Genomic DNA, 57,671 nt, shown 5'->3' with positions numbered 1-57,671 from the left:
GCGTTTCCGGCGCCGCCCTCGGCCCTCGTGCCGAGCCAGTGATACTGGACGACGGCGATGGCCAGCGCACCCAAGCAGGCCGCGCAGCTTGCCGAAATAGCGATGCGTACCAGCGTGATCTTCTCGGTGATGCTCCAGGTCGAATAGGAGACCGGGAAGAAGAGCAAGGTGATCAGCGGCAGGAACAACCGCAGATCGGCCGCCAGCGTGCCGTTGACGATCGAAGCGACAAACATCGCGGCGCAATAGGCATAGATCGCCACCGTCAAGGCGAGCATCGGCCGGTCGATGTTGAAGCGCCGCCGTTTTGCAGCCAGCAGCATCGCGGACCACACACCACCGGCGTTGAAGGCGATGCTGACCAGCGACCCGAGCACCGGCGGTGAAAAAAAGCAGACGATCGAGAAATAGATGTTGATCTGTGCGGGCGTGAGGTGGCGCCGGAGCGTCGTGAACGGGTTCAAATGCTTGCTTCGCAATTTCCAGCTTGCGCCCGGACCCATGGAGCCAGCCAAGGCCGCCTCGCCGATCTCCGTTTGCCGCGCCTTGCCCGTTCCCCGGCCCCGTATAGCCGCTGGCGCTGTCCCACGATAGGGCGGTTGACGATGTTCCGACAAAAATCCTCGGCCCTGGCGAAGGCCGGGCAACCGGATCCCCGGAAGCTACGAATTCCAAGCCACGGTTTTCCTCGCTTCGGCTTTCCGATGCCTCCGGCAGGATTTTCCGCTTTGCCGGCCTTGCTTGGAAAATTCGTTCCCTAATCACCCCGTGCCGTGCGGGTCTTGCATTGTTATCGCCAGCGCCGATCTGTTAGAACGCCCGCACGAAACAGTTTGTCCAAAGTGGAATTTGCGCCCGGGTGGCATGGAATTGCGCCTGCAATGCAAGATTTCAGCCCGACGGCACGAGAGAACGCTCGACAGTCCATGAATATCGCGCTCACGCATCTGCAGCGGCTCGAGGCCGAATCCATCCACATCTTCCGCGAGGTCGCGGCGTCTTTCTCCAAGCCGGTGATGCTTTATTCGGTCGGCAAGGATTCCTCGGTGCTGATGCATCTGGCGATGAAGGCCTTCTACCCGGCCAAGCCGCCTTTCCCGTTCCTGCATGTCGACACCACCTGGAAGTTCCGCGAGATGATCGCCTTTCGTGATCAGATGGCGCAGAAACTCGGCTTCGACCTCTTGGTCCATGTCAACGAGGATGGCGTTCGCGACGGCATCAATCCCTTCGACCACGGCTCCAACACCCACACCCACGTGATGAAGACGGTGGCGCTGCGCCAGGCGCTCGACAAATACGGCTTCGACGCCGCGTTCGGCGGCGCCCGCCGCGACGAGGAGAAGTCGCGCGCCAAGGAGCGCATCTTTTCCTTCCGCAACGCCCAGCACGCTTGGGACCCGAAGAACCAGCGGCCGGAAATGTGGAAGATCTTCAACACCCGCGTCGCGCCGGGCGAGTCGATCCGCGTCTTCCCGCTGTCCAACTGGACCGAGCTCGACATCTGGCAGTACATCTTGCAGGAGAACATCCCGATCGTGCCGCTCTATTTCGCGAAAGCGCGGCCGGTGGTCGAACGTGATGGCATGCTGATCATGAAGGATGACGACCGCATGCAACTGCGCCCCGGCGAGGCGATCGAGAACCGCCTGGTGCGCTTCCGCACGCTGGGCTGCTACCCGCTGACCGGCGCCATCGAGTCCGACGCCGACACGCTGGAGGCGATCGTCGGCGAGATGCTGACCGCCCGCACCTCCGAGCGCCAGGGCCGCCTCATCGACCGCGACGAGGCGGGCTCGATGGAAAAGAAGAAGCGCGAGGGTTATTTCTGATAATGCGCCACATCATGGCCAAGACCCTCGCCCCGACCGATCAGATCCGCGACTATATGGCCGCGCAGGAGAAGAAGTCGCTGCTGCGCTTCCTCACCTGCGGCTCGGTGGACGACGGCAAGTCGACGCTGATCGGCCGGCTGCTCTCCGACACCAAGCAGATCTTCGAGGACCAGCTCGCCGCGCTCGAGAAGGATTCGCGCAAGCACGGCACCACCGGCGACGACATCGACTTCGCGCTGCTGGTCGACGGGCTGGAGGCGGAGCGCGAGCAGGGCATCACCATCGACGTCGCCTACCGCTTCTTCGCCACGCCGAAGCGCAAGTTCATCGTCGCCGACACGCCCGGCCATGAGCAGTACACGCGCAACATGGCGACCGGCGCCTCGACCGCCGATCTCGCCATCGTGCTGATCGACGCGCGCCAGGGTGTGCTGCGCCAGACTAGGCGCCATTCCATCATCGCCTCGCTGCTCGGCATCCGCCACATCGTGCTCGCCGTCAACAAGATCGACCTCGTCGGCTTCGACAAGGCCACGTTCGACCAGATCGTCGCCGACTACAGCGAGTTCGCCCAGCAACTGGGCTTCTTAAGCGTCGTGCCGATCCCGATGTCGGCGCGCTTCGGCGACAATGTCACCAGTGGCTCGGAGCGCACGCCGTGGTATTCCGGGCCGTCGCTGATCGAGCATCTGGAAACGGTCTCGGTCGACGAGGCCGCCGTCGAGCTGCCGTTCCGCTTCCCCGTCCAGTATGTGAACCGCCCGAACCTCGATTTCCGCGGCTTCGCCGGCACCATTGCCTCGGGCACCGTCTCTGAAGGAGACGAGGTCGTCGTCGCCAAGTCGGGCAAGGCGTCGCGGGTCAAGCGCATCGTCGCGCAAGGCGGCGACCTCGATCAGGCGGTCGCCGGCCAGGCGATCACGCTCGTTCTCGAGGACGAGGTCGAGGTGTCGCGTGGCAATCTCCTGGTGTCGCCGGCGGCGCGTCCGCAGGTCGCCGACCAGTTCGCCGCCAACATCGTCTGGTTCGACGAGCAGGCGCTGCTGCCCGGCCGCTCCTACATCCTGCGCACCGAGACCGACCAGGTCAGCGCCACCGTCACGGACCTGAAATACCGGGTCAACGTCAACGATTTCGCGCATGAAGCGGCAAAGTCGCTCGACATGAACGAGGTCGGCGTCTGCAACCTTTCGACCAGGGCGCCGATTGCCTTCGATCCCTTTGCGGAGAACCGCACCACCGGCGCTTTCATCCTGATCGACCGCATCACGAACGCCACCGTTGGCGCCGGCATGATCCTGCATTCGCTGCGCCGCGCGGAAAACATCCACTGGCAGTCGCTCGATGTCGGCAAGCGCGGCCGCTCGGACCTGAAGAACCAGCGCCCGGCCGTGTTCTGGTTCACCGGGCTTTCGGGTTCGGGCAAGTCGACCATCGCCAACCTGTTCGAGAAGAAGCTGTTCGCGTCGGGACGCCACACCTATATTCTCGATGGCGACAACGTCCGCCATGGCCTCAACCGCGATCTCGGCTTCACCGACGCGGACCGTGTGGAGAACATCCGCCGCGTCGCCGAAGTGGCCAAGCTGATGGCCGACGCCGGCCTGATCGTCATCGTCTCCTTCATCTCGCCTTTCAGCGCCGAGCGGCGCATGGCGCGCGAGCTGATGGCCGAGGGCGAGTTCGTCGAAGTGTTCGTCGACACGCCGTTCGAGGAATGCGCCCGCCGCGACCCGAAGGGGCTTTACGCCCGCGCCTTGAGCGGCGAGATCAAGAACTTCACCGGCGTCGATTCTCCCTATGAGGCGCCGCAGAATCCCGAAATCCATCTCGAGACGCTCGGCAGGAGCCCGCAGGAGATGGCGGAAGCCCTGGAACACTGGCTGACCGAGCGAGACATTGCTGAAGAGCAGTATGACAATGGCGGCGGTATCTGACGACGAGGCAATGCTGGGCGTCTTCGAGCGCCTGGCGTTGGACGCCGGGCGCGAGGTGATGCGCGTCTTCCACGAAGGCTGTGCCGTCCACAGCAAGGCCGATTCTTCGCCGGTCACGGAAGCCGATCGCGAAAGCGAGAAGATCATCCTTGCCGGTCTGCGCGCCGCCTATCCGGATATCCCTTGCGTGGCCGAGGAAGAGGTTGCGGCGGGCATCGCCACGCCCGACCTCGACGGTGCGTTCTTCCTGATCGATCCGCTCGACGGCACCAAGGAATTCGTCAACCGCCGCACAGATTTCACCGTCAACATCGCGCTGGTGCGCCACGGCGTGCCGGAGGTTGGCGTCGTCTATGCGCCTTGCACAGGGCGCTTTTTCTCCGGTCGGCCCGGCAAGGCCGAGGCGCTGGACATCGACAGCGATTATCGCATTGCCGGTCGCCGCCCGATCACCGTGCGGGAAGGAGCCACGCCGCTCGCCGTCGTCGCCAGCCGCTCGCATAATACGCCCGAGACGGACGCCTTCATCCGCGACCTCGGCGCCGCCGAGATCGTCTCGGTCGGCTCGTCGTTGAAATTCTGCCTGCTCGCCGCCGCCGAAGCCGACGTCTACCCGCGCTTCGGCCGCACCATGGAATGGGACACGGCGGCCGGTGACGCGGTGCTGCGCGCCGCCGGCGGCATGACGCGCACGCTGGACGGCGAGCCGCTCATCTACGGCAAGCGCAACCAGGCCAGCGACAGCGATTTCGCCAATCCGCATTTTGTTGCGACGGGGAAGAGCGCGGCATCGGCCTGAAGTCTATTCCCGCCGCAATCCTTCACACCCCCCTCTGTCCTGCCGGACATCTCCCCCGCAAGGGGGGAGATTGACCGTCGCGTCGGCTTTCGCCAATCGCCACCGTGGAGGGAGTGAATGCGGCGTTGAAGCTGCTGATCTCCCCCCATGCGGGGGAGATGCCCGGCAGGGCAGAGGGGGGTGCTGTCCCGCGACCTCTCAGGTCTTACGCCGCCGCCACCTGCGCCGAATTCGACCCGATGTAATTGCGGATCGTCTCGATGATGCGGTCCTGGTCGGCTTCGCTGAGATAGGCGTGCATCGGCAGGCAGAGGATCTGCTTCGGCAGCTCTTCCGAGACGGCGAGGCCGGTCGGCGTGCGCGGATAATTCTTGTAGGCGACCTGCTCGTGCAGCGGCTTCACATAGTAGATCACCGACGGAATGCCCTTCTCGCCGAGATGCGCCTTCAGCCCGTCGCGCTTCGGCGTCTCGATCGCATATTGCGCCCAGGCCGAGCGGCCGTGGCCAAGATTGCGCGACGCCTTGACGATGTCGCCAAGCCCTTTGGCGTAGCGGTCGGCGACCGCCTGGCGCGCCACCATCTCGTCCTCGAGGATGGCAAGCTTCTCGATCAGGATCGCCGCCTGCAGCGTGTCGAGGCGCGAATTGATGCCGACGCGGACATTGTCGTACTGCGTCTCGCCCTTGCCGTGGAAGGCGAAGGACCTGAGCTTGTCGGCCAGCACACCATCATTGGTGAACATCGCGCCGCCGTCGCCATAGCAGCCGAGCGGCTTGGCAGGGTAAAAACTGGTCGAGCCGACATGGCCGAAGGCGCCGCACATCTTGGCGTCGGCGGAACCGCCGATCGCCGTGCCGTCGGCGGAACCGCCCATCGACTGGGCGGCGTCCTCGATCACCAAGAGGTTCTCGCGCTTGGCGATCGCCATGATCGCCTCGTAATCGGCGGAGAGGCCGAACAGGTCGACCGGGATGATCGCCTTCGGCTTAAGCCGGCCTTCCTTCTTGATCATCTCGATCGCCGCCTCGAGGCTGGCGGTATCGATATTGTAGGTGTCGCGGTCGACGTCGACGAAGACCGGCTCGGCCTTGGCCAGCGCCACCACTTCGGCCGTCGCGGCGAACGTGAAGCTCGGCACGAACACCGCATCGCCCGGACCGATGCCGGCGGCAAACAGCGGCAGAAGCAGCGCATCGGTGCCGTTGGCGCAGGCGATCACATGCTTGACGCCGATATAGGCCGCTAGCTTGTTTTCAAATTCGGTGACCTGCGGCCCGAGGATGTAGCGGCCGTCCTCGACAACGTGGTCGATAGCGGCTTTCAGCCGGTCGCGGATACGTTCGCGCTGCGCGCCAAGATCGATGAACTGCATGTCGGCCTCGAATGGGTTCGGAAGGTCTTGGAGCGTACTTCCGTGCAGCCGGGCGGACGCACGTCGCTCCAATAAAACCGGCCCGCTGGTAACAGACTTGGCGCGGCTGAGAAAGCCGGCCGGGTCCAAGGCAAATTGCTTATGTGTCGCAGCCTGTTACCGGTTTTGCCGGCGCAATGGCTGAAAAAGCCGGAAATCCGAGCTTTGCAAGGCGTTTGCAGCCTCTTTTATCGCAGCGTCCCGTTGTCGGGAAACATAAAGTGATCGGCCGGGGAGGGCGGTTTGTGCCCAATCCGGTAGCGGATCAGGCGATTTCGTGCCGCCACGGCGGGTTGGCGCCGGCCCGCGAAACCGTCACCGCGGCCGCCTTGGCGCCGAGCTCCAGCGCCTTGCGGATCGCGTCTTCCGGCAGGCTGCCGATCGCCGCCTTGGTGAGCAGGCCCTGCTCGTGCAGCGATGCCAGAATGCCGGCATTGAAGGTGTCGCCGGCGCCGACCGTGTCGACCACCTTGACCTTCTGCGGCATGACCGTGACCTTGTGCGTCTTGCTGTAGCCGACGGCGCCTTCGCTGCCATGGGTGACGACGATCAGCTTCGGCCCGCGATCCAGCCAGTTGCGCACGACATCCTCATGCGAGCCGGCCTCGTCGAACCATTTGAGGTCCTCGTCCGAGAGCTTGACGATGTCGGCCATCGCCATCATCTCGCGAATGCGCCGCAGATGCTTGGCCTTGTCCGGGATGAAGTTCGGCCGGATGTTGGGGTCGAGCATCATCACCCGGCGCTCGTGCTCGCGCCGCATGAATTCCTCATAGGCCGATCCCGCCGGCTCCGAGATCAGGCTGATGGCGCCGAACAGCATCGCCTCGATCTCGGTGCCCAGTTTCGGCAGGTCCTCGACGGTCAGCATACGCCCGGCGGTATTCTCGTCATAGAAGGTGTAGGTCGCTTGGCCATTGGTGAGCCGCACGAAGGCGAGCGTCGTCGGACGCGGCGAGGTATGCGCATAGGTCGAGCTCACCTTGCTCGCCCCCAGCGCCTCGCGGAACTGGCCGCCGAACAGATCGGAGGAGAGGCCGGAGAAGAAGCCTGCCGGAGCCCCGAGCCGGCCGAGAGCTATCGCCGAGTTGAACACCGCGCCGCCGACATAGGGCGCGAAGGCCGCTTCGCCTTCCGTCGTCGTACGCGGCAGCATGTCGATCAGGGCTTCGCCACAGCAAAGGATCATGTCGTCTTGGTCTCCGGCGGATGGATCACGCCCTTGCGGATGATGATGTTGGCGTAGAGCCTGGGTTCGCTGGTCGCCACGATGGCGTGCGCGGCCTTGACGCGTGCATAGAAGTCGGGCCCGGCCAGCGCAACCACCTTGTGGCCCGGCGCGCGCCTGGCGCAAACCTCTTCCATCTCATGATGCACAGCGTCGGCCAGCGCCGGGTCGCCCTGCACCGAGGCACGGAACAAAGCCTCCGGCACCGCCTCATCCACCGGCAGTACGCTGAGCACGGCGTCGAGGACGGCAATGACATGGTGGCCGTCCGCGCGGATCAGCCGCCGCGCCTGTTCCTCGGCCGGATAATTGCCGTCGACGATGGCGATCTCGTCGCCATGGCCCATTGCCCGCAGCGTAGCCAGAAGCTGCGGGCCGAGCAGCGACGGGATGCCTATCAGCATGGTCAGGCGCTCCTGGAGATCGAGGTCGGCCCGATCAGGAAGCGCTCGGACAGCGGCAGGCTGGCGCCGCCCAGCGCCCGCGCATGGATGCCCACGGTTCCTTCGCGCACGACGGGCAGCTTCAGCCCTTCGGCGTCGATGCCTGCAATGGCTTGCCTGATTGCCTCGACAAGCCGGCGCCGAACATCGAGCGGCATCCAGCCGTCGATCACCGCCGCTTCGAAATCGATGACCGACGAGGCCGCGACGATGGCATAGGCGAGTGCCCGCGAGGCGCTGGCGATCCAGTCGTCGAGCTCGGCGCCGATATCGCCCCATTCCTGCGGTGATGTCCAAAGGTGTGAGCCGTCGATGCCCTTGGCGCTGAGCGCCTTTTCCAGGATGGCTATCGAGGCGACGTCGATAAGCTGCGTCGGCTTGCCGTCCGGGCCCGGAACCGGCATCGAACCCAGCGCGCCGGCATTGCCGGTCGGTCCGCCGAACAGGCGGCCGTTGAGTACGATGCCGCCACCGGCAAAGGCGCCGATGTAGAAATAGACAAAGTCGCGCGCCGCACCCGCCTGGCCGAAAACGAGCTCGGCGCCGCAGGCGGAGGTGGCGTCGTTTTGCAGATAGACCGGAAAGTCGCACTGCGCCTGGATGTCGGCACGGATGTCGCGATGGCGCCATTCGTCCATGATCTCGCGCGGCGCGCCGGCGGTGTCGGCCCAGCTCCAAAGCTCGAACGGCATGGCGATGCCGAGGCCGGCTATGCGCTTGTCCTGCGCCGGCGTCAGTTCGCCGCGCATCGTCTTGATGCCCGCGCTGACAAACTCGACGGTCTCGCGCGGCGCGGGATAGCGATAGGAATGCTGCAGCATGGCGCGCACATTGCCGAGGAAGTCGATCAGCACCAGCTCGGCGCTGCGGCGGCCGATCTTGAGGCCGATGAAAAAGGCGCCTTCCGCATTGAGCGCCATCGGGATCGAAGGCTGGCCGATCTTGCCGCGCAACGGCGCCTGGCGCACGAGCAGCTTGTCTTCCTCGAGCTCGCGCATGATGACCGACACGGTCTGGGCCGAAAGCCCGGTCATGCGCGCAATGTCGGATTTGGCCAGGCTGCCATGCTGGCGCACCAGGGACAGCACGAGCCGCTCATTGTGGTCGCGCATGCCGCTTTGGTTGGTGCCGCGATGCATGCGGCTCTCCAAGGCCTCGGGCGAACCGTGCCTCGCAATGCCGGTCTCCACCCCTGTTCCTCCAGTCAGTTTCCCTAGATGGCTTTTCGTTCAGAATGAGTGAACGACGCAAGTCTGTCAATAATAAATAAGAGTGATTTAATTATTGACAGGTGCCTCGGACTGGTGTTTTTTGTGCTGGTGTCCACGCTGGGAGAAATGGTTGGATGCACTTGAGGCGCCGGGTGGCCGGCGTCCGGAATGGTTCCACTGGGAGGAAAATCGTGACTAAGAAATCACTGCTTAAGTCCACCGTGTTCGCGGCGGCCGGTTTGGGCCTGATGGCGTTCGCCTCGTCCGCGTCGGCCGCCGGCGTCGGTGCCTGCCTGATCACCAAGACCGACACCAATCCTTTCTTCGTCAAGATGAAGGAGGGCGCGACAGCCAAGTCCAAGGAGCTCGGCGTTGCCCTCAAGACCTATGCCGGCAAGATCGACGGCGACAGCGAAAGCCAGGTCGCGGCGATCGAAAGCTGCATCGCCGACGGCGCCAAGGGCATCCTGATAACCGCCTCCGACACCAAGGGCATCGTGCCGACTGTGAAGAAGGCACGTGACGCCGGCCTGCTGGTGATCGCGCTCGACACGCCTCTCGATCCGATCGATGCCGCCGACGCGACTTTCGCCACCGACAATCTGGAAGCCGGCAAGCTGATCGGCGCCTGGGCCGCCGCCACGCTCGGCGACAAGGCCAAGGACGCCAAGATCGGCTTCCTCGACCTCACCCCCTCGCAGCCGACTGTCGACGTGCTGCGCGACCAGGGCTTCATGATGGGCTTTGGCATCGACGTGAAGGACCCCAACAAGATCGGCGACGAGGTCGATCCGCGCATCGTCGGCCATGACGTCACCAACGGCAACGAGGAGGGCGGCCGCAAGGCGATGGAGAACCTTCTGCAGAAGGACAACACCATCAACGTCATCCATACAATCAACGAGCCCGCCGCCGTCGGCGCCTATCAGGCGCTCAAGGCCGTCGGCCTGGAAAAGCAGGTGCTGATCGTTTCGGTCGACGGCGGCTGCCCCGGCGTGAAGTCAGTGACCGAAGGCGTGATCGGCGCCACCTCGCAGCAATATCCGCTGCAGATGGCGGCGCTCGGCATCGAGGCGATCGCCGCCTTTGCCAAGGACGGCACGAAGCCGAAGCCGACCGAAGGCAAGAACTTCTTCGACACCGGCGTCAATCTTGTCACCGACAAGCCTGCCAATGGCGTCAAGTCGATCGATACCAAGGAAGGCCTCGCCAAGTGCTGGGGCTGATGGCTGCCTGACAGCCAGCAACAACCTGACGGCCGGGGGCTTGATCCCCGGCCGCTTCGGGTGGACGATGTGTCACTGAAAACGCGAATAATCCCGGCAGCAGACCGGAAAGGCGTGGACGGCGTCGGCTAGTGGCCGGAGCCCAGGGAGAAAACATGGCTCAAGCTCAGGAATTCGAGAAGGTCCTCTCGGGCAGCGACACGAGTGTTGCGGCATTTGACGAGCACAAATCGGCCGTCAAACGTGCCCAGCATTTCCTGCACTCCACGCCGGCCGCGGTGCCGCTGATCGTGCTGGTTCTGTCCATCATCATCTTCGGCATCGCCATCGGCGGCCGTTTCTTTTCATCCTACACGCTGACGCTGATCCTGCAGCAGATCGCCATCGTCGGCATCCTCGGCGCCGCGCAGACGCTGGTCATACTGACCGCCGGCATCGACCTGTCTATCGGCGTCATCATGGTCATTTCGGCGGTGATCATGGGCAATTGCGCGGTCACCTACGGTATGCCGGCCTTGGTCGCCGTGGCCATCGGGCTCGCCGCCGGCGCCGCCTGCGGGCTGCTCAACGGGCTGCTGGTCGCCTATATGAAGTTGCCGCCGTTCATCGTCACGCTCGGCACCTGGAACATCGTCATGGCCACCAACTTCATCTATTCGGCCAACGAGACGATCCGCGACACCGACGTCGACACCCAGGCGCCGCTGCTGCATCTGTTTGCCCTGAGTTTCAGGGTCGGATCGGCGGTGCTGACTGCCGGTGTCATTGCCATGGTCCTGCTGGTGATGCTCCTGTGGTACGTGCTCAACCACACCGCCTGGGGCCGCCACGTCTACGCTGTCGGCGACGATCAGGAGGCGGCGAAACTGTCGGGTATCCAGACCAAGAAAGTGCTTATGACGGTCTACACCCTGGCCGGGCTGATCGCGGCCTTCGCGGCCTGGGTCTCCATCGGCCGAAACGGTTCGGTTTCGCCGTCCGCCGCCGTTACCGACTACAATCTGCAGGCCATAACCGCGACGGTGATCGGCGGCATCTCGCTCTTTGGCGGCCGCGGCTCGATCCTCGGCACGCTGTTCGGCGCCATGATCGTCGGCGTCGTCTCGATGGGCCTCAACATGCTCGGCGCCGACCCGCAGTGGAAAGTGCTGCTTACCGGCGTGCTGATCATCGGCGCCGTCGCGATCGATCAATGGATCAGAAAGGTTTCGGCATAATCATGACCATGGAACCCATCCTCACCGCTCGCGGTCTGGTCAAGCGATATGGCCGCGTCACGGCCCTCGACAATGCCGATTTCGACCTCTATCCGGGCGAAATCCTTGCCGTTATCGGCGACAATGGCGCCGGCAAGTCATCGCTTATCAAGGCAATCTCCGGCGCGGTCGTGCCCGATGAAGGTGAAATCAGGCTTGAAGGCAATCCAGTAGCCTTCAAGTCACCGATGGAGGCCCGGGAAGCCGGCATCGAGACTGTTTACCAGAACCTGGCGCTGTCGCCGGCACTGTCGATCGCCGACAACATGTTCCTGGGTCGCGAGATACGCAAGCCGGGTCCGCTCGGCAGCTGGTTGCGGATGCTCGACCGTCCTGCGATGGAAAAGCGCGCCCGCGACAAACTCACCGAACTCGGCCTGATGACCATCCAGAACATCAGCCAGGCGGTGGAGACACTCTCTGGCGGCCAGCGCCAGGGTGTGGCGGTGGCGCGCGCTGCTGCCTTCGGCAGCCGCGTGGTGATCATGGATGAGCCGACAGCCGCACTTGGCGTCAAGGAAAGCCGCCGCGTGCTGGAGCTGATCCTCGACGTCAAGAAGCGCGGCCTGCCGATCGTTCTCATCTCGCACAACATGCCGCATGTCTTCGAGGTGGCCGATCGCATACACATCCACCGGCTCGGACGGCGTCTCTGCGTGGTCGACCCCAAGCAGATCTCCATGTCGGATGCCGTTGCCCTCATGACTGGTGCCAAGAAGCCGCCGGAAGACGCGCTGGCGGCCTGATCTCCGTCCACGGGTAAGTTGCCGCAGGAGAACCAGATGACAGAGCGATCTCAATCGATTGAATGTATGCTGCAATGCAGTAGGGTGGGGTAGGAGGAACGGCGAAAGCCGGTATGATCGTGCCAACATCACGAGAGGCAGCATGACGCGCGCTATGACGACCGAAGCCCCCGCTCTCGACAATCCAGATCCCAAGACCCTCGCCGAAGAGGTCTTGATGTCGCTCAAATACCGGGTCGGCAAGGACACCACCGTCGCCACGCCCTATGACTGGCTGACGGCCTCGATCAAGGTGGTGCGCGACCGCATCGTCGATCAGTGGATGCAGGCGACCAAGGAAGCCTACGACCAGCAGGAAAAGCGCGTCTATTACCTCTCGCTCGAATTCCTGATCGGGCGCCTGATGCGCGACGCCTTCTCCAATCTCGGCCTGATGGAGAACATGCGCGAGGCGCTGTCCTCGCTCGGCGTCGACCTCGACCTGATCGCGGGCCTCGAACCGGACGCAGCACTCGGCAATGGCGGCCTCGGCCGTCTCGCCGCCTGCTTCATGGAAAGCATGGCGACCGTCGATATCCCGGCCCATGGCTATGGCATCCGCTACGCCAACGGCATGTTCCGCCAGGAAATCCAGGGGGGCTGGCAGGTCGAGCTGCCGGAGACCTGGCTCGATCACGGCAATCCTTGGGAGTTCGAGCGGCGCGAGCGCTCCTTCGAGGTTGGCTTCGGCGGCTCGGTGGAATCGATCACCTCCAAGGACGGCCGGCTTGAACGCCATGTCTGGAAGCCGACCGAGCATGTCCTTGCCGTCGCTTACGACACGCCGGTGGCCGGCTGGCGCGCCAACCGCGTCAACACGCTCAGGCTCTGGTCCGGCATGCCGATCGACCCGATCCTGCTCGACAAGTTCAATGCCGGCGACCATATCGGCGCGCTGGCCGAAAGCAACAAGGCCGACGCGCTGTCGCGCGTGCTCTATCCGGCCGACTCCCACATGGCCGGCCAGGAACTGAGGCTGCGGCAGGAGTATTTCTTCTCGACTGCCTCGCTGCAGGACATCGTCCAGCGCCATCTCAGCCAGTATGGCGATCTGAAATCGCTGCCCGACAAGGCGGCGATCCACCTCAACGACACCCATCCCGCGGTCGCCGTGCCGGAACTGTTGCGGCTTCTGATGGATGTCCACGGCATGGACTTCGACCAGGCCTGGGACATCACCAAGCGCACCTTCGGCTACACCAACCACACGCTGCTTCCCGAGGCGCTGGAAAGCTGGCCGGTGCCGCTGTTCGAGCGCTTGCTGCCGCGTCACATGCAGATCGTCTACGCCATCAACGCGCAGGTGCTGCTCGAGGCCCGCGCCACCAATCAGTTCTCGGGCGAGCAGATCGCCCGGATTTCGCTGATCCAGGAAAATGGCGACCGCCGCGTGCGCATGGGCAATCTGGCCTTCGTCGGCTCGCATTCGATCAACGGCGTTTCGGCTTTGCACACCGAGCTGATGAAGGAGACGGTGTTCGCCGACCTCCACAAGCTCTATCCCGATCGCATCAACAACAAGACCAACGGCATCACGCCCAGGCGCTGGCTGATCCAGTGCAATCCGGGCTTGACCTCGCTTGCCAGAGAGGCGATCGGCGATCGCTTCATGGATGATATCGAGGCGATCAAGGATCTCGATCCCCTGGCCGAAGATGCCGCTTTCCGGGAAAAATTCGCCGGTGTGAAGCGGCAGAACAAGGCGCGGCTCGCCAACCTTGTCGCCGACCGGCTCGGCATCAGGCTCGACCCGTCGGCCTTGTTCGACATCCAGGTCAAGCGCATCCACGAATACAAGCGTCAGCTGCTCAACATCCTGGAGGCGATAGCGCTCTACGACCAGATCCGCTCGCATCCCGAGCGGGACTGGATGCCGCGCGTGAAATTCTTCGGCGGCAAGGCGGCACCCAGCTACCACAACGCCAAGCTGATCATCAAGCTGGCCAACGATGTCGCAAAGGTCATCAACGGCGATCCGTCGGTGCGCGGGCTGCTGAAAGTGGTGTTCGTGCCGAACTACAATGTCAGCCTGGCCGAGGTGCTGATGCCGGCCGCCGACCTCTCCGAGCAGATCTCGACCGCCGGCATGGAGGCCTCGGGCACCGGCAACATGAAGTTCGCGCTGAATGGCGCGCTGACCATCGGCACGCTCGACGGCGCCAATGTCGAGATCAAGGAACATGTCGGCGACGACAACATCTTCATCTTCGGCCTCACCACCGCGGAGGTCGCCGACCGGCGCGACAATGGCTACAATCCGCGTGAGGTCATCGAAGGGTCCCCTGAACTAGCGCAGGCTGTCGCGGCCATCTCCTCCGGCGTCTTCTCGCCCGACGATCCGGGCCGCTATCGCGACCTGATGAACGGCCTCTACCAGAGCGATTGGTTCATGGTGGCAGCGGACTTCGATTCCTACGCTGCCTGCCAGCGCGAGGTCGACGCCGTCTGGCGCAACAGCCCCGACTGGTACGCGCGCGCCATCCGCAACGTCGCCCGCGTCGGCTGGTTCTCGTCAGATCGTACAATCCGCCAATATGCGAAAGAAATCTGGAACGTGCCCGTCTGATGTGATTGCATGAGGTCACGAACAATGTGGTCCCGGTGCATGTCGCCCAAAGTGCGTAGCGGTTTTGGGGCAACGGCATGCACCAAAACAAGGATTGCGCATGTCGCCCAAGTGCCTAGCGGTTTGGGCAACGACATGCACAAAACAAGATAGCTCCCGGGGAGGGAACACCGCCTGATGAGGAAGCCGCGCGCGACCGCTGCGACAAGCGGGCCGGACGGACTGGCGCCAGCCGGCGATGTCGCGGCGATTGTCGCCGGAACGCATGGCGATCCTTTCGCGGTTCTGGGCGTGCAGGAAGCCGACAAGGGTTTCGTCGCCCGTTGCTTCGTGCCCAACGCCGAATTCGTCACTGCCTACACGCTGACCGGCAAGGAAGTCGGCGAGCTCTCGCGCCGCGACGATGCCGGCTTCTTCGAGGGCAAGGTCTCGATCCGCAAGCGCCAGCCGCTGCGCTACCACGCCAAAAATGCCGGCGGCGACTGGTGGCTGACCGATCCCTATTCCTTCGGCCCGGTGCTCGGACCGATGGACGATTACTATATGGCCGAGGGCTCGCATCTGAGGCTGTTCGACAAGCTCGGCGCTCACCTTGTCGATCATGAGGGCGCGAGCGGCGTGCATTTCGCCGTCTGGGCGCCCAACGCCAGGCGCGTCTCCGTGGTCGGCGCCTTCAACGACTGGGACGGCCGCCGCCACACCATGCGCGACCGCAAGGATACCGGCATCTGGGAGTTGTTCATTCCCGACCTCGGCGCCGGCAAGCCCTACAAATTCGAGATCATCGGGCCCGACGGCGTGCGCCTGCCGCTCAAGGCCGATCCGTTCGCCTTCGAGTCGGAGTTGCGCCCGGCGACCGCCTCGGTGACGGCGCCGCCGCTGGCCCATCAGTGGGGCGACGAGGCGCATCGCAGCTACTGGCGCAAGGCCGATCCGCGGCGCGAGGCGATGTCGATCTACGAGGTCCATGCCGGCTCCTGGCAGCGCCGCGACGACGACACGTTCCTCTCCTGGGACGAGCTTGCCGCGCGGCTGATCCCTTACGCGGTCGACACCGGCTTCACCCATATCGAGTTCCTGCCGATCTCGGAGCACCCCTACGATCCGTCCTGGGGTTACCAGACCACCGGCCTCTACGCCCCGACCGCCCGCTTCGGCGATCCTGACGGCTTCGCCCGCTTCGTCGACGGCGCGCATCGCGCCGGCGTCGGCGTCATCCTCGACTGGGTGCCGGCGCATTTCCCGGTCGACGAGCACGGGCTTGTCCATTTCGACGGCACCGCGCTCTATGAGCATGCCGACCCACGCCAGGGTTTTCATCCCGACTGGAATACCGCGATCTATAATTTCGGCCGCCGCGAGGTGGTGTCGTTCCTCGTCAACAACGCGCTGTTCTGGGCCGAAAAATACCATGTCGACGGCCTGCGCGTCGACGCGGTCGCCTCGATGCTCTACCTCGATTATTCGCGCAAGGCGGGCGAGTGGATCCCCAACGAGAAGGGTGGGCGCGAGAACCTGCAGGCCGTCAGTTTCCTGCAGAAGATGAACAAGGAGCTCTACGGCCACCATCCCGGCGTGATGACGATCGCCGAGGAATCGACCTCATGGCCGAAAGTGTCGCGGCCCGTGCACGAAGGCGGCCTCGGCTTCGGCTTCAAGTGGAACATGGGCTTCATGCACGACACGCTGGAGTACCTTTCCAAGGAGCCGCTCTTCCGCAAGCACCACCACAACGACGTCACCTTCGGCCTGATCTACGCCTTCTCCGAAAATTTTGTGCTGCCGCTCTCGCATGACGAAGTCGTGCACGGCAAAGGCACGCTGCTCAACAAGATGGCCGGCGACGACTGGCAGAAATTCGCGACGCTGCGCGCCTATTACGCCTTCATGTGGGGCTATCCCGGCAAGAAGCTGCTGTTCATGGGCCAGGAATTCGCCCAGCGCCGCGAATGGAGCGAGGAACGCGCTCTCGACTGGAACCTGCTCGAATTCGCGCCGCACCGCGGCGTCTGGCAGACGGTGCGAGACTTGAACTACCTCTACCGTTCGCGCCCGGCGCTGCACGCGCGCGACTGCGAGCCGGAGGGCTTCTCCTGGCTGATCGTCGACGACCGCGACAACTCGGTCTTTGCCTGGCTGCGCAGCGCGCCGGACGGCAACCCGATCGCCGTCATCTCCAATTTCACGCCGGTGCCGCGCGAGAACTATCGCGTGCCGCTGCCGAAGGCGGGAAAGTGGCGCGAAATCATCAATACGGACGCTGCCGTCTATGGCGGCTCCGGCATGGGCAATGGCGGCACGGTCGAAGCGAGCGGGGAAGGGGGCGGCGCATCGGCGACGATGCTTCTGCCGCCGCTGTCGACGATCATGCTGGAATTCGTCGCGGACTGAAGCAGATGATGTCTCACCTCGCTTAAGTTTTGGTCCGGGCAGCTTGTTTGGGAGGGTAACAAAATGGCAGAGATCAAGAGAACCCAGCCGCTGGCGCGCGACGCCATGGCCTATGTGCTGGCCGGCGGCCGCGGCAGCCGCCTCAAGGAGCTGACCGACCGGCGCGCCAAGCCCGCCGTCTATTTCGGCGGCAAGACGCGCATCATCGATTTCGCGCTCTCCAATGCGCTCAATTCCGGCATCCGCCGCCTCGGCGTCGCCACCCAGTACAAGGCGCATTCGCTGATCCGCCACCTGCAGCGCGGCTGGAACTTCCTGCGGCCCGAGCGAAACGAGAGCTTCGATATCCTGCCCGCATCGCAACGCGTTTCGGAAACACAATGGTATGAAGGCACGGCCGACGCCGTCTACCAGAACATCGACATCATCGAGGCCTATGGGCCCGAATACATGGTCATCCTCGCCGGCGACCACATCTACAAGATGGATTACGAGCTGATGCTGCGCCAGCATGTCGACGCCGGCGCCGATGTCACCGTCGGCTGCCTGGAAGTGCCGCGCATGGAGGCGACAGGCTTCGGCGTCATGCATGTCGACAAGAAGGACAACATCATCGCTTTCGTCGAAAAGCCGGCCGATCCGCCCGGGATTCCGGACAAGCCGGAATTCGCCCTGGCGTCGATGGGCATCTACGTCTTCAAGACCAAGTTCCTGATGGAGCAACTGCGCCGCGACGCCGCCGAGCCCGGCTCCAGCCGCGACTTCGGCAAGGACATCATCCCCTACATCGTCCAGCACGGCAAGGCGATCGCCCACCGCTTCGCCAAGTCCTGCGTGCGCTCCTCGCATGAGTCCGAGCCTTACTGGCGCGACGTCGGAACGGTGGATGCCTATTGGGAAGCCAATATCGACCTCACCGACATCACGCCCGAGCTCGACCTCTACGACCGCGACTGGCCGATCTGGACCTATGCCGAATTGAAGCCGCCGGCAAAGTTCGTGCATGACGAGGACGGCCGCCGCGGCGAGGCGATCTCTTCGCTGGTGTCGGGCGACTGCATCGTCTCCGGCGCCACGCTGCGCCGCAGCCTGATCTTTACCGGCGCCCGCATCAATTCCTATTCCAAGCTTGAGGAAGTGGTGATGCTGCCCGACGTCCAGGTCGGCCGCAACGCGCGCCTCAAGCGCGTCGTCATCGATCACGGCGTGCAGATTCCGGAGGGGCTGGTGGTGGGCGAGGACCCGGCGCTCGACGCCAAGCGTTTTCGCGTTTCGGAGAAGGGCATCTGCCTGATCACGCAGGATATGATCAACAAGCTGTCGACCTGATAAGGTCGATCAACAAGCTGTCGATCTGATCAGCAAGGTGTCAGTTTTTTGGCAAGCTGCCAACCTGACCAGGTCGATCAACAAGTTGTCACTTTGACCTGTCACTTTGAGATCGGAATGTGGAGCGCATGCAGGTTCTCTCGGTCACGCCCGAAATCTTTCCGCTGATCAAGACCGGCGGGCTTGCCGACGTGACCGGCGCCTTGCCGATCGCGCTTGGCCCCAAGGGCGTGGCGATGCGTACGCTGGTACCCGGCTATCCTGTGGTGATGGCGGCCTTCACCAAGAAGAAGGCCGTCTACCAATATCCGCTGCTGCAGGGCGGCAAAGCCTCGATCCATGCCGTCAAGATCGGCGACCTAGACCTCTTCGTTTTGGACGCGCCGCATCTCTTCGATCGCCAGGGCGGCCCTTACGGCACCGCTTCCGGCGCCGACTGGCCGGACAATTGGCGGCGCTTCGCTGCGCTCAGCCAGGCCGGCGGCGACATTGCCGGCGGCGCCATCTCCGGCTACCAGCCCGACATCGTGCATGCCCATGACTGGCAGTCGGCGATGACGCTTGCCTACATGCGCTACGGCAAGGCGGTCGGCGTGCCGTCGCTGATCACCGTGCACAACCTTGCCTTCCAGGGCCAGTTCGGCGCCGGCATCTTCGGCGAGCTCGGCCTCCCGGCCGTCGCCATGCAGCTCGACGGCGTCGAATATTATGGCGGCGTCGGCTATCTGAAGGCCGGCCTCCAGGCCGCCTGGGCGATCACAACGGTGAGCCCGACCTATGCGCAGGAAATCCGCTCGCCGGAATTCGGCATGGGCCTCGACGGGCTGATCAACATGCGCGCCACCGATCTCCACGGCATCGTCAACGGCATCGATGTCGACATCTGGAACCCCGAGACGGACAAGCATCTGGTTGCCAGTTATTCCGCCGATACGCTTCAGGCGCGCGCCAAGAACCGCAAGGCGGTCGAGGATCGCTTCAGCCTCGAGGTCGACGGCAGTCCGATCGTCTGCGTCGTCAGCCGGCTGACCTGGCAGAAGGGCATGGACATCCTGGCCGCCGTCGTCGACGGCATCGTCGCCGCCGGCGCGCGCCTGGCGATCCTGGGCTCGGGCGACGCCGGCCTCGAAGGCACGCTGCTCGCCGCCGCCGCCCGCCATCGCGGCCGCGTAGGCGTCGTCGTCGGTTATGATGAGGGGCTTTCGCACGTCATGCAGGGCGGCTGCGACGCCATCGTCATCCCGTCCCGCTTCGAGCCCTGCGGGCTGACCCAGCTTTATGGCCTGCGCTATGGCTGCGTGCCGGTCGTCGCCCGCACCGGCGGCCTCGCCGACACCATCATCGACGCCAATGAAGCTGCGTTGACAGCCGGTGTCGCCACCGGCTTCCAGTTCGCGCCCAACAATGGCGGCGCGATGTTGCATGCCATCCAGCGTCTGGTCGAGGTTCACGCCAGGCCGGCTATCTGGGCCTCAATCCAGCGCCAGGGCATGAAGGCCGATGTCTCGTGGGACAAGAGCGCCGAAAAATACGTCGAACTCTATCGCTTGCTGCTTTCGAAAAGGGCTGCCTGAGGCATGATAAAAACCGTCCCCACCAAACCCTATCCCGACCAGAAGCCAGGCACCTCCGGCCTGCGCAAGAAGGTGCCGGTCTTCCAGCAGGAGCACTATGCCGAGAACTTCATCCAGTCGATCTTCGATGCGCTGGACGGGTTTCAGGGCAAAACGCTGGTGATCGGCGGCGACGGCCGCTTCTACAACCGCGAAGTCATCCAGAAGGCCATCGCAATCGCCGCCGGCAACGGCTTCGGCAAGGTCATGGTCGGCCAGGGCGGCATCCTGTCGACGCCGGCCGCCTCCAACATCATCCGCAAATACAAGACCTTCGGCGGCATCATCCTGTCGGCCAGCCACAACCCGGGCGGTCCGCATGAGGATTTCGGCATCAAGTACAATGCCGGCAACGGCGGCCCGGCGCCGGAGAAGATTACCGACGCGATCTTTGCCAAGTCGAAGGAGATCAAGAGCTTCAAGATCGCCGATGTCGGCACCGTCGATATCGACACGATCGGCACCGTCAAGGCTGGTGACATGACGGTCGAGATCTTCGATCCGGTCAAGGATTACGCCGAACTGATGGAAAGCCTGTTCGATTTCGATGCGCTGAAGAAGCTCTTCAAATCGGGCTTCCGCATGCGCTTCGACGCCATGCACGCGGTGACCGGTCCCTACGCCAAGGAGATCTTGGAACACCGGCTCGGCGCGCCCAACGGCACCTGCCGCAACTTCACGCCGCTGCCGGATTTCGGCGGCCACCACCCGGACCCGAACCTGGTGCACGCAAAGCACCTCTATGACGAGATGATGGGGCCGGACGCGCCGGACTTCGGCGCGGCCTCCGACGGCGACGGCGACCGCAACCTGATCATCGGCAAGGGTATCTTCGTAACGCCGTCGGATTCGGTGGCGATGCTTGCCGCCAACGCCAGCCTGGCGCCAGGCTACAAGGACGGCTTGAAAGGCATCGCGCGTTCCATGCCGACCAGCGGCGCTGCTGACCGCGTCGCCGAAAAGCTCGGCATCGGCATCTACGAGACGCCGACCGGCTGGAAGTTTTTCGGCAACCTGCTCGACGCCGGCATGGCGACGATCTGCGGCGAGGAAAGCGCCGGCACCGGCTCCAACCATGTGCGCGAGAAGGACGGGCTATGGGCCGTGCTTCTGTGGCTCAACATCCTCGCCGCGCGCGGCGAGAGCTGCAAGCAGATCGTCACTGAGCATTGGGCGACTTACGGCCGCAACTATTATTCGCGCCACGACTATGAGGAGGTCGAAAGCGATCGCGCCAACGCGCTGGTCGACGAATTGCGCGCCAAGCTCGGCTCGCTGCCCGGCACGAGCGTGCGCGGCCTCAAGATCGCCAAGGCCGACGACTTCGCCTATCACGACCCGGTCGACGGCTCGGTGAGCAAGAACCAGGGCATCCGGATCCTGTTCGAGGGCGGTTCGCGCGTCGTCTTGCGCCTCTCCGGCACTGGCACGTCCGGGGCGACGCTGCGCGTCTATATCGAGCGCTACGAGCCGGACAAGGTGAGGCACGATCTCGACACCCAGGAAGCGCTCGCCGATCTCATCGCCGCCGCCGACGACATCGCCGGCATCAAGAGCCACACCGGCCGCAACAAGCCGAGCGTGATTACTTGAGGGTGGGGGCGCGCGCCTTTCCTTCCCCCCTTGTGGGAGAAGGTGGATCGGCGCGCAGCGCCGAGACGGATGAGGGGTGTTGGCCGGATCGCCGCCGGCGCCAAGCTGGAGCACCCCTCATCCGTCGCCTTCGGCGACACCTTCTCCCACAAGGGGAGAAGGGGAAGCCTGCATGACCCTCGGCGCCACCATCACCCCCGAAGGCATCCGCTTCGCCGCGTGGTCGTCATCGGCGAGACGCCTCTGGGTCTCGCTTTTCGACGACAGCGGCACGCGCGAAATCGACCGGCTGGAGCTGACGCCGCAAGGCGATGGGGTGCATGCGCTCCTTCTCCCCGGCCTTGGCGACGGCACGCGTTACGGCTTTCGCGCCGACGGCGACTATGCGCCGGAGCGCGGCCTGTGGTTCGACCCGAACAAGCTTCTCACAGACCCCTATGCCGTCGAGCTCGATCGTCCATACCAATACCATTGGCGGCTCGCCGCCAAACGCAATGAAGGCGCCGACACCGCCCCGCTGATGCCGAAGGCGATAGCGCGGTCCCTGCCCAAGCCGGTGCCGGCCATGCCTGCTCTCTTTCAGCCCGGCGGCCTGATCTACGAGCTCAATGTCCGGTCCTTCACCAAGCTGCATCCGGATGTCCCGGAGGCGCAGCGCGGCACAATCCAGGCGCTCGCCCATCCGGCCGTCATCGAGCACCTGAAGCGTCTTGGTGTCTCCGCCGTCGAACTGATGCCTGTCACGGCGTCGATCGACGAGCGGCACCTGCCGCCACTGGGGCTGACCAATGCCTGGGGCTACAACCCCGTCACCTTCATGGCGCTCGACCCGCGCCTTGCGCCCGGCGGTATCGAGGAACTGCGCGATACCGTCGCCGCGCTGCGCAAGGCGGGCATCGGCATCATCCTCGACCTCGTCTTCAACCACACCGGCGAGAGCGACCGGCTCGGCCCGACGCTGTCATTGCGCGGCCTCGACGCTCAAGCCTATTACCGGCATCAGCCGGACGGCAGGCTGGTCAACGACACCGGCACCGGCAACACAATCGCCTGCGATCATCCGGTCGTGCGCGAGATGGTGCTCGACACGCTCCGCCACTTCGTCCGCTTCACCGGTGTCGACGGCTTCCGCTTCGATCTGGCGCCGGTGCTCGGACGCGTCGACGGGGCATTCGATCCGGAAGCGCCGCTGCTTCAGGCCATCGCCGGCGATCCCGTGCTCGCCGATCGCGTGCTGATCGCCGAGCCCTGGGATATCGGTCCGAGCGGCTACCAGCTCGGCAATTTCCGGCCGCCATATCTGGAGTGGAACGACCGCTACCGCGACGATGTCAGACGCTTCTGGCGCGGCGATACCGGCGCGATCGGCGCTTTGGCCACCCGGCTTGCCGGGTCCTCGGACGTTTTCGGCAGGGAAGGCCGGCCGGCGAGCCGGACGGTCAATTTCATCGCCGCGCATGACGGCATGACGCTGGCCGACATCGTCGCCTATGAGCGCAAGCACAACGAGGCGAATGGCGAGCAGAACCGCGACGGCCACAACGACAACCTGTCCTGGAACAACGGCACCGAGGGCGAGACGGACGCCGCCGCGATTGCCAGGACCCGCTTCGGCGACCAGTGCGGGCTGCTGGCGACGCTTTTTGCCTCGCGCGGCACCATCATGCTGACCGCCGGCGACGAATTCGGCCGAACGCAGAAGGGCAACAACAACGCCTATGCGCAGGACAACGCCATCACCTGGCTCGACTGGGCCGGCCGCGACCAGGCGCTGGAGCAATACGTATCGTCGCTGGCCTCGCTGCGCCGCGCCTTTCCGGCGTTGGCGGATATACGCTTCCTGACCGGCGAGCCCGCCGACGGATCGGAAATCCCCGACGTAGCCTGGCTGACCGAGGCCGGCGCGCCGCTCGGCGAGTCCGACTGGAACGACCCCGGCCGACATCGCCTCGTCATGCTGCTCGGCGATGCCGAGGGCGGACGCCTGGCTGTCGTGATCAACGGCGACCGCCGCCAAAGCGTGTTCAGCCTGCCGGCGCGGGACGGGTTTGAATGGCGCTCGGCAATCGAGACGCAGCCGGTCGACCTGGCGCGGCCCCTGCCTGGCCGCAGCGTCAATTTCATCATCGAGGGTCGGGTAGATCGGATAACGAGAGATCGAGCGAGGAAGGGTTCGTGATGGCTGGCGACAATCCCGAACAAGGAGCCGAATGGTGGCGCGGCTGCGTCATCTACCAGGTCTATCCACGCTCCTTTCAGGATACGAGCGGCGACGGCAGCGGTGATTTGAAGGGCATCGCCGCGCGGCTCGCCCATATCGCTTCCCTCGGCGTCGACGCGGTCTGGCTATCGCCCTTCTTCAAGTCGCCGATGGCCGACATGGGCTACGATGTGTCGGACTATCGCGACGTCGATCCGATGTTCGGCGGCATAGAAGATTTCGACGCGCTGGTCGCCGAGGCGCATCGGCTCGGCCTGAAACTCATCATCGACCAGGTGATCTCGCACTCTTCCGACAAGCATGAATGGTTCGTCGAAAGCCGGACCAGCCGCGACAATGCCAAGGCCGACTGGTACGTCTGGGCCGACGCCAGGCCGGACGGCAATGCCCCCAACAACTGGCTGTCGGTGTTCGGCGGCCCGTCCTGGGAATGGGACGCCACCCGCCGGCAATACTACATGCACAATTTCCTCGCCGCGCAGCCGGATTTGAACTTCCACAATGCGGATGTTCAGGATGCGCTTTTGGACACCGTGCGCTTCTGGCTGGAGCGCGGCGTCGACGGCTTTCGTCTGGATACCGTCAACTACTATGTCCATGACCGCTGGCTGCGCGACAACCCGCCTTTGGCGTCAAGTGTCGCCGGCACCAACGGTTCGACCAGCACCTACGCCTTTCAGGAGCATCTCTTCGACAAGACGCGTCCCGAAAACCTCGATTTCCTGAAACGCTTCCGCGCGCTGCTCGACGAGTATCCGGACCGCGCCGCGGTCGGCGAGGTGGGTGACGAGGAGCGTTCCTTGCAGACGCTCGCCGCCTATGTTTCCGGCGGCGACAAATTGCAGATGTGCTACACATTCGACCTGCTCAGCCCGCAATTTTCCGCCGCTCATATTCGCGGCTGCGTCGAGGCGTTCGAGAACGCCGTCGCCGACGGCTGGGTCTGCTGGGCCTTCTCCAACCATGATGTCGTGCGCCATGTCAGCCGCTGGACCCGCCCCGGTGGAAACCCGGATACGGTGGCCAAATTCGCAATCGCGCTGCTTGCCTGCCTGCGCGGCTCGATCTGCCTCTACCAGGGTGAAGAGCTTGGCCTCGAGGAGGCTGAACTCGCCTATGAGGATCTGCGCGATCCCGTCGGCATCCGCTTCTGGCCCGGCGTGAAGGGCAGGGACGGCTGCCGCACTCCGATGGTTTGGCAAGCGGACGCGGAAAATGCCGGCTTCTCCACCGGCAAGCCATGGCTGCCGGTGCCGCAGGCGCATCGTGCGCGTGCAGTCGACGTTCAGGATGGACAGGATGGTTCCGTCCTTTCCGCCTATCGCTCGATCCTGGCGCTGCGCAAGCGCCATCCGGCGCTCATCGGCGGCTCGATCCGGTTCCTTGATGCCGAAGGCGATCTGCTGGCCTTTGTCCGCGAGGGCGGCGGAGAAAGGCTGCTCTGCGTCTTCAACTTCGCCGGCGAACCGGCAGGCTGGACACTGCCGTCGGAGTTCGAGCGGATCGAAGCGATCGACCTTGCGGTCGACGCGCCCGGCTCTCTCCAGGAGGCGGTGATCGCACTGCCGCCGCTCGGTTGTTTCCTCGCGCGGATTGCTTACTGAACCAGCACCGAGCGTCCGCAGGTCGCGCCGGTCACGCGCACATCGGCCTCGCCGACATGGACGCCAAGTGCCCCAAGCACGTTGTAGACCAGGTCGTCGACCGGCGCGGTCACGCCGTTGAGCAGCGTCGTCACCGCCGGCTTCACCGTGCCGAGCAGGGCGGTCACGTCGAGGCCGAGGCCAAGCGCATTGACCGAAAGCGACAGGTTGTTGACCAGCGATGTCGTCAGCGACTGTGTCAGGTTCTTCGTGGACACCGTCTTGATCGCCTTGTTGGCGATGTCGTTGGCATTATAGGTCAGGGTGGTCGGCGCCATGTTGGTGATCGAAAAGGCCGACGATCCTTTGATCTGCAGCAGGTTGAGGTTGATCAGCAACAGCTTGAGGCTGACATCCGCGATCTCGGCGTCGGAGAAGGATTGCGGCTTGGCGAAGTCCGCGAAACCGCTGGCGCTGCTGTTGGCCAGATGAGCCTCGACGACACCCGGTTGCGCCGCGATCGAAACCTTGATGCTGGAGGGGCCGGTCGGACAGCTTATATCGGTCAGCTTGGCTTCCGCATAGGCGACCTCGACATTGAGCGGCAGGTTGACGGCAAGCAGATTGATGCCGCCGCCGAGATTGGAATTGCCGAGGGTGACGCTGGCGTTGAGCTTGATGCGCGTCTGCGCAGTGCGCACCACGGTGCCTGCTTCTCCCACCGCCAGCCAGGCCGAGTTCTGCATAGGCTCGCCGATGGCAATGGCAAGCGTCGTCGATGCCAGCCCCGGTACGGTGGCGCCGAGATTGACAGCGACCTGGTTCGTGCCGTTGGCAAGGGCTGCCGCCGCGGTCAGCATGCTGAGCGCGCTGGCATCGACCGACAGCCCGGCGGGTTTTTGTCCGAGGCCCAGGCTGCCCACCGAGCCCAGGTCGACGAGACTGCTGAGCGGAATCTTGACGGTATTGGTGGCGCTGGAGGCCATGGTCTGCAGTGCGATCTTGGCCGTGCGGTCCAGCCCCGGCACATTGGCCATGGCGGTGGCGATCTGTCCGATCGTTGCCTTCGAGGCGAGCACGTCGGAATAGCTCACGCCAGTCAGATGCAATTGCGTCGCCAGCGCATCGGTGAAGGAAAGAACATCGACATCGGCTGAGATCAGCGAATTGTAATCCATCACGCTAAGCGAGATGTTGCTGCCGAGAAGGCCGCCGAGAAGCGCGTTGAGAATTCCGCCATTGAGGCTGGCGAGCCGCGACCCGACCGAAAAAGCGGCCTGCGGTTGGGCGCTGGCGATGGCGCTCGTCCCGAGCGTTGGCGGCGACATGATCGAGCCGGCGAAATAGAGCGTGCCTTGCTTCCTGAGCGATACCTGGACGGCATTGTAGGGGAGCTTGCCGGCCTCGAACCGGGTGCCGGCGGCAATGGTGCTGACGCCCGTGTAGCGCCCCGGCACGACCTGGACGACGGCCTTGGTGGCGGTTGGCGTCACGGTCGTGCCCTGTTGCTGCACCGCGACCGAAGTGATGCCGTTGTCGCTCAGCGTCGTCAGCACCGCCTTCTGGGCATTGGTGATGTTCGAGGCCGCGGTGATGGCGGCAAGGTCGACGATCGATTGCGCGGCGCGGCGCTCGTTGTAAAGTGAGCCCTCGTCGATCGCGAAAGCGGTCAGCGCCAGAGCCACCGGTGTGCACAGCGCCGTCATGATGGCGAAATTGGCGCTCCGGTCGGCGAGCAGCCGTCGCGTCGCCGCCTTAAGAGCAATTCCAGGAAAAGTGTGAAACGGTTTTCCGTCCGGAATTGCGTCAAAGCAAAAAGATATAGCGGTCATGCGTTTCAAGGAAACGATGAAACGCTCCAGTCCCCCCTTGGTGGGCATCATATGCCTCCGACGCGGATCGTCGATTGCCGCTTGATCGTCGTGCCCGGCAGCGGCAGCGTCCGGAACAGGTTCCAGATCGGTAGGTTGCGCGCATCGTAGCTGACCGAGACGACGAACTGGCTGCCGTCGGCGGCGCTGTCCTGTGCGTTGACTGTCAGCTTGTTAGGATCGACGAACGGATAGCCGGAAACGTCGCGAGCGATAAAATCGGTAACCAGTGCCTGCCGCTCGGTCTGATTGAGACCGGCGATCGCTGTTCGCGCCGCATCGGCGGCGATCTGCTGCACGGAGTGGCTGGCGCCGAAATAGATTCCGTATGCAACCATACCGAGCAGAAGCAGGATGAAGATCGGCGCAAGCATGGCGAATTCGATCGCCGACGTGCCCGTGGCGTCTGCCCGGAAACAAGACCAAGAGACAAGGAATCTTCGGTTTTTCAGCATGGTGCGGAGAATGCCAAAACCTGCCTGCAAAAACAGAAAACGCATCGAACAACCGGCAGGTGTGCCAAGTTGAAAGCAAGCTATAAGTATTAGTTTTTGCTGTTTTAGCTGGATGACGCTCACTCTGCGTCAAGCAGGCAATGGTTGAAATAAGATATCGCTCTGTCTAGTGTCCTGCCACCAGCCGCCGGAAAAGATCGGCGGCACGCCTGAAACGGGCCGTTTCAACGGTTTCGGGGCGTCAACACTTAGAAAAGGCGCGGCTGAGGGGCTGCGCCGACAGGGAGAACTTCATGCTGAAAAACATGCTGAAGGCGACGGTGTTCGCCACCACCATGGCTCTGGCCACGGGCTCCTTTTACACGCCTGCTTTTGCCGAAGTGGTTTACAATCGCGGCAGCGCCGCGGAGCCGGAATCGGTCGATCCGCACAAGACCTCGACCGTCTACGAAGCCAACATCCTGCGCGACCTGTTCCAGGGGCTGGTGATGCAGGACGACAAAGCCAATCTCATCCCGGGCGCAGCCGAAAGCTGGACCGTCTCGGACGACGGCACCGTCTACACCTTCAAGCTGCGCAAGGACGGCGTGTGGTCGGACGGCACGCCGGTCACCGCTGAAGACTTCGTCTTTGCGTTCCACCGCCTTGAAGACCCGGCAACCGGCTCCGAATACGCCTCGATGCTCTATCCCGTGAAAGGCGCCGAGGATTTCAACACCAAGAAGGGCAAGGCCGAGGACATGGGTGTGAAGGCGGTCGACGCCAACACCCTCGAAGTCACTCTCAAGGCGCCGACACCCTACTTCCTGGAGATGCTGACCCACCAGGCGACCTATCCGGTCAACAAGGCTTCGATGGACGAGCTCGGCGCCGACTGGATCAAGCCAGGCAAACTCGTTTCCAACGGCGCTTATACGCTCACCGAATGGGTGCCCAACGACCATCTCAAGCTGGTCAAGAACCCCAAATTCTGGGATGCCGGCAGCGTCAAGATCGACACTGTCAACTATATCCCGACCGAGGACCGCTCCTCGGCCATGAAGCGCTTCGAGGCCGGCGAGCTCGACAGCTATGACGATCTGCCGACCGAGCAATTGGCCGACCTCAAGACCAAGTTCGGCGATCAGATCAAGGTCGGGCCGTATCTCGGCACCTACTACTATGCCATCAAGACCGACAAAGAGCCGTGGAACAATGTCGAGCTGCGCAACGCCATCTCGATGGCGATCGACCGCGACTTCCTGGCCGAGAAGGTGTGGCAGAACTCCATGCTGCCCGGCTATTCGATGGTGCCTCCGGGCATCGAGGGCTACACGCCGGCGATGGCCAAATACGCGGACATGTCGCAGATCGACCGCGAGGACGAGGCCAAGAAGATCCTGGAAAAGCTCGGCTACACGCCCGAGCATCCGCTGAAGATGGAAATCCGCTACAACACCTCGGAGAACCATAAGAACACGGCGGTCGCGATCCAGGAACAACTGAAGCCGCTCGGCGTCGAGGTGACCCTGCTCAACACCGACACCAAGACGCATTACGGCTTCCTCGAGCAGAAGGGCAATTACGACGTCGCCCGCGCCGCCTGGATCGCCGACTACAAGGATCCTGAGACCTTCCTCGGCATCTCGCGCAAGGCGAGCGGCAACAACTATTCGAACTATAACAGCCCGGCCTATGAGGCTGCCATGGACAAGGCGGCCGCAGCCGGCGGCAAGCCTGAGGAGCGCATGAAGGACCTCGCCGAGGCCGAGCGCATCCTCGTCGACGATGTCGGCCAGATTCCGCTGCTCTATTACAGCTACCACGACATCGTGTCCTCGAAGCTGCATGGCTTCACGGATAACGTGATGGACATTCATCCGTCCCGCTTCATCTCCAAGGACTGACATCAATCCTTGGCCGTACCGCCGCCCTTTTTCTTACGGGCGGCGGTCGCGGTCTGTCGTCGTGCCGGGCCGAAAGTCGGATTTGATTTCGTCGGGCCGGGTGCGAAGATCAGAGATGCCAGCGCGCCACGGATCTTCGACTGGAGAGCCTGTCGCCCTGGCTGAAGCGGGGCGCCGATGCTGCGTTATGTCTTTCGGCGGTTGTTGACCGCCATCCCTACGCTATTCGTCATCGTGACGGTGGCGTTCTTCCTGATTCGTGTCGCGCCTGGCGGCCCGTTCAACCAGGAGAGGGGCTTGAGCCCCGAGATCAGGGCCAATCTCGAAGCCCAGTTCGGCCTCAACGATCCGCTCTGGCTGCAATATGTCCACTATCTCGGCAATCTTTTGCGCGGCAATTTCGGCCCAAGCTACAATTTGCCGGACTTCACCGTCACCGAGCTCTTCGCCAAGGGCCTGCCGATCTCGATCCAGATCGGCACCTCGGCACTGTTGCTGGCGCTGCTGCTCGGTTCGGTCCTCGGCACGATCGCGGCGCTCAATCAGAACAAGCTGGCTGATTATTCGGTGATCGCGCTGGCCACCGCCGGCAGCACCATCCCGACCTTCGTCATCGCCCCGGTGATCCAGCTCGTCTTTGGGCTGTCCTGGAAGCTTTTGCCGATCGGCGGCTGGGGCGACGGCGCCTTCATCAACAAGGTCGGCCCGGTGCTGACGCTCGCCTTGCCGCAGATCGCCATCGTCGCCCGCCTGATGCGCGGCTCGATGATCGAAAGCCTGCGCTCACACCATATCCGCACCGCCCGCGCGCTCGGCCTGTCCGACTGGTCGGTGGTGGTCAAGCACGCGCTGCGCGGCGCCGTCCTGCCGATCGTCTCCTTCACCGGCCCGGCGGCGGCCGCGCTGTTGACCGGCTCGATCATCGTCGAGACCATCTTTTCCATTCCGGGTGTCGGCCGCTACTTCGTCGATGCAGCCCTCAACCGCGACTACACGCTGGTCATGGGCACCGTGGTGGTGATCGCGCTCTTCACCATCGTCTTCAACCTGATCGTCGATCTTCTCTACGCGGTGGTCGATCCGAGGGTGCGCTATGACTGATCTTGCCGTCGCCGTACCCGAGCCCATCGTCGGCCGCTCGCTCTGGGGCAATGCCTGGGCGCGCCTGAAGCGCAACCGCGCCGCGATGTTCAGCCTCTATTACCTGGCCTTCGTCGCCATCATCAGCATCTGCGGCCCATGGGTCGTGCCGCATGAATACACGACCATCTATGGTGATTACGTGCGCATGCCGCCGAGCATGTCGCCCTATCCGAAGCCCGACATGATCCAGGGCGCGCTCACCGACGCCATCAAGCGTATGCGCGTCGACATCAAGGAATGGCACCAGGACGGCAACCGCGTCATCGTCACCGTCACCTCGACCAAGCCGATCGACGACCGCAACATCCGCTATCTCGACCGCTCCGACGCCTTCGACGACACCAAGATCGAGAACAAGTCGGCCGATGGCCTCGAAGTGACGATGAGCTCGGCCGTGAAGCAGCAATATTTCTTCTTCGGCACCGACAACACCGGCCGCGACCTGCTCTCGCGCACGCTGATGGCCGGACGGATATCTTTAGCCATCGGCCTGCTTGCCGGCGTCGTCGCCGGCGTCATCGGCGTCATTTACGGCGCGACCGCGGGCTTTTCCGGCGGCAAGGTCGACGAGGTGATGATGCGCATCGTCGACGTGCTCTATTCCTTGCCCTTCATCTTCTTCGTCATCATGCTGGTGGTGTTCTTCGGCCGCAACTTCGTGCTGATGTTTTTGGCGGTCGGCGCGGTGCTGTGGCTCGACATGGCCCGCATCGTGCGCGGCCAGGCGCTGTCGATCCGCCGGCAGGAATATGTCCAGGCGGCCGAGGCCATGGGCGTCGGCCAGCGTGGCATCCTGTTGCGCCATGTCATCCCCAACCTGCTCGGCCCGGTGGTCATCTACATGACGCTGCTGGTGCCGCAGGTCATCATCCTGGAGAGCTTCCTCTCCTTCCTCGGTCTCGGCGTGCAGGAGCCGATGACCAGCTGGGGCGTGCTGATCTCGGTCGGCGCCAAGAACATCGGCTACGCCAACTGGCTGCTTCTATACCCGGCCTTCTTCCTCGTCTCGACGCTGTTCGCGCTGAATTTCGTCGGCGACGGCCTGCGCGACGCGCTCGACCCGAAAGATCGATAAAGATGGGGACCGCTGACATGGCTTCCGAAACGATCCTCAGCGTCAAGGACCTGCGCGTCCGTTTCCAGACACTCGACGGCACCGTCGAGGCGGTCAAAGGTATCAACATCAAGGTCAATGCCGGCGAGACGGTCGCCGTCGTCGGCGAATCCGGTTCCGGCAAGAGCCAGACGATGATGGCGGCGATGAGCCTGCTCTCCTCTAACGGCGATGCGACCGGCCAGGTCGACTATCGCGGCAAGAACCTTTTGACCATGTCGAAGAGCGAGCTCAACAAGGTGCGCGGCCGCAAGATCAGCATGATCTTCCAGGAGCCGATGACCTCGCTCGATCCCCTCTACACCATCGGCAACCAGCTGATGGAGCCGATCCGCCGGCATCGCGGGCTGTCCGCTGCCGCCGCGCGGGAAGAAGCACGGAAGCTGCTCAGGCTGGTGCACATCCCCGATCCCGAGCGGCGCATGAAATCCTATCCGCACGAAATGTCGGGCGGCCAGCGCCAGCGCGTCATGATCGCCATGGCCTTGGCCAACGATCCCGACATCCTGATCGCCGACGAGCCGACGACGGCGCTCGACGTCACCATCCAGGCGCAGATCCTCATGCTGCTCGCCGAATTGCAGCGCAAGCTCGGCATGGCCATCGTCTTCATCACTCACGACCTCGGCATCGTGCGCCGCTTCGCCGACCGCGTCTATGTCATGCGCCAGGGCGAGGTGGTGGAGGAGGGTGAGGCCGAAGCGCTCTTCGCCAATCCTCAGCATGCCTATACCAAGATGCTGCTCGCGGCCGAACCGACGGGCGCCAAAGCGGCGCCGCCCGCCAACTCGCCGGTGCTTCTGGAAGGTCGCAACGTCGAGGTCGTCTTCAAGATCGGCGGCGGCTTCCTTGGCGGCGAGCCGCTGATGCTGCGCGCGGTGGACAAGATCTCGATCCGGCTGAAGCGCAACCAGACGATCGGCATCGTCGGCGAGTCCGGTTCAGGCAAGTCGACGCTTGGTCGCGCGCTCCTCAGGCTCCTTCCGAGCGACGGCGTCATCCGTTTCGGCGACCGCGACATATCCGATGCCGACCGGCAGGCGATGCGGCCGCTGCGGCACGAATTGCAGCTTGTCTTCCAGGATCCGTTCGGGTCGCTGTCGCCGCGCATGACCATTGGCCAGGTGATCACCGAGGGCCTCTTGGTGCACGAACCCTCGTTGACCGGCAAACAGCGCGACCAGCGCGCCGTCGAAGCGCTGCGCGAGGTCGGCCTCGACCCCAATGCGCGCAACCGCTACCCGCATGAATTCTCAGGCGGACAGCGCCAGCGCATCGCCATTGCCCGCGCCATGATCCTGAAGCCGAAAGTGGTGGTGCTGGACGAGCCGACTTCGGCGCTCGATCGGTCGGTGCAGAAGCAGATCGTCGAATTACTGCGCGCGCTGCAGGCGCGCCACGAACTGTCCTACCTCTTCATCAGCCACGACCTCGCAGTGGTGCGCGCCATGGCCGACTACATCATCGTCATGAAGCAGGGAAAGATCGTCGAGGAAGGTCCGACGCAAGAAATCTTCGACAGCCCGCGCGAAGCCTATACGCAGACGCTGATGAACGCCGCGATCGATACGACAAAGTTCCGCATGAGCGCGTGAAGCCGGGCGAGCCCGATTGGGGCCAGCTCACTGGGCGGAGGGGCACCTTTGCTTTCGCATCGCGACGATCGCCTGCTGCTGTTGCTGCAAACGTTCGATCTTCGCCGTTTCGCGATTGGCAACCGCCGCCTTCACACGCTCGCCGCCGAGCAGCCAGTTCGGCACGCTTGTGTTGGCGACCTTGCCGCGGGCGATTGCGGTGCGCGAAATATCGGTGGCGGTGTCGCCGAGTTCGCTGTTGAGCTCCTGACAGCTCATCTTATCGTACTTGGCCGGATTGATTGACGCCACGGTCGATGAACAGCCCGCTGCGAACAGCAGGAGACCTGTCATCGCTAAAATGGCAGTCGGCGTGAACTTCATACTCTCAACCTTGTTTCGCCGGCCCGCAGTTCCGCGCATTCCGAAATCGGGGCTGGGGTTGCCATTTGGTCAAAGTGAGAACCTGTTGTCGAGCATTGTCGAATTATTCCTGGTTCCTAAGATCAGCCCCATCCGAACGACGGTGCCGACCGACCATAGTAAGCATTGGCATAATATGCCATGCTCTTATATCATCCCTGTTAAATTGGAGCAGATATCGCGATGCCGACGCGCAATGTTGTCCTGACGGAACACCTCGAAGAGGTGATCGATCGGTTGGTGAAAACCGGGCGCTATCAGAACGCCAGCGAGGTGTTGCGCGATGGCTTGCGGCTGGTCGAGCAGCGCGAGGCGAGGGAAGCCGCGAAGCTCACGGCACTCAAGGAAGCGACCGCCATCGGCTTCCACGACATCGAACAAGGTAGTTTCGAGGATATTACTGAAGACGGCCTCGAAAAATTCATGAGTGGCCTGGGACAATTGGCAAGCGCACGCGCGAAAAAAACCGGCTTGTAAGGCCATGGCCCTATACCGGCTTTCCGCGGCCGCGAAAGAAGACATCGTCCAGATACTCGCACACACGGAAGTCAATTTCGGCGAGATCGCGCGTTCCCGTTACGAACGGTTGCTGATCGCGGCGCTGCGCGACATAGCTACCGACCCCGAACGGCTGGGCAGCATCGCCCGGTCAGAGTTGGTAAACAAGACCCGCAGCTATCACCTGCGCTACAGTCGGGACCGCGCTCGGACCGAACATGGCATTGTCCTGCGACCTCGCCATTTCCTGCTCTACCGGATGACGCCTAATGTCATCGGAATTGGTCGCGTTCTTCACGACGCGATGGAACTACAGCGCCATCTGCCCACGAGTTATGGCGACGACTAGCGGCAGTCCTGATTCAGGCTGGTAGCAATTTCGGGAAAAGCCAAGTGCTTGTTTTTTCTGGTCGGAGTGGCAGGATTTGAACCTGCGACCCCCTCGTCCCGAACGAGGTGCGCTACCAGACTGCGCTACACTCCGTGACCAGACCGCGGGCTTATAGCCGCCGCCCTTCGATCCTGCAAGCGCCAATGGCAGCACTTCTGTCGCATTTCGTCGGCTTTTGCCGCTGGCACCTTGAACGTTGCGGCTGAGCACGTTGGTCCGCTGCGTCGAATGGGCAGCGGACCATTGCTTTTGGATTCGCCGATTAGCTTCCTTCTGGGTTCCGTCGCCCGCCTTGCTCAGGCGGCCGGCTGGCCGAGCACGCTCCAGTCGAACGCTTTCGCCCAGTCGGCGAATCTGTGCCAGCGCACCTCCGGGAACTCCCTGTGCAGGGCGGCGATATCGACATCGTAGCCGACCCGATCGAACCACTCGAACATCAGCGCCGTATCCTCGCTCTGCTGGCGGGCGACGGCGATCGGAATTTCCTGGTACCGGATCGGGCGGCCGATGGCCTGCGACAAAATTTTCGCCTGGTCCTCGCCCGACAATTCGTCGCCTGCAAAATCGAAGCGCTTGCCGAAGACGTTTTCGCGCCGCTCCGCAAGTGCGGCGACGAAGGCGCCGATATCGGCCAGCGCCACCAGCTGCAGCTGGCGCTTGGCGGGCACCGCGAAGGCATGCGTGCCCTGGCTCAACGCGCCGATCGACCACGGCGCGACGAAGTTCTCCATGAACGCCACCGGCGCGCTGATCGTATAAGGGATGCCGAGCCGCTCGATATGCTGCTCGACGCCGTACTTGCTTTCGAAATGCGGGATGCCGGTCTTCTTGTTCGCATCGGCGACGGACGAGTAGATCAGATGTCCGACGCCGGCGGCCTTCGCCGTGTCGGCGGCGAGGATGCCTTGGCGGGTTTCTTCTTCCACCCCGGCCTCGGCCACCGTGCCCATCAGGAACATCGTGTCGGTACCGCGCGCGGCCTTTGTGATCGAAGCCTTGTCGGAGAGATCGCCGGCCACGATTTCCGCGCCGGCTGCCGCCAGTTGCCGCGCTGCGTTGCTGTCCGGCGAGCGTGTCAACGCCTTCACCTTATGGCCCTTCGAAAGAAGGGCACGCGCGACCGCGCCGCCTTGCTGGCCCGTGGCGCCGGTCACCAGAATTTCTCTTTTGATCGTCATCTCATTTGCTCCTTGCTGTTGGTGGAGCAAAGTTAGGCATTGTCGAATTGATGCATAATTGCCTATAATTGAAAAACTTTGTCCCATGCGTGGATACAATGTTCGATCTCAACGATATTGTCGTATTCGCCCGCGTGGTCGAGGCTGGCAGCTTCACCGCTGCCGCGCGCTTGCTCGCCATGCCCAAGACGACGGTCAGCCGCCGTGTCGCCGCACTCGAGCGCGAGGTCGGGGTGCGCCTGTTGCAGCGCACGACGCGCAGCCTCAACATGACCGATGCCGGCCGTCTCTATTACGAGCGGAGCAGCCAGGCGCTGCGGGCGATCGAGGAGGCGAATCAGCAGCTTGCCGAGGCAAGGGCGGAACCGACAGGCACGATCCGCATTTCCGCTCCCGTCGGCTTCGGCGCCTATTTCCTCAACCGTGCCGTGGTCGAGTTCCTGGCGATGTATCCGAAGACCAAGGTCGAGTTGCGCCTTACGGACGACAAGCTCAACCTTGTCGAGGACGGTATCGATCTCGCTTTTCGCACCGGCGTTCTTCAGGATTCGACGCTGATCGCGCGCAAGCTCGGCTCGACGCATCGCCTGCTCTGCGCCAGTCCGGATTATCTCTTGCGCCATGGAACGCCTGAAATGCCGGCGGAGCTGGCTCATCATCACTGCGTCATTGCCGGTCCTTCGACTGTCGGTGCCCATTGGGTGCTGGAGGGGCCGGATGGCGAGGAGGCGGTCACCGTGGCGGGACGCTTTGCCGCCAACGAGATGCAGGCGGTGGTTGCCGCGGCAATCGCGGGCTACGGCATCGCCCAGATGCCGCACGCGATGGCGGACACGCTCATACGCGAGGGCCGGCTGCGCCGTGTTCTAGGAGATTACACCACGCCGGCCGGCGGCCTCTATGTGCTTTACCCGAGCAGCCGGCATCTTTCGCCGCTGGTCAAGGCGTTCATCGATCTGGCGGCCGAGCGGATTTCCAATCGGCTCAACAGCGGTTAAAGGCATGTCCGGCGGCCGCTTGCCCATCAACTCCGAGCACAGGACCTAATGAACCAGCGCATCGTTAGTTTCGTCATGAGCGGCGGTGTCGGCTCGCGGCTGTGGCCATTATCGCGCGAGGACAATCCCAAGCAGTTCCATGATTTTTCCGGCGACGGTTCGATGCTGGCAAAGACCTTGCGCCGGCTGGCGGCGCGGCCGAAGGGCGACACGCCGATCTTTCTCATTGCCTCCGAGCGCCATGCCGAGCGTGTGCATGCCGACCTTGCCGGTATCGATCTTGCCGGCGGGGGGCCGCTGTTCGAGCCGACCGGGCGCAACACGGCTGCCGCCGTGGCACTGGCCAGCCTGCGCGCGCTTTCCGAATTCGGCGATGAACTGGTGCTGGTGGTGCCGTCAGATCACGAGATATCGACAACTGGTCAGTTCTGGCAAAGCATCGAGGCGGGCGCGGCCGCGGCAAATGCCGGCCGTCTCGTGGTGTTCGGCCTCAAGCCTACTCAGCCCGAGACCGGCTACGGCTATATCGAGGTCGGAGCCGACAGGAACGGCGTTTTCGATGTCTCGCGCTTTGTCGAGAAACCCGATCTCGCCACCGCGCAGACCTATCTCGAGGCCGGCAGTTTCTACTGGAACACGGGCATCTTCCTGTTCCGGGCCGGTGCCATGCGCGACGCATTCGCCGCCTTCGAGCCAAGGATCTGGCAGGCGACCGAGGCCGCCTACAAGGCGTCAACCAGCGATCTTTCGGGCCTCTATATGCCGCTGGAACTCTATTCCGCGATCCCGTCGACCTCGATCGACTACGCCATCATGGAACGCGCGAAGGATATCGCCATGGTGCCCGCCGGTTTCCGCTGGAACGACCTCGGCTCCTGGCAGTCACTGCTCGATGTCGGACCGTCCGACAAGGACGGCAATGTCATCCTCGGCGATGTCGTCGCCATCGATTGCGAGAACTCCTATATCCGCGGCGACGGTCGCCTGCTGTCGGCGATCGGCATGAAGGACGTCGCCATCGTCTCCACAGCCGACGCCACCTTCGTCGCCCCGGTCAGCCACAGCCAGCACGTCAAGAAGATCGTCGAGCAGCTGGAGAAATCCGGCCGGCTGGAGACGAGGTTCACGCCGGCGCATGACCGCGTCATCGAGAGCGGCGCCTGGCGGCGGCGCGTGCGCCACTGGCTGTTCGAGGAGACGCTACCGCTGTGGTCGACGTGGGGCGTTGACGAGCACTATGGCGGGTTCCACGAGGCGCTCGGCTTCGATGCCGCGCCGTTGATGAAACCCAAGCGGATGCGCACGCAGGCGCGCCAGGTCTATGCCTTCGCGGTCGCCAAGGAGCGCGGCTGGGACGGTCCGGCGGACCGGCTGATCGCGCACGGCATCGACTTCATGGCGGGTCAGGGCCGCACCGACCGCGGCGGCTGGGTGCGCACGCTCAACATCGACGGCTCGGTGGCCGATCCGGTCGAGGACGCCTACGACCATTCCTGCGTGCTTCTGGCGCTGGCGCACGCTCATATGTCTGGTCATCCCGACGCCTTACGGCTGGGCGAGGAAACCTTCGCCTTCCTCGATGCCCATCTCGAGGACATGCGCATGACCGGCTTCCTCGAAACTTCGGACGGTGCAGGCGAGCGGCGCTCCAACCCGCATATGCATCTGCTCGAGGCCTTTCTCGCCTGGCACAAGGCGACGGGCGAGCGCGCCTATCTGCGCCGCGCGGCACGCATCATCGACCTCTTCCGCAGTCATTTCTTCGATCCCGAGAGCTGGACGCTCGGCGAATATTTCGATGAAGGCTGGAAGCCGGCGGCGGGCGAGAAGGGGACCTGGACCGAGCCCGGCCATCATTTCGAATGGGCCTCGCTGCTGGTCGATTTCGCCGCCCGCAGCGGCCAGGGCGAACTCACCGCGTTCGCCCGCAAGCTCTATGCCTCGGCCATTGCCAACGGCCTCAACCGCGCCACCGGCCTCGCCTATGGTGCCGTCTCGCGCCAAGGCCTGCCGCTCGACACGGTCTCGCGAAGCTGGCCGCAAGCCGAGGCGATCAAGGCGGCGATCGCGCTCGACGGCTCGGGCGGGCCGGACCTCAAGCCCGAGATCGAGGCGCGCGTCGGCCGCCTGTTCCGCTGGCACATCGACCCGGCGCCGCTCGGCCTGTGGATCGACCGCATCGACGAGCGCGGCCGCTCACTGGCGACGGAGGTGCCCGCCAGCATCTTCTACCATCTGGTCTATGCGTTGACTCAGTATCTGGACGGGACGGCGGGGATGGGGTGAGGGGTAGCGGGCGACGCTGAAGCTGCCGATCTCCCCCCTTGCGGGGGAGATGCCCGGCAGGGCAGAGGGGGGTGCTGTCCCGCCGACATCTCAGCATAGCCATGATCACCACCCATATCGGATGAACGGATCAGACCGGAGGTCAGCGATCCTTCACACCCCCCTCTGGCCTGCCGGCCGTCTCCCCCGCAAGGGGGGAGATCAGATGTCACGACCGCTTTCGCCAACCGCCAATCGCTCAGTAGGGCGCCGCGACATCCCCCGTCTCGACATAAACCGCCTTCAGCTGCGAGTAATGCGCCAGCGCCGCAAGCGAGTTCTCGCGGCCGATGCCGGACTGCTTGACGCCGCCGAAGGGCATTTCCACCGGCGTCAGATTATAGGCGTTGATCCAGCAGGTGCCGGCCTGCAACTCGGCGATCACGCGGTGCGCGCGCGACAGGTCGCGCGTGAACACGCCGGCCGCGAGCCCGAACTCGGTGTCGTTGGCGCGCTCGATCACCTCGTCCTCGCCGTCGAATTTGAGCACGCTCATCACCGGTCCGAAAATCTCCTCGCGCGCGATCCGCATCCCGTCAGTGACGCCGGTGAACACCGTCGGCTCGATGAAGAAGCCGCCCTCGAACCCCTGCAGCGACGGCACGTTGCCGCCGCAGGCGAGGCTCGCGCCGTCCTGCTGGCCGGCTTCGATGTAGGAGACGACCTTCTCCTGCTGCGCCTTGTTGACCAGCGGCCCCATCTGCGTTTCCGGATCGAGCGGATCGCCGATGCGGATTTTCTTAGTGCGCTCGACCAGCCGCTCGACGAAGCGGTCATGCAAGCCCTTCTGCACGAAGACGCGCGTGCCGTTGGAGCAGATCTGGCCGCTGGAGTAAAAGTTGCCGAGCATGGCGCCGCCGATGGCGTTTTCGAGATCGGCGTCGTCGAAGACGATGAGCGGCGACTTGCCGCCGAGTTCCATCGTCGCGTGCTTCATCTTCGAGCCGGCAAGCGACAGCACCTTGCGGCCGGTCGGCACCGAGCCGGTCACCGAGACTTTTGCCACGACATCGTGGCCGACGAGACCGGCGCCGACATCGCCATAGCCCTGCACGACGTTGAACAGGCCATCGGGCAAACCTGCTTCGCTGTAGATCTCGGCCAGCGCCAGGGCCGAAAGCGGCGTGTTCTCCGACGGCTTGAACACCATGGCATTGCCCATGGCTAAAGCCGGCGCCGACTTCCAGCCGGCGATCTGGATCGGATAGTTCCAGGCGCCGATGCCGACACAGACGCCGAGCGGCTCCCGCCGCGTGTAGGCGAAGGGTCCGCCGAGATCGATCATCTCGCCGTTGAAGGCGGCGACTGCGCCGGCGAAATATTCGAGGCAGTCGGCGGCCGAAGGCGCATCCGCCACCAATGTCTCCTGAATCGCCTTGCCCGTATCGAGCGTCTCGATGCGGGCGAGATCGGCATTGCGGGCGCGAAGAATGTCGGCGGCGCGGCGCAGGATGCGGCCGCGCTCGACCGGCTTCAGCCTTGCCCAGGCCGGCTGCGCGGCGCGTGCCGCTTCGATGGCGAGCTCCAGCACGTTCGGCGTCGCCGCATGCAGCGTGGCAATGGTCTCGCCAGTCGCCGGATAGATCACCGGCAGCGGCGCGCCGCCTTCATCCTCGATGTAGCGGCCGTTGACATAATGCGATGCCGTTGGCTGGGCGCGCATGGCTTTCTCCAGATCTGTTTGCCGAGCGGGCGATTTGTCCGACAATGCCCTATCGGTCCGCCACCTGCCAGCGCGGATTGATCCAGGGTTCCTGGTTGGATGGCGCCAGCGGCGAGCGGCCGAGGATGTGGTCGGAAGCCTTCTCGCCGGTCATGATCGAGGGCGCGTTGAGGTTGCCGTTGGTCACCCGCGGGAAGATCGAGGAGTCGGCGACGCGCAGGCCCTCGACACCGATCACCCGGCATTCCGGATCGACGACGGCGGTCGGATCGTCGGCGCGGCCCATCCTGCAGGTGCCGCAAGGATGGTAGGCGCTCTCTGCGTGGTCGCGGATGAAGGCGTCGAGCTCGTCGTCCGATTGCACGTGGCTGCCCGGCGAAATCTCCTTGCCGCGAAAGCCGTCGAAGGCCTTCTGGCCAAAAATCTCGCGCGTCAGCCGGATGCAGTGGCGGAACTCGCTCCAGTCGTCCGGATGCGACATATAGTTGAAGCGGATCACCGGCTTGGCGCGCGCGTCGGGCGAGCGCAGCGTCACCGAGCCGCGCGACTTCGAGCGCATCGGCCCGACATGCGCCTGGAAGCCATGCGACTTCGCCGCCGCCTTGCCGTCATAGCGCACCGCCGCGGGGATGAAGTGATACTGGATATCGGGATAGTCGACGCCGGCCTGCGAGCGCACGAAGGCCGCCGCCTCGAAATGGTTGGTGGCGCCAAGCCCGGTCTTGAAGAACAGCCACTGCGCGCCGATCAACGCCTTGGAGAACGGATTGAGCACCGAGTTCAGCGTGATCGGCTTGGTGGCTTCCTGCTGGATGTAGAGCTCCAGATGGTCCTGCAGGTTGGCGCCGACGCCCGGCCGGTCGGCGACCACTTGAATGCCGTTTTCCTTGAGATGCGCGCCGGGGCCGATGCCGGACAGCATCAGGATCTTCGGCGAATTGATCGACGATGCCGCGACGATCACCTCACGCCGCGCCTTAACGACCTGAATCTTTTTATCAGCTTCGATCTCGACGCCGACGGCGCGTTGATTCTCGATCACCACGCGCCGGGCGAAACCCTTGAGCAGGCTGACATTCTTGCGTTTGAGAGCCGGCCTGAGATAGGCATTAGCCGCCGACCAGCGGCGGCCGCCCAGAATGGTCTGCTCCATCGGCCCGAAGCCTTCCTGCTTCGCTCCATTATAGTCGTCGGTGAGTTCGAACCCGGCCTGGCGTCCCGCCTCGACGAAGGCGCCGTAGAGCGGATTTTTCCGCGTGCCGCGCTGCACATGCAGCGGCCCGCTTTTGCCCCGCCAGCCATCCTCGCCGCCGTCGGAATCTTCCATGCGCTTGAAATAGGGGAGCACGTCGGCAAAGCTCCAGCCGGCAGCGCCCTGTTCGGCCCAGTGGTCGAAGTCATGCGCGTGGCCGCGCACATAGACCATGCCGTTGATCGAGGAGGAGCCGCCGACCACCTTGCCGCGCGGGGTGGCAAGCACGCGGCCGCCAAGATGCGGCTCGGGCTCGCTGGCAAAACCCCAGTCGTAGAGGCTCATGTTGAGCGGGATCGACAGCGCGGACGGCATCTGGATCAGCGGCCCCATATCGGTGCCGCCGAACTCGATGACGATCACCGAGTGCTTGCCGTCTTCCGACAGCCGGTAGGCCATGGCCGAGCCGGCGGAGCCGGAGCCGATGATGACGAAATCCGCTTCAAGCATTGTTCATATGCGCCATAAAATCGGCGAGCGAGACATTGCCGCCGGTTGCAACCACGAGGACGGTTTTGTCCTTCACATCCACCTTGCCGCCGAGCAGCGCCGCCAGCGATGCCGCGCCCGAGGGCTCCAGCACCAGCTTCATGCGCTCGAACGCGATCTTCATTGCACGCCGCACCGAGGTATCGTCGACGGTGACGCCGCGGACGCCTGCGGCACTCACCGCCGCGAAGGGCGCGTTGCCGGGCTTGCGCGCCATCAGGCCGTCGCAGATCGATTTCGGTCCGATCGGCATCGTCTCGATGGCGCCATGCGCCAGAGACGAGCCCATGCCGTTGAAACCCTCCGGTTCGACGGCGATGATCTTGGTCTTTGGCGACAGATAGTGGAAGGCGAGCGAGACGCCGCCGATCAGCCCGCCGCCGCCGACCGAGCAGAACACCAGGTCGGCATGCGCCTTCTTCGCTGCCAGTTGGTCGAGCGCTTCCAGCCCGGCGCCGGCCTGGCCGGCGACGATCTCGGGATCGTCGAAGGGATGGAGCAGGGTGATTTGCTCGGTCTCGGCGATCTCGCGCGCCTTGGCGGCGGCGACCTCCTCACGGGCGCGATCGCCATGATCGGTCAGCACCACCCGCGCGCCGTAACCGGCGGTGGCATCGCGCTTGGCGGCTGGCGCGTCGATCGGCATGACGATGGTGACTGGAATACCCAGCGCCTGGCCCGCGGCGGCGAGGCCTTGCGCGAAATTGCCGGAGGAATAGGCCACCACGCCCTTTTTCGCGTCATCCGGCGACAGCCGGTTCAGCCGCCAATAGGCGCCGCGCACCTTGAAGGATCCGGCCCATTGCAGCGACTCCGGCTTGACGAAGACGCGCGCAGCACCGGTCTCCCGGGCGAGCGCCGCCGACTCCAGCAGTGGCGTCACCTGCGTGGCCGTCGAGGTGACGGCATAGGCCTGTTTCAGGTGATCGAGGGTAGGAACAAGAACGTCTGCCATCATTCGCCTCTCGGATACCGTTTGCTCTCTTCGAGATTGTCGAGGTTCATGTGGTTGCGCATGTAGCGCTCCGACGCCTTCTGCAGTGGCTGAAAATCCCACGGGTAGTAGGCGCCGTTGCGCAGCGCCCGGTAGACGACCCAGCGGCGAGCCTGGCTCTCGCGCACGGCGGCGTCGAGAGCCGCCATGTCCCAGCGTGCCCTGACCTTGCCTATGAACCTCGCGACCAAAGCAGCGTTCGCCGGGTCGTCGGCGAGGTTGTCGCGCTCGAGCGGATCTGCTTCGAGATCGAACAGCTGTGGCGGGTCGAGTTCGCAATGGACGAATTTGTATTTGCCGTCGCGGATCGCGACCAGCGGTGCATACGAGCCTTCGGCTGCATACTCGATCAACACCGGCGCGGTGCGCGCCTTGCCGTCGAGCAACGGCAGCAGCGACTGGCCGTCCGTCCACGGCGCGATCGCCGCGATGTCGATGCCGGCGAGATCGCACAGCGTCGGCGTCACATCGAGATTGGAAACCGGTGCCTCGATGAGGCCTGTCGGCATGCCCTTGCCCGCGATCATCAGCGGCACGCGCACGGAACCCTCGAAGAAGCTCATCTTGAACCACAGACCCCGCTCGCCGAGCATGTCGCCATGATCCGAACAGAACAGGATGACCGTGTCGTCGAGCATGCGCGTGCGCCCGAGAACGTCCAGCAACTCGCCGAGCTTGTCGTCGACATAGGAAATGTTGGCGAAATAGCCGCGCCGCGAACGGCGCACCTGTTCAGGCGTGATCTCGAAGGATTGATAGTCGCTGGCGTGGTAGAGCCGTTGCGAATGCGTGTCCTGCTCGTCATGCGCAATGAACCCGGTCTCCGGGTCCAGCGCCTGGCAGTGCTCATAGAGGTCCCAATACTGCTTGCGCGCGACATAGGGGTCGTGCGGGTGTGACAGCGAGACGGTGAGGCACCAGGGCCGCCGGCTCGCGTCGTCCTGTTCGCGGGACAGCTGGTAGAGCTTCTGCGTGGCCAGGAACACGACCTCGTCGTCATACTCCATCTGGTTGGTGGTCTCGGCGACGCCGGCGCCGGTGACCGAACCCAGATTGTGGTACCACCAGTCGATGCGCTCGCCAGGCTTGCGATAGTCCGGCGTCCAGCCGAAATCGGCGGGATAGATGTCGGTGGTCAGTCGCTCCTCGAAACCGTGCAACTGGTCCGGTCCGACGAAATGCATCTTGCCGGACAGGCAGGTGTAGTAGCCGGCGCCGCGCAGGTGATGGGCGAAGGTCGGGATCGAGGAAACGAACTCGGCGGCGTTGTCATAGACTCCCGTTCGCGACGGCAACTGACCGCTCATGAAGGAAGCCCGGCCGGGCGCGCAGAGCGGCGAGGCTGTGTAGTTGTTGGCAAAGCGCGCCGAGCGGGCGGCGAGCGCCTTCAGATGCGGCGTATGCAGGAAGTCGGCTGGTCCATCGGGGAACAGCGTGCCGTTGAGCTGATCGACCATGACGATCAGGAAATTGGGTCGCCGGGTGGTCAAGGCAGGCTCCGTCCATTGAGCTTGGTTTCGAGATAATCCTCGACGAGCGCGATCGCGGTCTGCGCGTCGGGCACCCCGTCCTTCAGCGCACGGCGGATATAGAGCCCGTCGATAAGCGCCGCGGTCGCCTCCGCGACGCGGTCGGCCTGGGTCTTCGGCAGGATACCGGTCAGGCCGCTCATCAGGTTGGAATGCAGCCGCCGCGCATAGATGCGCAGCAGCCGCCGCAGGTCGGAGGACTTCTGCGCTTCGACATAGAAGGCGAGCCAGGCGGCGATGATCTGAGGCTGGAACTGGGCGTCGGAGAAGCTGACGGCAACGACGGCCGAGACGCGCTGGCGCGGCGTGATGGCAAGGCCGAACGCGCGCCTTGTGTCGGTGTTGAGCTCGGCCAGGATGTGCCGCATCGTCGCGAACAGCAGCTCGTCCTTGGCGCCGAAATAGTGATGCGCCAATGCCGACGACACGCCGGCGCGGCCGGCGATCTCCGACATCGTCACGTCCAGCGATCCGCGCTCGCCGATCGCCGAGATCGTCGCGTCGATCAGCGCCCTGCGGCGCACTGGCTCCATTCCGATTTTCGGCATTTTGGGGATCCGGTTTGACGGCAGATTATTTTTTATTGACGCATCAATCAACAAAAAATCGACACCCGGATCAACCGATCCTGTGGCTCTGGCCCATGCCATGGGCTGGAAAACGGTTCACTGTTGAACAATATTGAATCGCGAGCCGCGACCAAGACGTGCTAGCGTGTGTCGAGGTTCAGGTCAGGCCGCGCCGAGAGTGGCAATTTTCGAGAACCGGAGCGGAGCGTACTTCAGTACGTGAGCACCGGAAGCGCAGGAAAGCGCCATTCGCAGGCCGGCATCACCTGAAGATCAACATACGCTAGGCTCGGCGGCAAATGGAGGCTGTTATGACCGCATGCATCGTCGGCTGGGCGCATTCGCGCTTCGGCAAGCTCGAAGGCGAGACGCTGGAGGGCTTGATCACCAAGGTTGCCGTCGAGGCGCTCGACCATGCCGGCATCGGTCCGGACGATGTCGACGAGATCGTGCTCGGCCATTTCAACGCCGGCTTCTCGCCGCAGGATTTCACCGCGAGCCTCGTGCTGCAGGCCGATGACCGGCTGCGCTTCAAGCCGGCGACGCGCGTCGAGAACGCCTGCGCCACCGGCTCGGCTGCCGTCAGGCAAGGCATCCGCGCCATCGATGCCAACGCCGCCCGCATCGTGCTGGTGGTCGGCGCCGAGCAGATGACGACCACGCCCGGTCCTGAGATCGGCAAGAACCTGCTCAAGGCGTCTTATCTGCCCGAGGATGGCGACACGCCGGCCGGCTTTGCCGGCGTCTTCGGCAAGATCGCGCAGGCCTATTTCCAGCGCTATGGCGACCAGTCCGACGCGCTCGCCATGATCGCCGCCAAGAACCACAAGAACGGCGTCGACAATCCCTATGCCCAGCTGCGCAAGGATTTCGGCTACGAGTTCTGCCGCCAGGAAAGCGAGAAGAACCCGTTCGTCGCCGGTCCGCTGAAGCGCACCGATTGCTCGCTGGTCTCGGATGGCGCCGCCGCACTTGTGCTCACCGACACCGCGACTGCGCTGAAGATGCGCCGTGCCGTCACCTTCCGCGCCAACGAGCATGTCCAGGATTTTCTGCCGATGTCGAAGCGCGACATCCTTTCCTTCGAAGGCTGCGAGCGCGCCTGGGAGCAAGCGCTGAAAAAGGCCGGCGTGACGCTCGACGATCTTTCCTTCGTCGAGACGCATGACTGCTTCACCATTGCCGAATTGATCGAATATGAGGCGATGGGTCTGGCCAAGCCCGGCGAGGGCGCCAGGCTGGCATTGGATGGCACGACGGCCAAGGACGGCCGCCTGCCGGTCAATCCGTCCGGCGGCCTGAAGGCCAAGGGTCACCCGATCGGCGCTACCGGCGTCTCGATGCATGTGCTCACCGCCATGCAGTTGACCGGCGAAGCCGGCGGCATCCAGGTGCCAGGCGCAAAGCTCGGCGGCATCTTCAACATGGGTGGCGCGGCGGTAGCCAATTACGTTTCCATTCTCGACAGGATTCGCTAGAAGCGGCCCGCATTTAAAGCGGCGCACGCTTGGGCGCGCGCGTGCGGGGAGGCAGCATGACAAATCCGGTTCTGGTCGAAGTCACACGCGGCGCGGTGGTCGAAAGCGCGCACCGCGGCGCCGTTTCCGTCTTCGACGCCGACGGCAAGCCTGTCCTTGAGATCGGCGATGCGGATCGCCCGGTATTCCCACGCTCCGCGGTGAAGGCAATCCAGGCGCTGCCGCTGGTCGAATCGGGGGCTGCCGAGGCCTATGGCTTCGGCAATCGCGAACTGGCGCTGGCCTGCGCCTCGCATTCGGGCGAGCCGGCGCATGTCGAATTGGCCACGGCGATGCTCGCCAAGGCGGGGCTCGACAGAAAAGCACTGGAATGCGGCGCGCACTGGCCCTCGAGCCACGATGCGACCATCGCGCTCGCCCGCGCCGGCGGCGTGCCCAACGCTTTCCACAACAACTGCTCCGGCAAGCATTCCGGCTTCCTTTGCACCTGCGTCCACGCCGGCATTTCCCACGGTGGCTATGTCAAGGCCGGCCATGCGCTGCAGGAGATGGTGCGTGATGCGATGCAATCCGTGACAGGCGCGGCACATGACGTCGACCATTGCGGCACCGACGGTTGCTCGATCCCCACCTATGCCGTGCCGTTGAAGAGCTTCGCGCGGGGCTTTGCCCGCATGGCGACGGGCAGGGGCTTTTCGCCCGAACGCGCCAAGGCGGCGAAGCGGCTGCTTTCGGCCTGCATGGCCGAACCGTTTCTCGTCGCCGGCACCGGCAAGGCCGATGTCGCGCTGATGCAGGCCGCGCCCGGCCGCATCTTCGTCAAGACCGGCGCAGAAGGCGTCTATTGCGCGGCATTGCCCGGACTTGGCCTCGGCATCGCCTTGAAATGCGATGACGGCGCCGGCAGGGCGGCGGAGGTGATGATCGCCGCGGTGCTGGCAAAGCTGCTGCGCGGCGATGAGGCGCTTGCGGCAAAGCTTACCGAACTTGCCCGTCCCGCAATCGAAAGCCGCGTCGGCGCCAAGGTCGGCTTGCTGCGGCCGACGGCGGCGCTCAACTAGCGCGACGGCTCACCGACGCGCATCTGCCGTGCGGGTGAACCAAGACAAAAGATTGTGTGCTAATCTCCCCACCATTGAACAGACGGTGGGTAGCCATGCTGGAAGCGGACAAGGTGTTTGCCGGGTCGATCCCGGAAAACTACGATCGCCATATGGTGCCGTTGATTTTCGAGGCCTATGCCACGGAGACCGCACGGCGGGTGGCGTCTTTATCACCCGTCGCCGTCTTGGAAACAGCCGCGGGCACCGGGGCCGTCACCCGCGCCCTGGCGCCGAAACTCTCTCCGGGCGCGAGCTACACGGTAACCGACCTCAACCAGCCGATGCTCGACTATGCGGCTTCGCGCCAGGGTCCCGACAGCCGCATAACATGGCGCCAAGCTGATGCCCTGAAGCTGCCATTCGCCGATGGCGCCTTCGACCTCGTCTGCTGTCAGTTCGGCGCAATGTTCTTTCCCGACCGCTCCGCTGCCTATCGCGAGGCAAAGCGGGTCCTGAGGCCCGGCGGACATTTCCTGTTCAGCGTCTGGGATCGCATCGAGGAGAATATATTCGCCGACGACGTGACGAATGCTCTCGCCAGCATTTTCCCGCGCGATCCGCCGCGTTTCCTGGCGCGCACGCCGCATGGCTACCACGACAAGGCGCTGATCCGCAGCGATCTAGAGGTCGCCGGGTTCGCCGATGTGGCCATCGAGACGAGAGCCGAGCAGAGCCGCGCATCCTCGCCGCGTGTTCCAGCCGTTGCCTATTGTCAGGGAACCCTGCTTCGCAACGAGATCGAGGCCCGGGATCCGGAAAAGCTTGAAGCCGCAACCGACTACGCCGAATCCGTGATCGCCGACAGACATGGCAGCGGCGAGGTTGCCGCCAAGATCCAGGCACACATTATCGTGGCTGCGGCCTAGAGCGTTTCACCGTTTCACGGCGAACCGCACTATCTCTTTGTTTTAGCCGCATTTGTGCGACGCCCAGCGATTCCGCTTGGCTGCAAAATGCTCTAGCTCACCTTGTTTCGCTCGACGGTCAGATGCGCGTAGCCGGTATCGCTTGATTTGGCGAGATCGCCCGTTACCGGATCGGCCCAGCGCTGGCCGATAATGGCACCGTTTTTTGCGCCGTCGATGACATTGTCCGAGATGACCGCGGTGCCTGAACCTTCGACGACCGAAACGACAATGCCGGTGCCTGCCTGGCGTATGATATTTCCCGTCGCCACGACATTGCGCAGATACGGCCCCCAGCCAAGCTGCATGCCGTAGAGCGGCGCGTTCTCGACGACGTTGCCGCAGACCGTCGTATCTGCCTCGGCGCTGATGCCGACGCCGAAGCCCGGCGGATCGGCGGTGTATGGGCCGGTCGTCGAGAGGTTGCGCACGATGTTGTTCGAGCAGACCGCCATGCGACCGCCTTCGTTGAAGTTGACGATCGAGATACCGTTGGCGGCGCCGTCGACCAGATTGTTGCTGAGGATCGCGCCTTCGAAGGAGAATTCCGAATAGATCCCGGTTTCGCCCGATCGCGAGCAGGTGTTGCCGGTGATCTGCAGGTTGCTGGAACTGTTGGCGCGGACCGCGGTGAAGGCGCAGTCGGAGACGACATTGCCCGAGATGATCACATTGCCGGCGCGGAAGGCGTTGATGCCGTTGCCGTTCTGGCCCGTGCCGCCGCTCCGCGCGCCGATGCGCTGGACGCGATTGCCGCTGACGATGGTGCCGTCCTCCGCCGCCTGCCAGCGATGCACGAGGATGCCGCCATTGGCGCAATCGGATACGGTGTTGCCTGAAATCTCCATGCCGCCGGCCTCGACCGAATAGATGCCGGCATCCGCCGCCCCCGAGATATCGGAACGGCCGACACGGCCGACGGCATGCTCGAGCGCCAGCCCGTTCTTGCCGCTGCCGGTCACCTGGCAATTGTCGATGACGAGATGGGCGACGCGGCGCAGATCCAGCAGCCCTTGCGTGTAGTCGGCGAGCCAGCGGTTGGCGCCGTCGAGCACCAGCCCGCTGAGCTCAATATGCTCGGCCTGTTCGGCCATCATCAGATGGCCGTTGCCGCCATAGACGATGCGCGTCGCGCCGGGCACGCCCGACAGCCGCACGCGGGCGGGCAGCTTGAGGTTTGAGATGAGATAGGTACCGGGCGGCAGGAATACCGGCTGGTCGCGGTCGCTGGCTTCGGCGAGCAGCTTGGCGAAAGCCTTGCTCTGGTCGTCGACCGCGCCCGGTTGCACGCCGACCTCGGTGGCGTTGATCGAGCCGCGCATCGCGGCCATCTCGATACCCGGCAGCGTCTTCGCCGATGCCTTGCCGGCGAAGAGGCCGGCGACGGCAAGGCCTGCGGTCTGGGCAAGCAGCGTTCGTCTGTTCAACATCGGCACAGGTCCTAGGATTTCGCCCTGTCCGTCGCAGGAATCGTGCCAAGGCGGGCTCATCGGCAAACCGCTTGTGCAGTCGCCTCGCCAAGCCTAAGTTCACCGCATGAGCAGAGCTTTCACGCGCGAAGAAGACAGCGAAAACGCCATTGCCGGCGTCGGCGAACGTCCAGTCAGCACGCACCGCAATCTGGTGACGGAGCGCGGCCTCGCGATGATCGAGGATAATCTGGCCGAGCTGCGCGACATACTTGCCAAGGCCGAAAGGAAGGGCGACCGCGAGCGCATCGCGGTGGTTTCTCGCGACCTGCGCTACTGGACCGCGCGGCGCGAGAACGCCGAGCTTTCGGTGCCGGAACCCGGCAGCGACGTGGTGCGCTTCGGCATGGGCGTCACGCTGGAGGGCGACGACGGCAAGAAGGTGCATTGGCGCATCGTCGGCGAGGACGAGGCCGATCCGTCCAAGGGCTCGATTTCCCACGTCTCGCCGATGGCTTTGGCGCTGTTCGGCAAGAAGGTCGGTGATGTAGCCGCTGTGAATGGCAAGGAATGGGAGATCGTCAAGCTCTCGGACAAGGCCGAGAATTAGTCTTCAAGCTTGACGACATGGTCGCGGAAGAAAGCGGCGGCACCAATCTCGTCGATCTCACCGGCGGCAACCATCATCACCAGTTGGATGATCTCCTCCTGCCCGGCTTCGACGCTTAACCCGTTGAAATAGAGAAATAAGTCGGCGGCGGCAAAGGCGGTACGTTTGTCGCCATCAACGAAAGGGTGGTTCTTCGCGATGCCGAAGAGATAGGCTGCCGCGAGTTCACAAAGATCCGGCGCGCCGTAGTTCTCCTTCTGCGGCGGGCGAGCGAGTGCCGACTCCAGCATGCCTTCATCGCGGATTCCCGAAGCACCGCCGTGAAGGCGTAACTGCTCGGCATGCATCGCCTCGATGAACTCTCGCGAATGATGCTCGGTCATTTCGCGAGCGCGCGATAGGCTACCTCGTACTTCTTCATCCGCTCGCGTGCGATCTTCATCTTGCGCTCAAACTCTTCCGCGGAGTCCTCAAGGCGGCGCACGCGAAGTTCCTGACCATCTTGAACGACGACGACATTGTCGCCTGTCCTCAGATTCAACCTATCGAGGAGTTCTTTCGGCAGGATCAGGCCATCGGAATTACCGATTTTGCGAATAGTGGTGTTCATGATGAAACATCCTGTTGCAACACCGATTATAACGTATTTGTCGAATGTTGCAACAAGGATTATAACGTCGCTTAATTGGCCAGCAACCGATCCATAAGCCGGTTCGCCGCCTCCGGGATAACCGTGCCCGGCGGGAAAATCTCCGCCGCTCCCGCTTCCAGCACTGCGTCATAATCCTGCGGCGGGATAACGCCGCCGGCGACGATCAGCATGTCGCCATGGCCGAGCTTCTTCAGCGCGTCCTTGAGCTCGGGGATGAGCGTCAGATGCCCGGCGGCTAAAGAGGAGGCGCCGATGATGTCGACATCGTGCTGCACCGCCAGCCTTGCGATCTCGTCCGGCGTCTGGAACATCGGTCCTACGGTGACGTCGAAACCCAGATCGGCAAAGGCGCTGGCGATCACCTTCTGTCCGCGGTCGTGTCCGTCCTGTCCCATCTTGGCGACCAGGATGCGCGGCTTGCCGCCGGACTTCTTTTCGAACGCCTCGATCTTCTCCTGGAGCCGATCGACCGCCGGATTGTCGCCGAGCGCGTCGCGATAGACGCCGGAGATCGTTTGCACAGCCGTCGTGTGGCGGCCGAACACTTTTTCCAGCGCCAGCGAAATCTCGCCGACGGTTGCGTTGGCGCGCGCCGCGCGGATCGCGAATTCGAGCAGGTTCTCGCCGCCTTCGGCCGCACGGGTCAGTGCCGCCAGCGCGTCCTCCAGGGCCGCGACGTCGCGCGTGCCTTTGAGCCGCTGCAGCTTCGCCAGTTGTCTCGCCTTCACCTCGGCATTGTCGATCTTCAGCACATCGACCTCGATATCGGTCCGAGGCCTATGCGCGTTGACGCCGACCAGCACCTGCTCGCCGGAATCGATGCGCGCCTGGGTGCGGGCGGCCGCTTCCTCGATGCGCAGCTTGGGAATGCCTTTCTCGATCGCCGCCGCCATGCCGCCGAGGCTCTCCACCTCCTCGATATGGGCCAGCGCGCGCATCGCCAGATCATGCGTCAGCCGCTCGACATAGGCCGAGCCGCCCCACGGATCGATCATGCGCGTGGTGCCGGATTCCTTCTGCAGGATGAGCTGCGTGTTGCGGGCTATCCGCGCCGAATGGTCGGTCGGCAGCGCCATCGCCTCATCGAAGGAATTGGTGTGCAGCGACTGCGTGTGCCCCTGCGTCGCCGCCATCGCCTCGATCATTGTGCGGGTGATGTTGTTGTAGGGGTCTTGCGCCGTCAGCGACCAGCCGGAGGTCTGGCAATGGGTGCGCAGCGACAGCGAGCGCTCGTCCTTCGGCGCGAAATTCTTCTGCATCAAGCTCGACCACAGCAGCCGCGCGGCGCGGAGCTTGGCGACCTCCATGAAGAAATTCATGCCGATCGCCCAGAAGAACGAAAGGCGCGGCGCGAAACGGTCGATGTCGAGGCCTCCCGCAACGCCGGCGCGCGCATATTCGATGCCGTCGGCAATGGTGTAGGCAAGCTCGAGGTCGGCCGTCGCACCGGCTTCCTGCATGTGGTAGCCGGAGATCGAGATCGAATTGAACTTCGGCATATGCTTGGAGGTGTAGGCGAAAATGTCCGACACGATCCGCATCGAAGGTTTCGGCGGATAGATGTAGGTGTTGCGGACCATGAACTCCTTCAGGATGTCGTTCTGAATGGTTCCGGCCAGATCCTTCTCGGCAACGCCCTGTTCCTCGGCCGCCACGATGTACAGAGCCATGATCGGCAGCACCGCGCCGTTCATCGTCATCGACACCGTCATCTCGTTGAGCGGAATGCCGTCGAAAAGCTGGCGCATGTCGAGGATGGAATCGATCGCCACGCCGGCCATGCCGACATCGCCGGCGACGCGCGGATGGTCGCTGTCATAGCCGCGATGGGTGGCAAGATCGAAGGCGACCGACAGTCCTTTCTGGCCGGCGGCGAGATTGCGCCGGTAGAAGGCGTTGGATTCCTCCGCCGTCGAGAAGCCGGCATATTGCCGGATCGTCCAGGGCTGCTGGACATACATGGTGGGGTAGGGCCCGCGCACGAACGGCGGCATGCCCGGATAGGTGTCGAGATTGGCAAGCCCCTTGAGGTCGCCCTGCGTATAGAGGTGCTTTACGGCGATGCCTTCGGGCGTCATCCGCTGGCCCTTGAGCTCGACCGGCACTCGACGCGGCGCCGACCAGCCGATCTGGCTGAAATCCGGGATCATGAACCGGCTCCGATCGACTGATCGATGCGCACCGGAAACAGCGGCTCGCAGGTCGCCACGCCCTCCGTCAGCGCCGGCCGCCGCTCCTGCGGCAGTGTCTCGACCGGCCGCTCGTTCGGCACGCGATAGAGAGTCGTGCCGACAATGCCGCGTTCGCCGGATCGGTAAGCGCCGTTGCGCTTGGCGGCGGCGGTCTGCACGCGGTTCTGGATATAGCCCTGCTGCAAGCTGTTGAGCACGCCGCCCTCGGCCTCGATGCGCTGGAATTCCTCCCAGGCAGCAGCGCAAAGATCGTTGGTCAGCGTCTCGACCGCGCCCGAACCGCCGGCCGGGTCGGCGACAAGGCCGACATGGCTCTCCTCGGCCATGATCAGCTGGGCGTTGCGGGCTACGCGGCGGGCAAAGCCGGCCGGCAGCCCGTGCGCGATCGTGTGCGGCAGGATCGAGATCGAATCGGCACCGCCGGTTGCGGCCGCGAAGGCCGCGATCGCCGTGCGCAAAATGTTGGTCTCCGGGTCGGCCATCGTCATCATGCGGTAGGAGGTCTCGGCATGGATGCTCGCGGTCGATGCCGGGATCGAGCAGGCCTCCTGGATGCGTGCCCACAGCTTGCGCAATGCCCGCACCTTGGCCATCGACAGGAACTGGTCCTGGTCGACGCTGAGCGCAAAGCCGATATACGGTGCAGCATAGATCAGCGGCTGGCGCGCCTTCTCGAACATCCTGAGATAGGACACGGCCGAGGCCGTCATCGTGCCGAGTTCCTGCGCCTCGGTGGCGCCGGCATTGTGGAAGACGCGGCCGTCGGCCTCGAGCAGAACGCCCGGCACGCCCATCGAGAAGAAATGCGCCAGCGACTGCGGCATCGATTCCTGCAGCGCCTCGATCGAGGTGCGCAGCCGCCCGGTTCCGGCGAAGATCGCCGCCGGGTCGATGCCGAAGGAGAGGTTGAGCTTGGTCGGATCGGAGCGGCGGCGGCTCAAGAAAGCGAGCAGCCAGTCGGCCACGGCGCGGCTCCACGGGTGCGCGTCGATGCGCACCTGCACGTGGTTGAGCGGCACGCCGTCGAGCACCGTTTCCAGCGCTTCCGCGGTGCGTGGCAGGCCGTAGCCGAAGGCGTTCGGCGCAGCCTCGAAGACCAGCGATAGGCCGGTGGCGCCTCGAGCGATGTCTTCCAGGGCTTGCGCGCTGGCCCGGACGATATCGGGGTCGTCGACACGCTGGCTGACGATCCACGGCGCGGTCGGATTTGTGCGCGGCAACGGCTCGGCGGTCGTCGAGCGTTGGCTGAGCGGTTCGATGCGGATGCCGTCATCGGTGTGCGAAACCAGCTTTTCCTCGAAGGAACCGCCGGCAAGCGCCTTTTCCGCCAGCGTCTGCCAACGCTTGGCGTCCGGGTTCGGAAGGTCGACATCCCTGGTCAAGGCGCCGGCGCTCATCGCTCTCCTCGCTTCTCGGCCGCATCAGCCGGGTCCAGCCAATCTAGGGTCAGGAACCGGATATCACAATGCGTCATCCGGCCGGGTTCTCTTGCGGCCATCTAACCGATTGCCAAACATGCGCAGAATCCGCAAGCGCCCAAAGTCAAATTCGGTGCCGGCCCCAAATTCTTTGCTGACCATTGCCGCATGCGGCCAGCGTTACTATACCTCGGGTGAGGCCTTTGAGCGGTACAGATTGCGGAGACCGGATATATGGTTGACGAGACCAGCATCTTCATCGGCGCCAGCCGCAAGCCCGACGATTCCTATCAGCGCGCGGAAGAGCTGTTGTTGCGCTACGGCAACCGCCACGGCCTTGTCACCGGAGCCACGGGCACCGGCAAGACGGTCAGCCTGCAGATCCTGGCCGAGGGCTTTTCGAATGCCGGCGTGCCGGTCTTCTGCGCCGACATCAAGGGCGACCTATCCGGCATATCCATGATGGGCGAGGCCAAGGATTTCCTGGTCAAGCGCGCCGGAGAGGTGAAGCTCGATCCCTACCAATTCCAGGAATTTCCGGTCATCTTCTGGGATCTGTTCGGCGAGCAGGGCCATCCGATCCGTGCCACCATTTCCGAGATGGGGCCGCTGCTTTTGTCGCGGCTGATGAACCTCACGGAGGCGCAGGAAGGCGTCATGAACATCGCCTTCCGCATCGCCGACGAGGAAGGCCTGTTGCTGCTTGATTTGAAGGACCTGCAGGCGCTGCTGGCCAACATCGCCGACCGCGCCGACGAACTCAGCGCGCGCTACGGCAATGTCACCAAGCCGTCGGTCGGTGCCATCCAGCGCACGCTCCTGGTGCTGGAAAGCCAAGGCGCGGCGAACTTCTTCGGCGAGCCGGCGCTGCGCATCGCCGACATCATGCGCACCACGCGCGACGGCCGTGGCGCAATCAGCGTTCTGGCAGCCGACAAGCTGATGATGAACCCCAGGCTCTACGCCACTTTCCTGCTGTGGCTGATGTCGGAACTGTTCGAGGAACTGCCCGAGGTTGGCGATCTCGACCAGCCGAAGCTGGTCTTCTTCTTCGACGAGGCGCATCTGCTTTTCGAAGACGCGCCGAAAGTGCTGATTGACCGTGTCGAGCAGGTGGTGCGGCTGATCCGCTCCAAGGGCGTCGGCGTCTATTTCGTCACCCAGAACCCGCTCGACATTCCGGAAAAAGTGCTCGCCCAGCTTGGCAACCGCGTCCAGCATGCGCTGCGCGCCTATACGCCGCGCGAACAGCAGGCGGTGCGTACTGCCGCCGAGACGTTCCGGCCCAATCCCGATTTCGACTGCGCGACCGCCATCACCCAGCTCGCCACCGGCGAAGCGCTGGTTTCGATGCTGGAGGACAAGGGCGTGCCGGCCATGGTCCAGCGCACGCTGATCCGCCCGCCATCCTCGCGGCTCGGGCCGATCACGCTGGACGAGCGACGCAAGATCATGGCGGAGAGCCCGGTCGCCGGTCAGTACGACCAGGTTGTCGATCGTGAATCGGCCTTCGAAATCCTGCAGAAAAAGGCCGAGAAGGCGCAAGACGCCGAGGCCCAGGCACAGCAGCAAAACCGCGGCGGCTCGCGCTGGACCATTCCCGGCTTCGACGATGTTTTGGGGACAGGCAATCGGCGGTCTTCCAACCGCCAGACCGTTGCCGAAGCCGCCATCAAGTCGGTGGTGCGCTCAGTCGGCTCATCCGTTGGCCGCGCCATCGTGCGCGGCATTCTGGGGAGTCTCGCGCGCGGACGGTGATGCCTTCGAGGCGTCTCTTGGGCGGCGCCGATCAGCTTCAGAAAGGTGAACAACTCGGCACTTGCCAGCGCAAGAGCGGAAACACCCAGGCTGCCGGCAAGCACGATGGATCGGATTTCACATCGGGATGAGCGGTGCGACCTCGCGGTCGGAAGGCCGCTCGCTTGCCGCCAGGCCGGCCAGCACGCCGGCGCGATCGGCCGCGCTGCGGTTCTGGCTCATCTTGCGCTTGCCTTCGAGCGTCGTGACCGGCATGCGCAGGCCGACAATGCCCTTCAGCTGCGACTGGACGAAATCCGCCGGCGCGTCCGACACGGCCCAGGGGGCCATGCGCTCGCCTTCATGCAGGTTGGTCAGGCGGGTC

46 protein-coding genes and 1 tRNA gene (2 of these 47 running past the window's edge) are annotated in these 57,671 nt (G+C 64.0%); 26 read left to right on the top strand and 21 right to left on the bottom strand.

Translation table 11 applies throughout. The features are described 5' to 3' along the window. Positions 1-464: the beginning of an O-antigen ligase family protein gene (locus RFM98_RS04295; protein ID WP_320307674.1), read on the bottom strand. Its footprint begins 829 nt before the window's first position; 464 of the gene's 1,293 nt are visible here — the first part of the coding sequence; it begins with the start codon at positions 462-464; its stop codon lies off the left edge, out of view. A 462-nt stretch (positions 465-926) separates the two neighbouring features. Here RFM98_RS04295 and cysD point away from each other — a divergent pair, with 462 nt between their 5' ends. The 3 genes from cysD to cysQ are packed head-to-tail and all read left to right on the top strand — an operon-like array spanning position 927 to position 4,571. Continuing rightward, a complete protein-coding gene (gene cysD / locus RFM98_RS04290; protein ID WP_320307673.1) occupies positions 927-1,832 on the top strand; it encodes a sulfate adenylyltransferase subunit CysD in 906 nt (301 codons plus the stop codon). A gap of 2 nt (positions 1,833-1,834) precedes the next feature. Further along, the gene (gene cysN / locus RFM98_RS04285) at positions 1,835-3,772 is read left to right on the top strand and encodes a sulfate adenylyltransferase subunit CysN (protein WP_320307672.1); all 1,938 of its coding nucleotides are present in this window, start codon (positions 1,835-1,837) and stop codon (positions 3,770-3,772) included. 10 nt (positions 3,773-3,782) lie between these two features. Next, on the top strand, positions 3,783-4,571 hold the full coding sequence (gene cysQ / locus RFM98_RS04280; RefSeq protein ID WP_320308129.1) for a 3'(2'),5'-bisphosphate nucleotidase CysQ: 789 nt from the start codon (positions 3,783-3,785) through the stop codon (positions 4,569-4,571). A 205-nt stretch (positions 4,572-4,776) separates the two neighbouring features. Here cysQ and RFM98_RS04275 read toward each other — a convergent pair whose 3' ends face one another. The 4 genes from RFM98_RS04275 to RFM98_RS04260 all read right to left on the bottom strand — a co-directional run bounded on the left by RFM98_RS04275 (position 4,777) and on the right by RFM98_RS04260 (position 8,846). Continuing rightward, positions 4,777-5,946 carry a DegT/DnrJ/EryC1/StrS family aminotransferase gene (locus RFM98_RS04275; protein ID WP_320307671.1) on the bottom strand — a complete coding sequence of 390 codons (1,170 nt, stop codon included), beginning with the start codon at positions 5,944-5,946 and terminating at the stop codon, positions 4,777-4,779. Between the two features lie 304 nt (positions 5,947-6,250). After that, positions 6,251-7,174 carry a carbohydrate kinase family protein gene (locus tag RFM98_RS04270; RefSeq protein ID WP_320307670.1) on the bottom strand — a complete coding sequence of 308 codons (924 nt, stop codon included), beginning with the start codon at positions 7,172-7,174 and terminating at the stop codon, positions 6,251-6,253. Then, positions 7,171-7,617 carry an RbsD/FucU family protein gene (locus tag RFM98_RS04265; protein WP_320307669.1) on the bottom strand — a complete coding sequence of 149 codons (447 nt, stop codon included), beginning with the start codon at positions 7,615-7,617 and terminating at the stop codon, positions 7,171-7,173. The genes RFM98_RS04270 and RFM98_RS04265 overlap by 4 nt, the downstream gene beginning before the upstream one ends. A 2-nt stretch (positions 7,618-7,619) precedes the next feature. After that, positions 7,620-8,846 (bottom strand): ROK family transcriptional regulator, encoded by a 1,227-nt coding sequence (locus RFM98_RS04260; RefSeq protein ID WP_320307668.1) that lies wholly within the window; start codon positions 8,844-8,846, stop codon positions 7,620-7,622. Positions 8,847-9,115: 269 nt separating this feature from the next. Here RFM98_RS04260 and RFM98_RS04255 point away from each other — a divergent pair, with 269 nt between their 5' ends. From RFM98_RS04255 to bglA, 10 genes are all read left to right on the top strand, one after another. After that, positions 9,116-10,093, top strand: a complete 978-nt coding sequence (locus RFM98_RS04255; protein WP_320308128.1) for a sugar ABC transporter substrate-binding protein — start codon at positions 9,116-9,118, stop codon at positions 10,091-10,093. 155 nt (positions 10,094-10,248) lie between these two features. Next, on the top strand, positions 10,249-11,310 hold the full coding sequence (locus tag RFM98_RS04250) for an ABC transporter permease (RefSeq protein ID WP_320307667.1): 1,062 nt from the start codon (positions 10,249-10,251) through the stop codon (positions 11,308-11,310). Positions 11,311-11,312: 2 nt separating this feature from the next. Beyond that, positions 11,313-12,095 (top strand): ATP-binding cassette domain-containing protein, encoded by a 783-nt coding sequence (locus tag RFM98_RS04245; protein WP_320307666.1) that lies wholly within the window; start codon positions 11,313-11,315, stop codon positions 12,093-12,095. 142 nt (positions 12,096-12,237) lie between these two features. Next, positions 12,238-14,700, top strand: coding sequence for a glycogen/starch/alpha-glucan phosphorylase (locus RFM98_RS04240; protein WP_320307665.1), 2,463 nt, complete (start codon positions 12,238-12,240; stop codon positions 14,698-14,700). Between the two features lie 177 nt (positions 14,701-14,877). Then, positions 14,878-17,091, top strand: a complete 2,214-nt coding sequence (gene glgB / locus RFM98_RS04235) for a 1,4-alpha-glucan branching protein GlgB (protein WP_320307664.1) — start codon at positions 14,878-14,880, stop codon at positions 17,089-17,091. Between the two features lie 63 nt (positions 17,092-17,154). Further along, the gene (gene glgC / locus RFM98_RS04230; RefSeq protein ID WP_320307663.1) at positions 17,155-18,420 is read left to right on the top strand and encodes a glucose-1-phosphate adenylyltransferase; all 1,266 of its coding nucleotides are present in this window, start codon (positions 17,155-17,157) and stop codon (positions 18,418-18,420) included. A 128-nt stretch (positions 18,421-18,548) separates the two neighbouring features. Further along, a complete protein-coding gene (gene glgA, locus RFM98_RS04225) occupies positions 18,549-19,994 on the top strand; it encodes a glycogen synthase GlgA (protein WP_320307662.1) in 1,446 nt (481 codons plus the stop codon). 3 nt (positions 19,995-19,997) lie between these two features. Beyond that, positions 19,998-21,626 carry an alpha-D-glucose phosphate-specific phosphoglucomutase gene (locus RFM98_RS04220; protein ID WP_320307661.1) on the top strand — a complete coding sequence of 543 codons (1,629 nt, stop codon included), beginning with the start codon at positions 19,998-20,000 and terminating at the stop codon, positions 21,624-21,626. A 172-nt stretch (positions 21,627-21,798) separates the two neighbouring features. Further along, positions 21,799-23,805, top strand: a complete 2,007-nt coding sequence (gene glgX / locus RFM98_RS04215) for a glycogen debranching protein GlgX (protein WP_320307660.1) — start codon at positions 21,799-21,801, stop codon at positions 23,803-23,805. Then, positions 23,805-25,451, top strand: a complete 1,647-nt coding sequence (bglA, locus tag RFM98_RS04210; RefSeq protein WP_320307659.1) for a beta-galactosidase BglA — start codon at positions 23,805-23,807, stop codon at positions 25,449-25,451. The genes glgX and bglA overlap by 1 nt, the downstream gene beginning before the upstream one ends. Here the strand turns inward: bglA and RFM98_RS04205 are convergent. Both RFM98_RS04205 and RFM98_RS04200 read right to left on the bottom strand, forming a co-directional pair. After that, a complete protein-coding gene (locus tag RFM98_RS04205) occupies positions 25,445-27,136 on the bottom strand; it encodes a TadG family pilus assembly protein (RefSeq protein ID WP_320308127.1) in 1,692 nt (563 codons plus the stop codon). The genes bglA and RFM98_RS04205 overlap by 7 nt on opposite strands. Positions 27,137-27,309: 173 nt before the next feature. Further along, positions 27,310-27,879, bottom strand: a complete 570-nt coding sequence (locus tag RFM98_RS04200; protein WP_320307658.1) for a TadE/TadG family type IV pilus assembly protein — start codon at positions 27,877-27,879, stop codon at positions 27,310-27,312. Positions 27,880-28,049: 170 nt separating this feature from the next. Between RFM98_RS04200 and RFM98_RS04195 the strand changes: the two genes are divergently transcribed. The 4 genes from RFM98_RS04195 to RFM98_RS04180 all read left to right on the top strand — a co-directional run bounded on the left by RFM98_RS04195 (position 28,050) and on the right by RFM98_RS04180 (position 33,494). Beyond that, positions 28,050-29,642, top strand: a complete 1,593-nt coding sequence (locus RFM98_RS04195; protein WP_320307657.1) for a peptide ABC transporter substrate-binding protein — start codon at positions 28,050-28,052, stop codon at positions 29,640-29,642. Positions 29,643-29,819: 177 nt separating this feature from the next. Further along, positions 29,820-30,743 (top strand): ABC transporter permease subunit, encoded by a 924-nt coding sequence (locus RFM98_RS04190; protein ID WP_320307656.1) that lies wholly within the window; start codon positions 29,820-29,822, stop codon positions 30,741-30,743. Then, complete coding sequence (locus tag RFM98_RS04185; RefSeq protein ID WP_320307655.1) at positions 30,736-31,860, top strand: ABC transporter permease; 1,125 nt, start codon at positions 30,736-30,738, stop codon at positions 31,858-31,860. Before RFM98_RS04190 ends, RFM98_RS04185 begins: the two co-directional genes overlap by 8 nt. A 17-nt stretch (positions 31,861-31,877) precedes the next feature. After that, entirely contained in the window at positions 31,878-33,494 is a 1,617-nt protein-coding gene (locus RFM98_RS04180; RefSeq protein ID WP_320307654.1) for an ABC transporter ATP-binding protein, read from the top strand. Positions 33,495-33,521: 27 nt separating this feature from the next. Here RFM98_RS04180 and RFM98_RS04175 read toward each other — a convergent pair whose 3' ends face one another. Then, on the bottom strand, positions 33,522-33,857 hold the full coding sequence (locus RFM98_RS04175) for a hypothetical protein (RefSeq protein WP_320307653.1): 336 nt from the start codon (positions 33,855-33,857) through the stop codon (positions 33,522-33,524). Positions 33,858-34,079: 222 nt separating this feature from the next. Between RFM98_RS04175 and RFM98_RS04170 the strand changes: the two genes are divergently transcribed. Continuing rightward, a complete protein-coding gene (locus tag RFM98_RS04170) occupies positions 34,080-34,373 on the top strand; it encodes a type II toxin-antitoxin system ParD family antitoxin (protein ID WP_320307652.1) in 294 nt (97 codons plus the stop codon). A gap of 4 nt (positions 34,374-34,377) precedes the next feature. After that, entirely contained in the window at positions 34,378-34,743 is a 366-nt protein-coding gene (locus tag RFM98_RS04165; protein WP_320307651.1) for a type II toxin-antitoxin system RelE/ParE family toxin, read from the top strand. Between the two features lie 58 nt (positions 34,744-34,801). On the opposite strand, the gene RFM98_RS04160 is transcribed toward RFM98_RS04165, so the two are convergent. After that, positions 34,802-34,878, bottom strand: a tRNA-Pro gene (locus tag RFM98_RS04160). 203 nt (positions 34,879-35,081) lie between these two features. Further along, on the bottom strand, positions 35,082-35,963 hold the full coding sequence (locus RFM98_RS04155) for an NmrA/HSCARG family protein (RefSeq protein WP_320307650.1): 882 nt from the start codon (positions 35,961-35,963) through the stop codon (positions 35,082-35,084). A gap of 98 nt (positions 35,964-36,061) precedes the next feature. Here RFM98_RS04155 and RFM98_RS04150 point away from each other — a divergent pair, with 98 nt between their 5' ends. Then, positions 36,062-36,961 (top strand): LysR family transcriptional regulator, encoded by a 900-nt coding sequence (locus RFM98_RS04150; RefSeq protein WP_320307649.1) that lies wholly within the window; start codon positions 36,062-36,064, stop codon positions 36,959-36,961. A 48-nt stretch (positions 36,962-37,009) separates the two neighbouring features. Beyond that, positions 37,010-39,247: an AGE family epimerase/isomerase gene (locus tag RFM98_RS04145; RefSeq protein ID WP_320307648.1), complete on the top strand. Its 2,238-nt coding sequence runs from the start codon at positions 37,010-37,012 to the stop codon at positions 39,245-39,247. Between the two features lie 238 nt (positions 39,248-39,485). Here the strand turns inward: RFM98_RS04145 and betB are convergent, their stop codons facing one another. Genes betB through betI form a run of 5 tightly spaced genes read right to left on the bottom strand, consistent with a single transcriptional unit; the run spans position 39,486 to position 45,761 of the window. Continuing rightward, positions 39,486-40,949, bottom strand: coding sequence for a betaine-aldehyde dehydrogenase (betB, locus tag RFM98_RS04140; RefSeq protein WP_320307647.1), 1,464 nt, complete (start codon positions 40,947-40,949; stop codon positions 39,486-39,488). Between the two features lie 49 nt (positions 40,950-40,998). Further along, the gene (betA, locus tag RFM98_RS04135; protein ID WP_320307646.1) at positions 40,999-42,651 is read right to left on the bottom strand and encodes a choline dehydrogenase; all 1,653 of its coding nucleotides are present in this window, start codon (positions 42,649-42,651) and stop codon (positions 40,999-41,001) included. Further along, positions 42,644-43,648: a threonine/serine dehydratase family protein gene (locus RFM98_RS04130; protein ID WP_320307645.1), complete on the bottom strand. Its 1,005-nt coding sequence runs from the start codon at positions 43,646-43,648 to the stop codon at positions 42,644-42,646. The genes betA and RFM98_RS04130 overlap by 8 nt, the downstream gene beginning before the upstream one ends. Further along, positions 43,645-45,174 carry a choline-sulfatase gene (gene betC, locus RFM98_RS04125; protein ID WP_320307644.1) on the bottom strand — a complete coding sequence of 510 codons (1,530 nt, stop codon included), beginning with the start codon at positions 45,172-45,174 and terminating at the stop codon, positions 43,645-43,647. The genes RFM98_RS04130 and betC overlap by 4 nt, the downstream gene beginning before the upstream one ends. Next, the gene (gene betI, locus RFM98_RS04120; RefSeq protein WP_320307643.1) at positions 45,171-45,761 is read right to left on the bottom strand and encodes a choline-binding transcriptional repressor BetI; all 591 of its coding nucleotides are present in this window, start codon (positions 45,759-45,761) and stop codon (positions 45,171-45,173) included. Before betI ends, betC begins: the two co-directional genes overlap by 4 nt. A gap of 332 nt (positions 45,762-46,093) precedes the next feature. Here betI and RFM98_RS04115 point away from each other — a divergent pair, with 332 nt between their 5' ends. The 3 genes from RFM98_RS04115 (at position 46,094) to RFM98_RS04105 (ending at position 49,229) form a co-directional block, all read left to right on the top strand. Next, on the top strand, positions 46,094-47,260 hold the full coding sequence (locus RFM98_RS04115) for an acetyl-CoA acetyltransferase (RefSeq protein WP_320307642.1): 1,167 nt from the start codon (positions 46,094-46,096) through the stop codon (positions 47,258-47,260). Positions 47,261-47,316: 56 nt separating this feature from the next. Further along, on the top strand, positions 47,317-48,321 hold the full coding sequence (locus tag RFM98_RS04110) for an asparaginase (RefSeq protein ID WP_320307641.1): 1,005 nt from the start codon (positions 47,317-47,319) through the stop codon (positions 48,319-48,321). A gap of 95 nt (positions 48,322-48,416) precedes the next feature. Next, entirely contained in the window at positions 48,417-49,229 is an 813-nt protein-coding gene (locus RFM98_RS04105) for a class I SAM-dependent methyltransferase (protein ID WP_320307640.1), read from the top strand. 92 nt (positions 49,230-49,321) lie between these two features. Here RFM98_RS04105 and RFM98_RS04100 read toward each other — a convergent pair whose 3' ends face one another. After that, on the bottom strand, positions 49,322-50,698 hold the full coding sequence (locus RFM98_RS04100; protein ID WP_320307639.1) for a TIGR03808 family TAT-translocated repetitive protein: 1,377 nt from the start codon (positions 50,696-50,698) through the stop codon (positions 49,322-49,324). Positions 50,699-50,804: 106 nt separating this feature from the next. Here RFM98_RS04100 and greA point away from each other — a divergent pair, with 106 nt between their 5' ends. Next, positions 50,805-51,287, top strand: a complete 483-nt coding sequence (gene greA, locus RFM98_RS04095) for a transcription elongation factor GreA (RefSeq protein WP_320307638.1) — start codon at positions 50,805-50,807, stop codon at positions 51,285-51,287. Here greA and RFM98_RS04090 read toward each other — a convergent pair. The 4 genes from RFM98_RS04090 to RFM98_RS04075 all read right to left on the bottom strand — a co-directional run bounded on the left by RFM98_RS04090 (position 51,284) and on the right by RFM98_RS04075 (position 55,528). Continuing rightward, positions 51,284-51,670 carry a type II toxin-antitoxin system death-on-curing family toxin gene (locus RFM98_RS04090; RefSeq protein ID WP_320307637.1) on the bottom strand — a complete coding sequence of 129 codons (387 nt, stop codon included), beginning with the start codon at positions 51,668-51,670 and terminating at the stop codon, positions 51,284-51,286. The two genes, greA and RFM98_RS04090, sit on opposite strands and share 4 nt — an antisense overlap. Beyond that, positions 51,667-51,897 (bottom strand): AbrB/MazE/SpoVT family DNA-binding domain-containing protein, encoded by a 231-nt coding sequence (locus RFM98_RS04085; protein WP_320307636.1) that lies wholly within the window; start codon positions 51,895-51,897, stop codon positions 51,667-51,669. Before RFM98_RS04085 ends, RFM98_RS04090 begins: the two co-directional genes overlap by 4 nt. Before the next feature lie 71 nt (positions 51,898-51,968). Further along, positions 51,969-54,089, bottom strand: coding sequence for a methylmalonyl-CoA mutase (gene scpA, locus RFM98_RS04080; protein ID WP_320307635.1), 2,121 nt, complete (start codon positions 54,087-54,089; stop codon positions 51,969-51,971). Continuing rightward, positions 54,086-55,528 carry a methylmalonyl-CoA mutase subunit beta gene (locus RFM98_RS04075; RefSeq protein WP_320307634.1) on the bottom strand — a complete coding sequence of 481 codons (1,443 nt, stop codon included), beginning with the start codon at positions 55,526-55,528 and terminating at the stop codon, positions 54,086-54,088. The genes scpA and RFM98_RS04075 overlap by 4 nt, the downstream gene beginning before the upstream one ends. Positions 55,529-55,783: 255 nt before the next feature. On the opposite strand from RFM98_RS04075, the gene RFM98_RS04070 reads away from it, so the two are divergent. Next, a complete protein-coding gene (locus RFM98_RS04070; RefSeq protein ID WP_320307633.1) occupies positions 55,784-57,307 on the top strand; it encodes a helicase HerA-like C-terminal domain-containing protein in 1,524 nt (507 codons plus the stop codon). Between the two features lie 117 nt (positions 57,308-57,424). Here the strand turns inward: RFM98_RS04070 and RFM98_RS04065 are convergent, their stop codons facing one another. Then, positions 57,425-57,671, bottom strand: the final stretch of a protein-coding gene (locus tag RFM98_RS04065) for an FMN-binding negative transcriptional regulator (protein WP_320307632.1). Its footprint extends 377 nt past the window's final position; the window shows 247 of its 624 coding nt (coding positions 378-624); its start codon lies beyond the right edge, outside the window — the gene reads right to left on this strand; it ends in the stop codon at positions 57,425-57,427.

This window comes from Mesorhizobium australafricanum (assembly GCF_033977265.1).
Classification (GTDB): domain Bacteria; phylum Pseudomonadota; class Alphaproteobacteria; order Rhizobiales; family Rhizobiaceae; genus Mesorhizobium; species Mesorhizobium australafricanum.
The sequence above is the reverse complement of the archived record's forward strand: the minus strand, read 5'-3'. Positions and strand labels throughout refer to the sequence as shown.

Excerpts from the sequence above, each read along its gene's own strand:
- cysD (WP_320307673.1), top strand. The coding sequence starts at position 927 with ATGAATATCGCGCTCACGCATCTGCAGCGGCTCGAGGCCGAATCCATC.
- cysN (WP_320307672.1), top strand. The coding sequence starts at position 1,835 with ATGCGCCACATCATGGCCAAGACCCTCGCCCCGACCGATCAGATCCGC.
- cysQ (WP_320308129.1), top strand. The coding sequence starts at position 3,783 with ATGCTGGGCGTCTTCGAGCGCCTGGCGTTGGACGCCGGGCGCGAGGTG.
- RFM98_RS04275 (WP_320307671.1), bottom strand. The coding sequence starts at position 5,946 with ATGCAGTTCATCGATCTTGGCGCGCAGCGCGAACGTATCCGCGACCGG.
- RFM98_RS04270 (WP_320307670.1), bottom strand. The coding sequence starts at position 7,174 with ATGATCCTTTGCTGTGGCGAAGCCCTGATCGACATGCTGCCGCGTACG.
- RFM98_RS04265 (WP_320307669.1), bottom strand. The coding sequence starts at position 7,617 with ATGCTGATAGGCATCCCGTCGCTGCTCGGCCCGCAGCTTCTGGCTACG.
- RFM98_RS04255 (WP_320308128.1), top strand. The coding sequence starts at position 9,116 with ATGGCGTTCGCCTCGTCCGCGTCGGCCGCCGGCGTCGGTGCCTGCCTG.
- RFM98_RS04250 (WP_320307667.1), top strand. The coding sequence starts at position 10,249 with ATGGCTCAAGCTCAGGAATTCGAGAAGGTCCTCTCGGGCAGCGACACG.
- RFM98_RS04245 (WP_320307666.1), top strand. The coding sequence starts at position 11,313 with ATGACCATGGAACCCATCCTCACCGCTCGCGGTCTGGTCAAGCGATAT.
- RFM98_RS04240 (WP_320307665.1), top strand. The coding sequence starts at position 12,238 with ATGACGCGCGCTATGACGACCGAAGCCCCCGCTCTCGACAATCCAGAT.
- glgB (WP_320307664.1), top strand. The coding sequence starts at position 14,878 with ATGAGGAAGCCGCGCGCGACCGCTGCGACAAGCGGGCCGGACGGACTG.
- glgC (WP_320307663.1), top strand. The coding sequence starts at position 17,155 with ATGGCAGAGATCAAGAGAACCCAGCCGCTGGCGCGCGACGCCATGGCC.
- glgA (WP_320307662.1), top strand. The coding sequence starts at position 18,549 with ATGCAGGTTCTCTCGGTCACGCCCGAAATCTTTCCGCTGATCAAGACC.
- RFM98_RS04220 (WP_320307661.1), top strand. The coding sequence starts at position 19,998 with ATGATAAAAACCGTCCCCACCAAACCCTATCCCGACCAGAAGCCAGGC.
- glgX (WP_320307660.1), top strand. The coding sequence starts at position 21,799 with ATGACCCTCGGCGCCACCATCACCCCCGAAGGCATCCGCTTCGCCGCG.
- bglA (WP_320307659.1), top strand. The coding sequence starts at position 23,805 with ATGGCTGGCGACAATCCCGAACAAGGAGCCGAATGGTGGCGCGGCTGC.
- RFM98_RS04205 (WP_320308127.1), bottom strand. The coding sequence starts at position 27,136 with ATGACGGCGCTGTGCACACCGGTGGCTCTGGCGCTGACCGCTTTCGCG.
- RFM98_RS04195 (WP_320307657.1), top strand. The coding sequence starts at position 28,050 with ATGCTGAAAAACATGCTGAAGGCGACGGTGTTCGCCACCACCATGGCT.
- RFM98_RS04190 (WP_320307656.1), top strand. The coding sequence starts at position 29,820 with ATGCTGCGTTATGTCTTTCGGCGGTTGTTGACCGCCATCCCTACGCTA.
- RFM98_RS04185 (WP_320307655.1), top strand. The coding sequence starts at position 30,736 with ATGACTGATCTTGCCGTCGCCGTACCCGAGCCCATCGTCGGCCGCTCG.
- RFM98_RS04180 (WP_320307654.1), top strand. The coding sequence starts at position 31,878 with ATGGCTTCCGAAACGATCCTCAGCGTCAAGGACCTGCGCGTCCGTTTC.
- RFM98_RS04175 (WP_320307653.1), bottom strand. The coding sequence starts at position 33,857 with ATGAAGTTCACGCCGACTGCCATTTTAGCGATGACAGGTCTCCTGCTG.
- RFM98_RS04170 (WP_320307652.1), top strand. The coding sequence starts at position 34,080 with ATGCCGACGCGCAATGTTGTCCTGACGGAACACCTCGAAGAGGTGATC.
- RFM98_RS04165 (WP_320307651.1), top strand. The coding sequence starts at position 34,378 with ATGGCCCTATACCGGCTTTCCGCGGCCGCGAAAGAAGACATCGTCCAG.
- RFM98_RS04155 (WP_320307650.1), bottom strand. The coding sequence starts at position 35,963 with ATGACGATCAAAAGAGAAATTCTGGTGACCGGCGCCACGGGCCAGCAA.
- RFM98_RS04150 (WP_320307649.1), top strand. The coding sequence starts at position 36,062 with ATGTTCGATCTCAACGATATTGTCGTATTCGCCCGCGTGGTCGAGGCT.
- RFM98_RS04145 (WP_320307648.1), top strand. The coding sequence starts at position 37,010 with ATGAACCAGCGCATCGTTAGTTTCGTCATGAGCGGCGGTGTCGGCTCG.
- betB (WP_320307647.1), bottom strand. The coding sequence starts at position 40,949 with ATGCGCGCCCAGCCAACGGCATCGCATTATGTCAACGGCCGCTACATC.
- betA (WP_320307646.1), bottom strand. The coding sequence starts at position 42,651 with ATGCTTGAAGCGGATTTCGTCATCATCGGCTCCGGCTCCGCCGGCTCG.
- RFM98_RS04130 (WP_320307645.1), bottom strand. The coding sequence starts at position 43,648 with ATGATGGCAGACGTTCTTGTTCCTACCCTCGATCACCTGAAACAGGCC.
- betI (WP_320307643.1), bottom strand. The coding sequence starts at position 45,761 with ATGCCGAAAATCGGAATGGAGCCAGTGCGCCGCAGGGCGCTGATCGAC.
- RFM98_RS04115 (WP_320307642.1), top strand. The coding sequence starts at position 46,094 with ATGACCGCATGCATCGTCGGCTGGGCGCATTCGCGCTTCGGCAAGCTC.
- RFM98_RS04110 (WP_320307641.1), top strand. The coding sequence starts at position 47,317 with ATGACAAATCCGGTTCTGGTCGAAGTCACACGCGGCGCGGTGGTCGAA.
- RFM98_RS04105 (WP_320307640.1), top strand. The coding sequence starts at position 48,417 with ATGCTGGAAGCGGACAAGGTGTTTGCCGGGTCGATCCCGGAAAACTAC.
- RFM98_RS04100 (WP_320307639.1), bottom strand. The coding sequence starts at position 50,698 with ATGTTGAACAGACGAACGCTGCTTGCCCAGACCGCAGGCCTTGCCGTC.
- greA (WP_320307638.1), top strand. The coding sequence starts at position 50,805 with ATGAGCAGAGCTTTCACGCGCGAAGAAGACAGCGAAAACGCCATTGCC.
- RFM98_RS04090 (WP_320307637.1), bottom strand. The coding sequence starts at position 51,670 with ATGACCGAGCATCATTCGCGAGAGTTCATCGAGGCGATGCATGCCGAG.
- RFM98_RS04085 (WP_320307636.1), bottom strand. The coding sequence starts at position 51,897 with ATGAACACCACTATTCGCAAAATCGGTAATTCCGATGGCCTGATCCTG.
- scpA (WP_320307635.1), bottom strand. The coding sequence starts at position 54,089 with ATGATCCCGGATTTCAGCCAGATCGGCTGGTCGGCGCCGCGTCGAGTG.
- RFM98_RS04075 (WP_320307634.1), bottom strand. The coding sequence starts at position 55,528 with ATGAGCGCCGGCGCCTTGACCAGGGATGTCGACCTTCCGAACCCGGAC.
- RFM98_RS04070 (WP_320307633.1), top strand. The coding sequence starts at position 55,784 with ATGGTTGACGAGACCAGCATCTTCATCGGCGCCAGCCGCAAGCCCGAC.